Source organism: Helcococcus sp. KG196 (genome assembly GCF_046035495.1).
GTDB lineage: Bacteria > Bacillota > Clostridia > Tissierellales > Peptoniphilaceae > Helcococcus > Helcococcus ovis.
The window spans coordinates 1-46,324 of sequence record NZ_JBFNFI010000016.1; the positions used below are offsets into that span (position 1 = coordinate 1).

General features: G+C 27.2%; 43 protein-coding genes. 4 read left to right on the forward strand and 39 right to left on the reverse strand.

Going from position 1 to position 46,324, the window contains the following annotated elements; translation table 11 throughout:
• Window positions 1–67 precede the first annotated feature (67 nt).
• From ABGF45_RS06785 to ABGF45_RS06825, 9 genes are all read right to left on the reverse strand, one after another.
• Window positions 68–2,149 carry a glycosyl hydrolase family 18 protein gene (locus tag ABGF45_RS06785; protein WP_134744123.1) on the reverse strand — a complete coding sequence of 694 codons (2,082 nt, stop codon included), beginning with the start codon at window positions 2,147–2,149 and terminating at the stop codon, window positions 68–70.
• A 59-nt stretch (window positions 2,150–2,208) separates the two neighbouring features.
• Window positions 2,209–3,285: a hypothetical protein gene (locus tag ABGF45_RS06790; RefSeq protein WP_134744124.1), complete on the reverse strand. Its 1,077-nt coding sequence runs from the start codon at window positions 3,283–3,285 to the stop codon at window positions 2,209–2,211.
• A 312-nt stretch (window positions 3,286–3,597) separates the two neighbouring features.
• Window positions 3,598–4,029, reverse strand: coding sequence for a Fe-S cluster assembly sulfur transfer protein SufU (gene sufU, locus ABGF45_RS06795; protein WP_134744125.1), 432 nt, complete (start codon window positions 4,027–4,029; stop codon window positions 3,598–3,600).
• Window positions 4,019–5,239 (reverse strand): aminotransferase class V-fold PLP-dependent enzyme, encoded by a 1,221-nt coding sequence (locus ABGF45_RS06800; protein ID WP_408112691.1) that lies wholly within the window; start codon window positions 5,237–5,239, stop codon window positions 4,019–4,021. The genes sufU and ABGF45_RS06800 overlap by 11 nt, the downstream gene beginning before the upstream one ends.
• Entirely contained in the window at window positions 5,239–6,276 is a 1,038-nt protein-coding gene (locus ABGF45_RS06805; RefSeq protein ID WP_134710259.1) for a SufD family Fe-S cluster assembly protein, read from the reverse strand. Before ABGF45_RS06805 ends, ABGF45_RS06800 begins: the two co-directional genes overlap by 1 nt.
• 9 nt (window positions 6,277–6,285) lie before the next feature.
• Window positions 6,286–7,689, reverse strand: a complete 1,404-nt coding sequence (sufB, locus tag ABGF45_RS06810; protein WP_408112692.1) for a Fe-S cluster assembly protein SufB — start codon at window positions 7,687–7,689, stop codon at window positions 6,286–6,288.
• A complete protein-coding gene (gene sufC, locus ABGF45_RS06815) occupies window positions 7,682–8,425 on the reverse strand; it encodes a Fe-S cluster assembly ATPase SufC (RefSeq protein WP_134710256.1) in 744 nt (247 codons plus the stop codon). The genes sufB and sufC overlap by 8 nt, the downstream gene beginning before the upstream one ends.
• A 63-nt stretch (window positions 8,426–8,488) precedes the next feature.
• Window positions 8,489–9,220, reverse strand: a complete 732-nt coding sequence (locus tag ABGF45_RS06820) for a hypothetical protein (protein WP_134710255.1) — start codon at window positions 9,218–9,220, stop codon at window positions 8,489–8,491.
• A 51-nt stretch (window positions 9,221–9,271) separates the two neighbouring features.
• A complete protein-coding gene (locus ABGF45_RS06825; RefSeq protein WP_134744127.1) occupies window positions 9,272–11,083 on the reverse strand; it encodes an acyltransferase family protein in 1,812 nt (603 codons plus the stop codon).
• Between the two features lie 113 nt (window positions 11,084–11,196).
• Between ABGF45_RS06825 and ABGF45_RS06830 the strand changes: the two genes are divergently transcribed.
• Window positions 11,197–11,508, forward strand: coding sequence for an Asp23/Gls24 family envelope stress response protein (locus tag ABGF45_RS06830; RefSeq protein WP_134710251.1), 312 nt, complete (start codon window positions 11,197–11,199; stop codon window positions 11,506–11,508).
• Window positions 11,509–11,709: 201 nt separating this feature from the next.
• Here the strand turns inward: ABGF45_RS06830 and ABGF45_RS06835 are convergent, their stop codons facing one another.
• The 27 genes from ABGF45_RS06835 to ABGF45_RS06965 form a co-directional block, all read right to left on the reverse strand.
• Window positions 11,710–11,988, reverse strand: a complete 279-nt coding sequence (locus ABGF45_RS06835; protein WP_134710249.1) for a hypothetical protein — start codon at window positions 11,986–11,988, stop codon at window positions 11,710–11,712.
• Window positions 11,985–12,992: a type 2 isopentenyl-diphosphate Delta-isomerase gene (gene fni / locus ABGF45_RS06840; RefSeq protein WP_134710245.1), complete on the reverse strand. Its 1,008-nt coding sequence runs from the start codon at window positions 12,990–12,992 to the stop codon at window positions 11,985–11,987. The genes ABGF45_RS06835 and fni overlap by 4 nt, the downstream gene beginning before the upstream one ends.
• A 1-nt stretch (window position 12,993) precedes the next feature.
• Complete coding sequence (locus ABGF45_RS06845) at window positions 12,994–13,467, reverse strand: thioredoxin domain-containing protein (protein WP_134710243.1); 474 nt, start codon at window positions 13,465–13,467, stop codon at window positions 12,994–12,996.
• Between the two features lie 13 nt (window positions 13,468–13,480).
• The gene (prfA, locus tag ABGF45_RS06850; RefSeq protein ID WP_134710241.1) at window positions 13,481–14,554 is read right to left on the reverse strand and encodes a peptide chain release factor 1; all 1,074 of its coding nucleotides are present in this window, start codon (window positions 14,552–14,554) and stop codon (window positions 13,481–13,483) included.
• Window positions 14,539–15,348: a peptide chain release factor N(5)-glutamine methyltransferase gene (gene prmC / locus ABGF45_RS06855; RefSeq protein WP_167554093.1), complete on the reverse strand. Its 810-nt coding sequence runs from the start codon at window positions 15,346–15,348 to the stop codon at window positions 14,539–14,541. Before prmC ends, prfA begins: the two co-directional genes overlap by 16 nt.
• Before the next feature lie 585 nt (window positions 15,349–15,933).
• Window positions 15,934–17,232, reverse strand: coding sequence for a coiled-coil domain-containing protein (locus ABGF45_RS06860; protein ID WP_408111938.1), 1,299 nt, complete (start codon window positions 17,230–17,232; stop codon window positions 15,934–15,936).
• A gap of 172 nt (window positions 17,233–17,404) precedes the next feature.
• Complete coding sequence (locus tag ABGF45_RS06865) at window positions 17,405–18,403, reverse strand: SIS domain-containing protein (protein ID WP_408111937.1); 999 nt, start codon at window positions 18,401–18,403, stop codon at window positions 17,405–17,407.
• 18 nt (window positions 18,404–18,421) lie between these two features.
• A complete protein-coding gene (locus ABGF45_RS06870; protein WP_134710233.1) occupies window positions 18,422–19,243 on the reverse strand; it encodes a PTS system mannose/fructose/sorbose family transporter subunit IID in 822 nt (273 codons plus the stop codon).
• Complete coding sequence (locus ABGF45_RS06875) at window positions 19,230–20,030, reverse strand: PTS mannose/fructose/sorbose/N-acetylgalactosamine transporter subunit IIC (protein WP_408111936.1); 801 nt, start codon at window positions 20,028–20,030, stop codon at window positions 19,230–19,232. The genes ABGF45_RS06870 and ABGF45_RS06875 overlap by 14 nt, the downstream gene beginning before the upstream one ends.
• Before the next feature lie 13 nt (window positions 20,031–20,043).
• Window positions 20,044–20,514, reverse strand: coding sequence for a PTS sugar transporter subunit IIB (locus ABGF45_RS06880; protein WP_134710229.1), 471 nt, complete (start codon window positions 20,512–20,514; stop codon window positions 20,044–20,046).
• Window positions 20,515–20,994: 480 nt separating this feature from the next.
• Window positions 20,995–21,708, reverse strand: a complete 714-nt coding sequence (locus ABGF45_RS06885; protein ID WP_408112693.1) for a GntR family transcriptional regulator — start codon at window positions 21,706–21,708, stop codon at window positions 20,995–20,997.
• Window positions 21,689–22,195, reverse strand: a complete 507-nt coding sequence (locus tag ABGF45_RS06890) for a hypothetical protein (RefSeq protein WP_134710224.1) — start codon at window positions 22,193–22,195, stop codon at window positions 21,689–21,691. The genes ABGF45_RS06885 and ABGF45_RS06890 overlap by 20 nt, the downstream gene beginning before the upstream one ends.
• A gap of 94 nt (window positions 22,196–22,289) precedes the next feature.
• A complete protein-coding gene (locus tag ABGF45_RS06895; protein ID WP_134710222.1) occupies window positions 22,290–23,345 on the reverse strand; it encodes an N-acetylmuramoyl-L-alanine amidase family protein in 1,056 nt (351 codons plus the stop codon).
• 181 nt (window positions 23,346–23,526) lie between these two features.
• The gene (locus ABGF45_RS06900; protein ID WP_134710220.1) at window positions 23,527–23,772 is read right to left on the reverse strand and encodes a type B 50S ribosomal protein L31; all 246 of its coding nucleotides are present in this window, start codon (window positions 23,770–23,772) and stop codon (window positions 23,527–23,529) included.
• 81 nt (window positions 23,773–23,853) lie between these two features.
• The gene (locus ABGF45_RS06905) at window positions 23,854–24,861 is read right to left on the reverse strand and encodes a 2-hydroxyacid dehydrogenase (RefSeq protein WP_408111935.1); all 1,008 of its coding nucleotides are present in this window, start codon (window positions 24,859–24,861) and stop codon (window positions 23,854–23,856) included.
• A gap of 43 nt (window positions 24,862–24,904) precedes the next feature.
• A complete protein-coding gene (locus tag ABGF45_RS06910; protein ID WP_134710216.1) occupies window positions 24,905–25,969 on the reverse strand; it encodes an AEC family transporter in 1,065 nt (354 codons plus the stop codon).
• Window positions 25,970–26,097: 128 nt separating this feature from the next.
• Window positions 26,098–26,475, reverse strand: coding sequence for a hypothetical protein (locus tag ABGF45_RS06915; protein WP_408111934.1), 378 nt, complete (start codon window positions 26,473–26,475; stop codon window positions 26,098–26,100).
• Window positions 26,476–26,604: 129 nt separating this feature from the next.
• Complete coding sequence (locus tag ABGF45_RS06920) at window positions 26,605–27,111, reverse strand: hypothetical protein (protein ID WP_408111933.1); 507 nt, start codon at window positions 27,109–27,111, stop codon at window positions 26,605–26,607.
• Between the two features lie 35 nt (window positions 27,112–27,146).
• The gene (locus ABGF45_RS06925; protein WP_408111932.1) at window positions 27,147–28,073 is read right to left on the reverse strand and encodes a DMT family transporter; all 927 of its coding nucleotides are present in this window, start codon (window positions 28,071–28,073) and stop codon (window positions 27,147–27,149) included.
• Complete coding sequence (locus ABGF45_RS06930; protein ID WP_134710209.1) at window positions 28,066–28,947, reverse strand: NTP transferase domain-containing protein; 882 nt, start codon at window positions 28,945–28,947, stop codon at window positions 28,066–28,068. Before ABGF45_RS06930 ends, ABGF45_RS06925 begins: the two co-directional genes overlap by 8 nt.
• A complete protein-coding gene (locus ABGF45_RS06935) occupies window positions 28,947–30,704 on the reverse strand; it encodes an NTP transferase domain-containing protein (RefSeq protein WP_134744137.1) in 1,758 nt (585 codons plus the stop codon). The genes ABGF45_RS06930 and ABGF45_RS06935 overlap by 1 nt, the downstream gene beginning before the upstream one ends.
• 406 nt (window positions 30,705–31,110) lie before the next feature.
• The gene (locus ABGF45_RS06940) at window positions 31,111–32,172 is read right to left on the reverse strand and encodes an AEC family transporter (RefSeq protein WP_134744138.1); all 1,062 of its coding nucleotides are present in this window, start codon (window positions 32,170–32,172) and stop codon (window positions 31,111–31,113) included.
• Window positions 32,173–32,786: 614 nt separating this feature from the next.
• Window positions 32,787–34,139 carry an O-antigen ligase gene (locus ABGF45_RS06945; RefSeq protein WP_134710203.1) on the reverse strand — a complete coding sequence of 451 codons (1,353 nt, stop codon included), beginning with the start codon at window positions 34,137–34,139 and terminating at the stop codon, window positions 32,787–32,789.
• An 81-nt stretch (window positions 34,140–34,220) separates the two neighbouring features.
• Window positions 34,221–34,907 (reverse strand): sugar transferase, encoded by a 687-nt coding sequence (locus ABGF45_RS06950; RefSeq protein WP_134710201.1) that lies wholly within the window; start codon window positions 34,905–34,907, stop codon window positions 34,221–34,223.
• A 12-nt stretch (window positions 34,908–34,919) separates the two neighbouring features.
• A complete protein-coding gene (locus ABGF45_RS06955; protein ID WP_134710199.1) occupies window positions 34,920–36,131 on the reverse strand; it encodes a DegT/DnrJ/EryC1/StrS aminotransferase family protein in 1,212 nt (403 codons plus the stop codon).
• A 17-nt stretch (window positions 36,132–36,148) separates the two neighbouring features.
• The gene (galE, locus tag ABGF45_RS06960) at window positions 36,149–37,168 is read right to left on the reverse strand and encodes a UDP-glucose 4-epimerase GalE (protein ID WP_134710197.1); all 1,020 of its coding nucleotides are present in this window, start codon (window positions 37,166–37,168) and stop codon (window positions 36,149–36,151) included.
• A gap of 17 nt (window positions 37,169–37,185) precedes the next feature.
• Window positions 37,186–39,189: a nucleoside-diphosphate sugar epimerase/dehydratase gene (locus ABGF45_RS06965; protein WP_134710195.1), complete on the reverse strand. Its 2,004-nt coding sequence runs from the start codon at window positions 39,187–39,189 to the stop codon at window positions 37,186–37,188.
• A gap of 171 nt (window positions 39,190–39,360) precedes the next feature.
• On the opposite strand from ABGF45_RS06965, the gene ABGF45_RS06970 reads away from it, so the two are divergent.
• Genes ABGF45_RS06970 through murF form a run of 3 tightly spaced genes read left to right on the forward strand, consistent with a single transcriptional unit; the run spans window position 39,361 to window position 43,066 of the window.
• Window positions 39,361–40,587 (forward strand): aminopeptidase, encoded by a 1,227-nt coding sequence (locus tag ABGF45_RS06970; RefSeq protein ID WP_134710193.1) that lies wholly within the window; start codon window positions 39,361–39,363, stop codon window positions 40,585–40,587.
• A 60-nt stretch (window positions 40,588–40,647) separates the two neighbouring features.
• Window positions 40,648–41,694: a D-alanine--D-alanine ligase family protein gene (locus tag ABGF45_RS06975; RefSeq protein ID WP_134710191.1), complete on the forward strand. Its 1,047-nt coding sequence runs from the start codon at window positions 40,648–40,650 to the stop codon at window positions 41,692–41,694.
• A complete protein-coding gene (murF, locus tag ABGF45_RS06980) occupies window positions 41,687–43,066 on the forward strand; it encodes a UDP-N-acetylmuramoyl-tripeptide--D-alanyl-D-alanine ligase (protein WP_134710189.1) in 1,380 nt (459 codons plus the stop codon). The genes ABGF45_RS06975 and murF overlap by 8 nt, the downstream gene beginning before the upstream one ends.
• 148 nt (window positions 43,067–43,214) lie before the next feature.
• Here the strand turns inward: murF and ABGF45_RS06985 are convergent, their stop codons facing one another.
• From ABGF45_RS06985 to ABGF45_RS06995, 3 genes are all read right to left on the reverse strand, one after another.
• On the reverse strand, window positions 43,215–44,879 hold the full coding sequence (locus tag ABGF45_RS06985; RefSeq protein ID WP_134710187.1) for a GH25 family lysozyme: 1,665 nt from the start codon (window positions 44,877–44,879) through the stop codon (window positions 43,215–43,217).
• A gap of 257 nt (window positions 44,880–45,136) precedes the next feature.
• On the reverse strand, window positions 45,137–45,643 hold the full coding sequence (locus ABGF45_RS06990) for a group II intron maturase-specific domain-containing protein (RefSeq protein WP_369333466.1): 507 nt from the start codon (window positions 45,641–45,643) through the stop codon (window positions 45,137–45,139).
• A 135-nt stretch (window positions 45,644–45,778) separates the two neighbouring features.
• Window positions 45,779–46,324, reverse strand: a 546-nt coding sequence (locus ABGF45_RS06995; RefSeq protein ID WP_408112694.1) for a reverse transcriptase domain-containing protein, incomplete at its 5' end; no start/stop codon positions are given.

Below are 46,324 nucleotides of genomic sequence, written 5' to 3' on the forward strand. Positions count from 1 at the left end.
TCTATTATCTATTTTGTAACATCACATTATAATCTTAAAATAATAAATTTCATCAGAAAATAAACGTCTAATCATTCTTTTTTCTTACAACTGATAATCCAATTATTGAAATTGCTGTCACTGCTACATACAATAAAATACCAGAATCAGATGTTTTTGGATTACCACCATTTTTATTAATGTTGTTTTCTAATTTAATAACCTTTTTATCCAATTTATCATTTTTTTTCTTATTAGAAACTTCAACTTCATATTTAGGATTTATCTTTTTTGTGTTTTTTTCTTTATTTAACGCTGCTTTTTTAGCTAAATTAACTATTTCATATGGTAATAATTTTTCACCATTTTTCAAACCATTATTTAATCTATCAACATACTTATTAATTTCTTCTTTTGACAAATTTTTTAAAGATTGGATTTCTTTTATTTCATCTTCAACATCAGAATATTCCATAACTCTCTTTAGTTGTTTTGATAATTCATATTTTGTTGTATAAATATTATCATCTCTAAATGCAACACCGTCTCTGTCAATAGCATAGCCTATTATACCAGCTTTTTTACCATTTTTACCATTATCTGGTTGCCATTTAGCGTATCTTTCCGCTGCTGAACCTTCTACTCTATCAGAAATATCATTCCAGCCATTTCTATCTCTTTCTTCATAAAATGAGAATCCTAAAATAAACTTTTCAGGCTTAATATACGGCTTGAATCCTTCCCATCTTCTATTCAAACGACTATCAGAATATCTTCCATATGCCTGTAATAGCACATAATCACTAAAATCATAAGTCCCTTTTAAGATTTCTTCTTCACCAGACATATTTGTGTCAATCATAAAGATTTTACCCTGCTCTTTTAGTATCCTTGATATTTCTTTCATGATTTCTATACCCTGATTTTCTTTACCACTATAATATCTACTATCATGGTATTCAATATCAATATCTATACCATCTAATCCATATCTATTAACTATGGTATCTACTATATATTTAGCTTTAGCTTTATTCCCCTCGCTTGTATTTGGGAAAGAATTTCCTTTTTCATCTTTCATATCACTATATATAGTCTTAATACCAATCGTACGGATTACTCTTTGTCCTCTAGCATTCATTTTTGGAACATATTCTAAAGCAAGTTTTTTCCAAAATTCACTATATGGTTTTGTCCAATCATGAAATACAAATGCTAAATCTACTTCTTTTGGAATATCTCCAAAGTAATTTGGTCTATCTTCTAATGGTTCAGAATTTTGATCATGCCATGTTCTAAACCAACCACCATAAATAGGTGCTTTTAATTTTGAAAATACTGGTTTTTTAGGAAGTGGTAAATTTTCTAATTCTTTCATGTATTCATTTGCTTTTTTCGCTGCTTCCAATAAAGAATTATTTGTTTGAGAACCAATTTTATCTGTAAAATCCTTAGCACTATCTCCAAGTTTATCCAGCTTATTAATTTCATCTCTTACTTTTTCATCACTAAATCCATAATCTATATTTTCTTCATTTACCAACTTACCTTCTACCTTTAATTCCGTAAGACCTAAAGACATTGTATTTGCAGTCATAAAAATTCTTATAGCTTTAGTAGTAACTGGTTTAAATTTCACATTTGTTGTCCCCGATTGAACAGGTTCCACATATTTTTCTAAAACTACATCTTCCCAATTATTATCATCATCCAAAATTGTTTTTTCCGCAAATCCATACTTTTCTGGAAGATTATCTTTTGTTAAGTTTCCCTTAAAGTATTGAATTTTATAATTTTTAGGTAAATACACTCCTCCGTCTTTATAGAAGTCAATTTTCACCCCTGAAACTATTGCTTCTCTTACATCAACAGATGTTCCAAATACATATCCTACCCAATTTTCTTTTAGTTTATTATCAGGCTTCCAATCTGTCCATCTATTTGCAGGTTGATTTCTAAATTCTATTATATCATCATTAATTTTATTAATGGGATCCGCTCCACTTGACCATCTTGCAAATGGTATTAAATTTTTTCTATCAATGATATCTTTTTTTACAGATAATGTTTCTCTCCCCTCAGCCCTAACAACATTTTGGATTTGATTAATCCCCAAAGCTAAAATTGTTGCTAGAGACAAGCAAACTAAATTTTTTGTAATTTTTTTCATATTTACCTCCTTAAATATATTTCAAATATAAAATGAATTTTTAATTGTTTATTTCAATTTTACTTATGACTTTGATGTAAGTAACCATCAATTTTCTTTAAAACATCATAATTCGCTAATTTATAGGTATTATCTCCATCTTTAATCCCAGATCTTTCTACAGCGAATGCAAATACTCCGCCTTTCAAACCATCAGCTTTATTTCTAGGTTGCCACATTGCACACTTATATGCGAAAGTTTTTTCTAAAGGAACTTCCGGATATGTTCTTTGATTACGCCAATTTGATTTATCCGTCAAATTTCTCCAATAATTTCCTGTCATATTTGTTCCTTCTTCGTAGAATGAAAATCCTGGAACAAATTTTGAAGCTGGAATTTTTGATTTAAATGTATTAAAAACATCATCTAAATTTTCTTCTCTGTATGATTGATATAATACATAATCATATTTATTTGCTGTATGTTGAAAAATTTCTGTATTACCATATTTATCTGTGTCAAAAATAAATAGTTTGTTATCTTTCTTAAGTAATTTATATAATTCATTAATTACCCCTATAGACATATTCATTTTTTCAGGACTTAAATATGATGATTCCATATCTATATCAAGCCCATCAAGCCCATCTCTTTTAACATACTCATAATAAATTAAATCCGCAAGAGCTTTATGTCCACTAGGATTATTAGGAAAACTTCTAAATTTATTTATTTTTTCATTATAATCATCTCTAGGTATTGAAATTTCATTTGTAACTAATCCAATATCTATAGTTCTCACAATTTTTGTATTTTTTTTATGTAAATCATTTACATAATCTGGCAATTTATTCCAAAATGGATTTTTTCTAAATCCTAGCCCATCATCAATATGTGCTACAAAAAGGAATACTACATCCAATTCCTCAGGTAAATCACTCATTCTTTGGATACCTTTAGGATCTCCATTTTCTGGTCCACGACCTTCTAAAGTCTTACCATTCTTTATATCATGCCATACTCTATAATATCCAAATAGTAACGGCTCACTTTTATTCTCATCTGTTGCTGCTTTAGAAATATTAAAAGGTATAATTCCTAATATAAATGTTAATACTAGCAACAAACTCACTATTCTTCTTGTAAACTTTTTCATTCCTGCCTCCTAATATATTTTTCTTTTTTAGAATAACTTGTTTATTTTAATCTATCAACAAAAACATAATCTTTTTTAATTTTAATAAAATAAAGTATATGAAAATGTTAGCATTTTACACGATTGTATTTTTATAAAAAAAATGGTTGAAAGCGGTTTATTTGTTAAAACTTAAGCAATAAAAAAGCAATTATTAAAATTAATTAATAATCACTTCGTTTTCCAAAAAAGATAAAAATAAAAGTTTGCTAACAACACTGCCCCACGCCCCATGAAATGGAGCTGCGAAGGTAGCGTAGCAAACTTTTATTTTTATTGATTTTCAATTATTTGTTCTAAAGTTCTCCATGCTAAAACAGCACATTTAACTCTTGCCGGCAATTTATTTATTCCTTGTAAAGCTACAGCATCTCCTAATTTTTCAAAATCTGAATCACTTATTTCTACAGAAGATTTTATCATATTTAAAAATGTATTTACAACATCTCTAGCTTCCTCTATAGTTTTACCCTTGATTGCATCAATCATCATAGAAGTAGAAGCCTGAGAAATAGCACAACCTATACCTTCATAAGAAGCATCCTCTATTATTCTATCTTTTATTTTTAAATTTAATGTTATCTCATCACCACAAGATGGATTTACCCCAAGTTTCGAATCCGTTTTATCTTCAAGAGCTTTTTTATGCTCACTCTCAACACTATGTTCTCTTATCAACTCTGTATATATTTGATTAATTTCCATAAAATATTTCCTTAACTCTATATAATCCTTGAATAAATTTATCAATATCCTCAGTACTATTATAACACGCAAAAGATATTCTACAGGATGAATTTATACCTAAATATCTATGAAGTGGTTGTGCACAGTGATGCCCCACCCTTATAGCAATATTATAAAAATCTAAAATTTGAGACACATCATGAGGATGAATATTTTTGACATTAAAGGCTATTAAATTTCCATTTTTAGTTTTTTCAGGTAAATACAACTCAATAAAATCTAATTTTTTAAGCTCTTCAAGTGCATAATTGAAAATTTCATTTTCAATTGCATTTATAGTTTCCATTCCTACTAAATCAATAAAATCAATAGCTTTATTCAATGAATAAATAGCTGCAACATCAAGTGTACCAGCTTCAAATTTAGTCGGTAAATCTGCATATAATACATCTTGTTCATAAACATACTCAATCATATCTCCACCTAATAAAAATGGTTCCATTGATTTTAACAAATCATATTTACCATATACAACTCCAACTCCTTGAGCAGAATACATTTTATGACCTGAAAAAACTAAAAAATCGCAATTTAATGCTTGTACATCAATTTTTGAATGCGAAACTATTTGTGCAGCATCAATCACAACTATTGCACCTTTTTCATGTGCAATGTCAATGATTTCTTTGATTGGAACCTTAAAAGGAATTACATTTGATGCAGCAGTTACTGAAACAATTTTTGTATTTTCATTTATTTTCATTTTAAAATCTTCAATATCAAGTTCATAATTATCTGTTAGATAAAAATAAACTAGCTTTGCACCTGTTTTTTTCGCAACTTTTTGCCATGTTATTAAATTTGCATGATGTTCTGCAATTGAAATTAAGATTTCATCTCCCGGTTTTAAATTATTTAACCCATAAGATTTAGAAATTAGGTTTAATCCTTCTGTAGCACTTTTAGTAAATATTACTTCTTCTGATTTTGAAGCATTGATGTATTTTTGTACTATTTCTCTAGTGTACTCCAAAATTTGAGATGATTTAATGGCAGATTTGTATGCCCCACGATTTGCATTTGCATTATAAATTTCATAATATTCTTTTAATGAATCTATTACAATTTTGGGCTTTTGCGTAGTGGCTGCACTATCTAAATATACAAGCGGTTTGTTATATTCATTTGTAAAAAATGGAAATAAATTTTTTACTTTTGAAGTTTTCATTAGTTTATCCCTTTTCTTAATTCTTCCAATAATTCTTCAGAAATTTTTTCATTGCCAATTAAATCAAAAATAGGTTTCAATTTTGATTCAATTATTATCCTCTTTGCTGCTTCGGAATCAAATCCTCTGGATGTGATATAAAATAACATATCCTTGTCAATTCTTCCTGCTGAAGCAGCATGATTACCTACTATATCATCTTCTCTTGCAAGTAATAATGGTATAGCCCAATTTTTTACTGTTGGATCCAGTAATGTTACAAATTCTTCTTCATTACCTTGTGCTAATGTACAACCTTTTTTGAAATCCAAAGTTCCAGCAAATCTTTTCTTTGCAAAGTCCTTCAATACCCCATTTATAACCATATCCGATGTAGTTTTTCTACCCAAATGTGTAATTTCATAGCCTAAATCCAAATATCTATCTTCATTTACAAAATATGCTGTTTTTATATCAGCATGCGCCTTCTCACTTCCTAATATTGCTCTATAATTTGCATATGATTCTTTTGCCCCTAATTCAATATGAACCAAATGAACATTTGCCCCCTCATCAATATCTGAAACAATTGATAAAAAACTCTTTGAAAAATTTGATAATCTTTGAATTATAACTATCTTTAAGTTTGAATTTTTTTCAGCTTTTATCTTAAATACGGAATTTTTAAATGTTTCGACATCTTCACTCGATTTATAATCAAAAATTAATGTTGAGTCAGTATTTTCTTTAGCAAAAATTCCATGTTGATCAGACAAAAAATTATTATTTTCGTCAAAATAAAAATTTTCTTCTAAACAAGTATTTTCATCTAAAACATAAAATTTTTCATAATTTTTTAACTTTTGATTTAATTCTAAAACTTCTCTTGAAACACCATATTTTTTATTTACAAATATTTTGTTAAATTCATCAGAAATTTTTTCATTTGCAGAATCAGAATATTGTTTATATTCAACTTCATTTAAATCTATAATTCTACTATTTGCTTCTGTAAATCTCCAGGTAATTTCCGGAATTATATTAACTTCTGTTCTCATTAATTCCTCCTAACCTATTGATCCTATTAATTCTAAATTAATTAAATTATTCATTTCTACAGCATATTCCATTGGCAATTCTTTTGCTATAGGCTCAGCAAATCCCCTTACAAGCATTGCTTTTGCATCTTCCTCACTTAAACCCCTACTCATTAAATAAAAAATCTTAGAATCATCTATTCTACCAATTTTTGCTTCATGCCCTAAATCAACATCATCATTTTCAATAATCATTACAGGAATTGTATCTGATACAGATTTATTATCAATCATCAAAGATTCACAATTCACATTGGATTTTGAGCCTTTGGCATTTTCATTAAAATGAACAAGTCCTCTATATATAGCTTGTCCTCCACTTTTTGAAATAGATCTTGAATTAACTGTAGAATATGTATTTGGTGCAGCATGAACTACTTTAGCTCCAGTATCAAGAATTTGACCTGAATTTGCAAATGAAATTCCAGTATAGTCTGATTTTGCATTTTTCCCAATTAAAATTGATGCAGGATAAAGCATTGAAACTCTTGACCCAAAAGATCCTGAAACCCATTCTAAATGAGCATTTTCCCAAACTATTCCTCTTTTAGTATTTAAGTTGTACATATTTCTGGACCAATTTTCTATAGTTGAATATCTTAACTTAGCACCTTCTCTTACAAATAGTTCAACCGCTCCTGCATGTACGTTTATTACATTGTATTTTGGTGCGGAACATCCTTCTATATAATGAACATATGATCCTTCATCCACATAAATAAATGTATGTTCAAATTGTCCTGCTCCGGGAGCATTTAATCTAAAATATGATTGAATAGGGATATCTACATATTGTCCTTTAGGCACATAAACAAATGATCCTCCGGACCACACAGCATAGTGTAGTGCTGCATATTTGTGTAAATCAGGTTCAACTGCCTTCCCAAACCATTTTTTCAAAAGTGGTGCATATTTTTGTACAGCTTCTTCCATATTTATATAAATAACACCCAAATCAGTCAAATAATTTTTAACATTATGATAAACCATTTCCGAATCATATTGTGCGCTTACCCCGGCAAGGGAATTTATCTCAGCTTGGGGTATCCCTAAATCATAAAATGTTTGTTTAATATCATCCGGTAAATTATCCCACACATTTGTTTCACCAGATTTTGGCTTAACATATAATGTTATTTCATTTATATCAACTTCTGATAAATCAGGCCCCCATATAGGATTTTCTTGCTCAAAAAAAAGTCTCATTCCTTCTAACCTTTTTTCAAGCATCCAATCCGGCTCATTTTTTTCAGCTGAAATAAACTTTACAATATCTTCATTCAAACCTTTTTCTGAAATTTTAGAGTATTCAAATTCATTTTTTTTATCAAATTTTCCTCTATCGATATCGTCAATTTTTGATTTTTTAGTCATTATTTACCTCATCTCTAAATTGTTGATATCCATTTAATTCAATTTCATTTATTAATGAAGCATCTCCAGTTTTTACAATTTTACCGTTAATCATTACATGAACTTTATCAGGTTTGATATTTTCCAAAATTGAACTATGATGTGTAATTATAAGTGCAGATTTTTCCTCAGTTAAAAATGAATTTACTTCCTTTGATACTATTTTAGTAGCATCAATATCAAGCCCAGAATCAGTTTCATCAAGCATTATAAACTTAGGTTTTAATATTTTCATTTGTAAAATTTCATTTTTCTTCTTTTCCCCACCGGAAAAACCTACATTTAAATATCTTTCAGCATAACTTTTATCAAACCCCAATTCTTGTAATTGTTTTTTTAGTTCTCTTCTAAACATTAACAGTTTAGATTTTTCTCCTGTTAGATTAATCTGTGCAGTTCTAATAAAATTTTCAACGCTTATACCTTCTACTTCTTCTGGATTTTGAAAGCTTAAAAACATACCTAATTTTGCTCTTTTATCAGTAGATAGATCCGAAATATCTTCTCCACAAAATATTATTTGTCCATCAGTCATTTTATAATCAGGATGATCCATAATCACTTTCGTCAATGTAGACTTCCCGGATCCATTTGGTCCCATGATAACATGTACTTCCCCATCATTGATTTCTAAATTTATACCATTTAATATTTCTTTATCCTTTACTTTAGCATGTAAATTTCTAATCTGTAACATCATTTCTCCCTTCAAATAAATGTATACTATTTTAGTATGATTTAAGATAAAATATATAACAGATTAGTTTTCTAATCCGTTATATTCATTAACATATAAATACATATTTGTAATATTTTTTAATGCTTTATCTGATTTTTTTATTTCAGTTTTTATTTCTTCAATCTTTTTATTAATTTCATTTTTACTTAATATGTTATTTTCAACATTAAATGGAAACATATCATTTAATGCTTCTATTTTTTTATCTATTTCTTCTAATTTTTCATTTAATTTTTCAGAAGTAATTCTTTTTTGTTTTACATTTTCTATTTCACTAAATTTTAGTAAAGAATCAAAAATAACTTCTATCTGTCCAGTATCTAATGAATACATTATTGTATTCCAAACGACTTCAATATTATCACCTTCATTCAAAAAAGGATCAAACTTATCAATTAAAATTTTAGTATTTTCCATAAATTTATCATTCAATATTCTTTCAACATATCTTAAATTTGTTTTATAATTTAAGCTTTTATTTTTCATATTTAAAATTTTATTTTCTAAATTTAGATATTCATTTTTCGCTAAAAATCCCATAAATTTTAAATGATTAAATTCCGAATTAATCCCATAAATAAATTTATTTTCTAACTCCTTATCTAAAATCATCGCTTGATAAATCAATTCCATTTTTTCTATATCATATTTAGAAAAATACTCTATATATTTTTGTTCTAAAAATATTTTATAAATATATTTATAAAATATAAATTTTGAATATGCTTCAATATAAATTTGTCTATTTGACATCTTCTCCTCTTTCAATTTAAACCATATTTTTTTATTATAGCAAGGTATAGTCTAATTTTGTAACTCTTTAATAATTAACTCCACCATTTTATCAACACCATTATACATTAAATGAGTTTGATCTGATGCTAGATAATCCGGATTTTTAGATGCTACAGAATACCAATCTACAAGTTTTATATCCGGATGTTTTTTTACATAATTTGCATATGTTTCATTAACTTGTTTTTCCCAACTATAGGGCATTTTTACATTAATAAATACTTTTCTACTCTTTGGATACAATTTTACTATATTATCTAAATCAGATTCTGAGAAAAAACCATTTGTTCCAAGCATTACAACTAATGCTGTATTTTCTGAATCATATTTTTTATATTGTTCAAAAACCGGTAATGAATTATATAATTGTCTACTAATTTTAGCATCAATTATTGAATTCGGGTATAAATCACTAATTCTTGAACCTACATTTACTCCTAATGAATCTCCTACTAAAACAATTTTATAATTAATTTTTATATTCTTATTATTTTTTTGAATTTCTGATTTTTCCTTTTTATCTATATTTTCTTTATTTTTATTATCTTCCTTATTTTTTGTTCTATTTTTTTCTACGTTATTATTCATCTTAATTTCATCAGCAAGTTTTATATTTTTACTTTCATCAATAAATATCGTAGAAATATATGGAACTGATACTCCCGAAACTCCTATAACAAACATTCCTAAAAAAACATAAAATACTATGCTTTTAGATAACATAATCCATCCCTTTTTTTCAAATGAATTTATAAATCCATATCTTGAAATCGGCTTTTCTATTTTCAAATTAATTACATAAGCGATTAATAACGTAACTATAATCCTAAATGCTGTAAACCAAGGATTTGGATTACCTAATTCATTATGCATTTGAGTCAATATTATGATTGGAAAATGCCATAAATATATACCATATGACATTTTACCTATACCAATAACAGGTGGAATATATGAAAATATTTTACTTATAATATTTGTAATCGAGCCGAATGAAATTACCATTACAAAAGAATTTAATGCAAAAATCAAAAATCCAATTCTATAAACCCATGGATATACTTCTGAAACATTAAAAATTAAATATACATATAAAGCAGTTGAAACTATAGATACTATATTTGAAACTCCAAATCTATTTAAGCCATTTTTAGAATTTAATTTTTCAATAGGATAAAAGAAATATCCAACAACTCCAATTATAATTTCATAAATCCTAGTATCCGTGCCATAATATACTCTACTCATATTATTAAATGTATATAAATAATTTTGTAAAAAATAACTCAAAACCCCTATGACAGAAATTAAAATTATAAATAAATTGATATTTTTTGTAATTCTAAAATTATAAAATCCCTTAAATAAAAATAGGATAAGTAAAAACGATTGAAACATAACTCCTATATACCATAGATGCTTAAATGGATTTGCAACAAAATTATCGAAATATCCTACTTTATTTATAATTAACCACCAATTACTAGTAAAAGTCATGCCGGCTATCGGATCAAAATGAGATACATTTAAAACAGGCTTATTAAATATAGTTATCAAAATGGTAATTATAAATACCATAATAAATAGTCCAGGCCAAAGCTGTCTAACTCTTGAAGCAATAGTTGAGAAAAATGGAACTCCATTTTTTTCTTTATTTTTATTAACTAATGAATTAGCAAGTAAATATCCGGATATAACAAAAAACAGATCAACTCCTATAAATCCACCAGGAAACATTTTACTATTAATATGATACAAAACTACTGATATTATCGCTATAGCTTTTAAGAAATCTATTCCTGAAATATATCTTCTTTTCATCTTTTTAACTCCTACCTATAATAAAAAATTATATCATAAAATAATCAATTAAACATATTTGCATTAATCATTTTTATTATTTATAATATACCTATAGAGAAACGGAGGATAATATGACCGATTTTAAACACGGCTCAGTTAAGATTTCAAATGACATTATTGATCAACTTATTGCAGAAACAGCATTACAGGTTGAAAATGTAGAATATGTAACTGGCTACAAAAACAAAAAGTTAGAAAAAAATAAAAAAGAAGGAATAGTTGCAGTTATAAGTGATAACAACATTGAAATTGCATTAACTATTCATGTAAAAGAAAATAAAAACATATATGAAACATCAGAAAATGTTCAAAAAGCACTAAAAGAACAAATTAACACAATGCTAGGCTTAAATGTCAAAGGTGTTAATGTAATTTGTAAATAACAAACATTAAAAGATTTAACATTTTTATTAAAAATTGTATTTAATAAAAATAGTTAAATCTTTTTTTATTTGGCTATTAATATTTACGGTAATTGCAAAAATTTTTATGTTTTTAAAGATATATTTAATATTTCAACAAAAAAATTTCTAACTTTTCAAGCAAAAAATTATAAAATTTATTATATTCCAAAATTAAAACCACTACATAAAAAGTCTAAATAATATCATAGCTAATCCAATTAATGAATATAATGATGTCAAAATTACATATCTAATTCCACCATTATTTTTATAATAAATGTACTGGTTTACTCCCATCAAAATAAAAACACTTCCCAATAAGAGATATGATGTAAAATGATTTATTTTTTTATATGATTCATAGATAATAACCCCTATAGCTATAAAGATCAATAAATCCGTAAATATTATTAATTTTAATTGTCCTTTAGTAGCAATTTTTTGTTTATATTCTTTCATAATATTTCTCTTAATCTTCCCGTTATCTTATATTCTACATTTTTTAATTCGTTGATGTTTTTGACACCTAAAAGAAACATAACAACTTTTGTCTTGTATATTAAATCTTCTAAATATTTTTTAGCTTGATTATATCCGCCATGAAGTAAATATTTTAATAATTCCCCACTTATTCCAACATAATCAGCACCAATCACCAATGATTTCACTACATCTAATCCTGTTTTTATACCACCACTAGCTATGATTTTTACTGTATCACTTGAACTTCTAGCATTTATAATTGATTTCGCAGTAGGGATACCCCAGTCATACAAATCAGAAAAATCCTCATGATAATTTCTAAGATTTTCCATTTCTATGAAATTAGTACCTCCATAGCCTGATATGTCAATGTATTTAACTCCTGCATCAACTAAACTTTGAACAGTTTGTTTTGACATTCCCAGACACTTTTCTTTAATAATAATTTTTGAAGAATACTCTTTAGTAAGATTTCTAATATTATCTAAAATATTTTTAAAATCCGGTTTACCTTCAGAACTTATTATTTCTTGAGCAGAATTTAAATATAATGATATGCCATCACTATTAATTACTTCCATTGCTTTTTTTACAGTTTCTAAATCAGACTTTACACTTAAATTAGATAAAACAACTCCATGATAACTTTGTCCATGTTCAACTTCATCAATGTATAGCTTTGACTGTTCATTATAAATATTGCCATCTTGTGCACCAACAGAAAATGGTAAATTAAATTCTTTAGCTATTGAAAATAAAGTTTGATTTACATCAAATCCTCTTTCGGATCCACCTACCATAGCATTAATTATTAAAGGAAATGCTATTTTTTTCCCAAATATTTCAGACTCTGTATTAATTTCGTTAAAATCAATTTCCGGTAAAGAATTATGTTCTAAATAAATATCATTAAATAATGGATTACCAACAAATGAACTAATTAACGAATTATCAAGATACAAATCTTTTGAATTATCCATTTTATTTAATCTCCTTCTTAAATTCATCAACCATATTTGAAAGTTTTAATAAATCGAACTCACCTTGAAATTCAGTTACATTTCCACTATTAAAAAATTGAACTGTTGGAATTATACTATCTGAAAATGTACTAGAAACTTTTTTTTGATTATCATACGACATTTCGTCAAATTTCATAAAATATATATGATCTAACTTATGTTCATTCAAAAGCTTAAATAATTCCTGCACAAATTTTTTGCAATATTCACACTTCAAACTAGAATATACAATTACAAATTTATTTGTTTGAGTTTTTAATTTATTAAATGTTTCATAGTTTATAAAGTCAACTTTTACACCATTGATATCTTGAACATAAAACTTCTTAAAATATTCGGCAGCTGACCTATCTCCGTTTTTACTTACAATTGAATTTCTAGAACACCCAAAAAGAACAAAAACTAACAAGCATATAATAAATATTTTTTTCATATCTAATTTTTACCTATTGTTGAGAAAGTGCTAATTTTTTTGTTTGATCCTCTAAAATTAAAGCATCTATCATTTCTTCAATATTCCCATCTAAAAATGCATCAAGTTGATAAATAGTCTTATTTATTCTATGATCTGTTACTCTTCCTTGAGGGAAATTATATGTTCTAATTTTTTCAGATCTATCTCCTGTACCTACTTGAGATTTCCTATCTTCTGAAAGCTCTTTTTGTTGTTCCTCTAATTTGTGTTCGTATAATTTTTGGTAAAGAATCTTCATAGCTTTATCTCTATTTTTATGTTGAGATTTTTCATCTTGCATAGACACTACTATTCCTGAAGGAATGTGAGTTATACGTACTGCAGAGTCAGTTGTATTAACATGTTGTCCGCCTGCACCAGATGATCTAAAGTAATCAATTCTTAATTCTGTAGCTTCGTTGATTTCAACATCGACTTTTTCAGCTTCAGGTAAAACAGCAACTGTCGCAGTTGAAGTATGAATACGTCCTGACGTTTCTGTTTGAGGTACTCTTTGAACTCTATGAACTCCTGATTCATATTTTAATTTAGAATATGCTCCTTCTCCTTTAACCATAAATATAACTTCTTTAATTCCACCAATTCCCTGTTCTGAAAGTGAAACTACTTCAATTTTATATCCTTGTTTATTTGAATACATTTGGTACATTCTATACAATTCACCAGCAAATAATCCAGCCTCATCTCCCCCTGCACCAGATCTTATTTCTACATATACATTTTTATAGTCATTTGGATCTTTTGGAACAAGTAAAAATGTTATTTTTTCTTCTAAATTCACTAAATTTTCTTTAGCTTCAACAATTTCCTCATTTAGTAAATCTTTCATTTCCTGCTCATCAGCCATTTTTAACATTTCCTTATTTTCTTCAATAAGATTTTCATTTTTTCTATATTCTTCATATGCTTCAACTAAAGGCTTGATGTCAACATACTCTCTATTAACTTTCTGCCATACATCCATATTAGCTAATAGCTCCGGAGTAGCCAATTTCTTCTCTAACTGATAATATTTTTCTTTTGTTAATTCTAATTTTTCAAACATAACTCACCTATTACTATCCTATCTAAATTCCCATAATCCTTCTTAATTTTAATATTATTATATCCATGATTCAAAAGCAAATCTCTTACAATTTCAGCCTGCATATATCCAATTTCAAAAAATATTTTACCATTTTCATTCAAATATTTTGAGGCATCCTTTATTATTTTTTCATAAATTTCAAATCCCTTTTCACCGCCCACAAAAGCATTTTTAGGCTCATAGTATATTATTTCATCAACTTTATCATATTCTTCTTCACTCAAATATGGTGGATTTGAAACTATTATATCAAATTTACCATCAATATTTTGAAATAAATCTGATTCTATAAATTTTACATTTGAATTAAACTTAGCCGCATTTTTCTTAGCAACATCCAATGCATCAACTGAAATATCAGATGCATAAACATTACAATTTGATGACTCTAAATCAATTGAAATAGCTATCGCCCCACTACCCGTACCAATATCTAAAATTGATTTTCCTTCTAAATTTTCCTTTAAAACTTCATCAACCAACAATTCTGTCTCCGGTCTAGGAATTAAAACATTTTCATCTACAATAAAATCTCTACTGTAAAAATTCCATTTTCCTATCGCATATTGTAACGGAATTTTATCATTCAATTTTTCCTGTATTTTCATAAATTCCAGATATTTTTCTTCGCTTATAATGTTAAATCTATTTTGAAAAATATCAGCTAATGTATAATCTAAAATATATTGCAAAACCGTTTTTGTAAATCTATAATTTCCATTTAATAAATCATTTATTGTTACATCTTTCATATACACCCCTGATATACATATTCTATGACAATTAATTATATCATAAAACATTCATTTTACATAATCTTGAAGTATAAAAATTTAGTATGAGATATACTCAAAAATTTAATATTATAATAGGTATAATTAGGAAATACCAATTACTATATATCTATTTAATCTTAAAATATTTTACACTAAGTAGTGTTGATGATAAAGTATTTCCCTTACCGCTTATGTTTAAGGTGAGGTGATAACGGAATCAAACCATTTATTTATTTTTCAATTTTTTGGTTCTATTCTACCAAAATACAATGAAAAATATAAAACTATTTTTTATTTTTTCAGTATTTTAGTTTTATTTCTTAGAAAGATATTAAAAATATATGCAATAAGTATTGTTACCAAAAAATTTAAAAGAATAATACACAATAAAAAAGAATTAGAAATTTTAGTCTCTAATTCTCTCATTTTATTACTTTAATTTCCACCAACTCTACTTGTGCCCCTAGGGTACTTAACAAAGAATCTCTATATATTACTTTAATTCTTTACAAGCACTAACTTCGTCTTAAAGGATATTTGAAAATAACTTAGTAATCTAAATTATTTTATATATACATCAAACAAATCTAATGTGCATGATTCACATCTATCATAAACTTTACCTTTAGCTCCAAAAGGCGTATCAATAACTGTACCTATTGCTATACTAGGATTTGATGCTAAAACTATATACCCATCTTTATCAGTTACATATCCCAACTTACTTATATGTCTTCCAGGTATACTTAGTCCATATCCCGGCAAAACACTTTCAGAGTAATAAGTAAACTTATGTCCACCCCAATAAATTACTCCACGCCATTTAAATTCATTTATTGTATATTCCAGTGGAGAACTACTTGTAAAAGATGATTTAACTTCATTCTTTACAACTTTATTGGAGTCTGATTTTGTTTGAATATTTTCTAATTCTTCTTTTTTATCTCTTAATTCAGCAAGTTTTGCAGCTTCTGTTTCTAAAGTAATTTGTTTTTCAATATTTGAAATTTCTAATTCTAATGAAGCTTTTTTATTTTGAAGAGTTTTCTTTTCAGATATCCTTTCGTTTATTTTTGATTCATAATCATTTATAAAATAATCTAATTGACTTATCTTTTCTAAATGCTGCCCTTCTTGTTTCTTGATTTTATCTAATAATTTACCTTTTTCAGTTTTTTGTTTATGTAATTCAGTTTTTTCTTTTTCTAAATTTTTTTTAGTTATCTCTAAAACCTTTTTTTGACCATTTAATTCCGTAGTCAATTTATCCAATTTTAATTTAGCACCTTTTAGCGATTCTATCAATTCCTTATCATTTTTAGTAATAGCAGCCATCATCTTATTTCTTGACAAAAAATCATTAAAATTTTCAGATGAAAGTAAAACTTCAACTTTTTGAGCATCACCCATTTTATACATAATTTCTAATCTCTTTTTTAGTAATTGTGTATTTTTCTCAATTTTAAATCTAACTTTATTTAACTCTTTTTCATTTTCAGCTTTTTGTTGCTTTATTTCCATAAGCTGAATTTCATTTTCGTAAATTTTATTCAATATTTTACGTATATTACTATTTATATTATTAACTTGACTTTCCAAAGATGCTTTTTCAATTTTTAATTTATTTAAATCTTGGTTAATCAAATTTTTTTTATTTTTATTAATGCTTATATCATTTCTATAGATATTTATTTTATCATCTCTACTATTCATATCTGAATCAATACTATTTAATGAACTTTTTGCTCTTTCAAGTTTTTGATTTAATTCAGATGCGTATTTAATAGCTGTATTACCAAATAATAAAATCGCAGATAATACATACGCTGCTAATCTTATATATTTATTTCTACCTGACATAATTTTCTCTCCATAATATACGACTATTTAAAATTAATTATATCACAAAAAGATTACAAAAATTACAAAAAGGTAAAAAAATAAGTTAAATTATTACAAAAAAGTTAATATTATATATTTCATAAAAAATATCTGCCGGAAATAACCCAGAGCAGATATTTTTAATACCCCACTAATAATTTAATTGTCTGTAATACCTTCTAATTTCAGTTGGATGACAGTTAATTTTTTCTATATAGGCATCAATTCTAGAATTTATTACTTTCATTACTAAATGAGAAATTGCCCCTCTATATTTTTCACTTATTCCCGGTAGTGAATAATCTTTAGTATCTATTATAGTATATCTCGAAGTCACTCTAGGTAGGAATTTTGCAACTCTATCACTTAAAGGCCTTTGTGAATCTTCTCCAACATATACTGTAACGTTTGTATCTTTTTCGATAATTTCTAACATTCCATGGAAAAATTCACCACTATGAATAGATTTCGTTCTTAGCCAATGTTGTTCTTCCCAATAACACATAGCATATGAATATGTAGCTCCATACATATTTCCTGCTCCTACAAAATAATGAATTGAATCTTCGTGATGAAGCTCAGCAAAATTTTTACCAAATTCTTCTGCTTCATACGCAGTTTTTACTAAAGCATTTGGTAAATTTACCTCTAGTTCTTTGTAGTATTCTTCATAGTCTTCAAAAACACCTTCTAAATTCATAAATCTATCAGCTACCATAAAAAATTTAAGTTGTTCATTTTCAGGATATGAGATTACATAATCAGCGTATTTTTCCATTGGTGTATTTTCTTTATCAATAAATGCTAATACTGTAGCTTTTGTTTTTTTTCTTAAAATTTCTAAAGCCTTAATCATATCGTCAGTTGTTCCTGAAACTGATGATAAAATAACTAATGTATCATCTACAATTTTTTTATTTCCTGTTACATAATATTCACAAGCATTTTCAACAAAGAAATCTAGGCTTGATTTCTCTCTCATATGAATCTCTACTTGAAGAGATGATGCATATGTGCCACCAACGCCAAGCCAACAAATGTTTTTAAATCCTTTTTTCCAAACTTCATCAACAACTTCATTTATTTTACTTCTTAACTTCAAGGCTCCGACTGTGCTTTCAAATATTTTTTTTTCATCAAATTTTATCATTTTTTAACCCCCATAACTTTATGCAAACACTCCAAAATAAGCTCCTGCAATCCCAACTAAAACTGTCACAATTATCATCAAAATTACACTAACTTTCTTTTTTAACATCCAGTAATACAACCACGTAACTGAAAGTCCGACTATTCCCGGCATAATAGAATTCAATATCTCTTGAAGAGATTTTGCACTTTCCCCTTGTCCTAATTTTATTGCGAATTCAGTATATACCATCCCTGATGACATACCTCCTATTAAAAGCATAGCTAATATACCAGCTGCCATCATTAACTTATCCATCGCTCCAGATTTTTGTAATTCTGTCAAATATGAAAATCCTAAATTATATCCCTTTTGAGCACCCTTTATTCTTAATAAGAATGCAGGAATGTTATATATTAAGAAATATAATATCGGTCCCAAAAGGTTTCCCTGCAACGCAAACGACAATCCAACACTAACAGCAATAATTCTTATTGCTCCAATAAATACTGAATCACCTATTCCCGAAAGCGGACCCATTAAAGATGCTTTTATTGATGAGATTGCTGAAGAATCAACCTCTCCGGCTTTAGCTGCCTCTTCCATTGAAGCAACTACCCCGCCAACAAATGGTGCAAATTGTGGAGTAATATTGAAAAATTCTAAATGTCTTTCTAATGCTTCCTGATACCCTTTAGGATCATCATGATAAATTTTCTTTAATGCCGGTTCCATCATCATACAAAATGCAACATTCATTTGTCTTTCATAATTCCATGAAAATTCCATACCTAAAGAACCCTCATTAACTGACATTTTTATAATATCCTTATTGGTTAAAACTTTATTAGAAATCATCATCCTCTACCTCCTCTAACACTTCATTTGATAATAAATCTGGAGAAGTTGCATGTTTAGTATTGTTTCTTAAAAATCCAAAAGTAACTAAAACATAACACACCCCTAATATTGCAATTCCTAATGTTGACATTTTTAAAAACGCACTAAATACAAATCCTATAAAGAAAAATGGAATTAATTCCTTTTTTATTACCATTTTCATCAACATCGCAAAACCTAATGCCGGAAGTAATCCTGCTGCTGATCCTAAGCCTGTTATTACAAATTGCGGTACAGATTCGAGTACAACTTTCATAGAGTCAACGCCCAGTCTATATGCTAGAAATACTAATATAAATCTTCTAAATATAGTTAAAAATCCTATAAATCTATGTGTCCATTTTATCTTTGAAATATTTGCTTCTTTAGCTCCTTTATCAGCCCATCTTAAAGAAAATATACCTATAATATCAAATAAATTTCCAATAGCTAATGATAACAACGCTATTGGCATTGCTAATGCTAATGCTACTTCAGCTCCTTGCTTTGTAGAAATTGCAAAAGCTGTACCTAATACGCCTCCAACAATTACATCAGGCGGTAAATATCCCCCAATAGAAACTGCACCCATAAAAAACAATTCTAAATTCGCCCCTACTACAAGGCCCGTATGTAAATCATTAAATAATAATCCTACAAGTGGACCCAATGTTATCGGTCTAAATATATACAAAGTTCCCATTTGATAATCAAATGTTCCAAATGCAGCTATTAAACCAAGAATTAAAGCTTGTACTGTTAAACTCATATTTTCCTCCTTTTTATATTAAAGTTTTAACATCTTTTTTGCTTTCATTTGCTACTTGTCTCAATTCAACTTCAATGCCTTTATCAATCAATTCTCTCAACATTTTTTCTTCATCTTCTGTTATATAGAATGATTTTCCTAAAGCCCTTGAATTTTCAGAATGTTTAGATCCCCCTAGGTTTAATGATTTAATTTCTTCTACATTATCAATTAAATTTTTTGCATCTTTTATAGAGCTTACAACTATAAGTAATTTATATTTGTCTGTGACTCCGCTATTTATTGATTTTATAGCTTCTTCTATATTCTTTATAACTAATTTTACACCTACTGGTTTAGCTAATTTTAATGTAGTTTTCCACATTTCATCTTTTACCACATCATCATTTGCAATTAAAATAGCATCAGCTCCTAGTGAATTTGTCCACGAAAATGCTACCTGACCATGTAACAATCTATGATCTACCCTTGTTAAAACTATCATAAAACCCCCCTATATTTTCAAATGATTTTTTATCCGCCATAAATGGACAAGCATAGTATTTATCTGATGCAATTTCTAAAGATAAATAATTTTTATAGCCATAATTCTGTAATTTTTCTAGATCTACTTTATAATTTCTTTCGCCATCTCCTATCGCTAAATGCCCCGTTGGTTTTCCATCTACAAAATGAATATGATATATTTTATCCTTAAATTTTTTAATACATTTATATCATCATTTTGAATATAATCGACAAAAAAATGTTGCGGTGATGTCCAAATTTCAGCATATTTAAATCCAATTTTGCTAATATATTTAAAAAACTTTCAAGAGTAAAATACCTATAATGACAATTCATAGCACTTATTTTCATTTCCATATAACCACCTCTCTTTTAATCAAAGATTAGCACGCATAAAAAAATAAGGCAAATGTATTCATAACATTTGCCTTATTTTATAAACCACTTTATAAACCACTTAAATAGTTCTAATATATTTAAACTCAATATCTTGTAGATTAACATATGAATTTGTGTATTCTACAATGATATTTTCTCTTGTACGACCTATATAAGTAGTTTTAAATATTGGTGTAGATTTTTTTATCTCTAAAATTTTATTTACCTTTTCATCAATTACAACTTCTGTTTGTTTATCAAATTTTATTGGTCTATTACTTTTATGATCCATATATTCATAAAGCGATAACTTAGAAAAATCATATTTTATAGCATCTATAAATCTATAAAAAGGAAAATAAGTATATTCCAAACTTAATGGTTTATCATCAACATATCTTAATCTACATAGTTCATAAAAATCCTTAGTAGCTTCAAATATTTGACTTAAATTTTTATCATCATATAACACTTTAAAAGAAATTACCACACTGTGAGTGTATTTTCCTAAAACAGACATATTCATATTAAATGAATCCGGGGTAAAGCTAGATACAATCATCTTTCCTCTAGAATCTTTAATATTAGCTACATATGTACCGCTCCCCTTAAGCCTATATAGTATTCTATCATCTACAAGTTTAGAAATTGCATTTTTCACAGTCATTCTACTTATATTAAGCTCTTCAGCTATTTTACGCTCAGATGGTATTTTTGAGCCAGGCTTAAATTCTAATGATGAGATTTTATTTATTAAATAGTCCTGTACTTTTTTATATAGAAACTCTTTCATCATACTTATCCTCAAATATAAATGTGTACAAATCCGTAAATTCTTCTTTATACATAACAACATCCGCATTTGATAAATATTTTGTCCTGATTAATAAAATTTTATCACCTAAATTATTATTAAAACTTCCAATTTCACGTTCACTTGTATAAACACTCATAAGTGTTCTTTCAAATAAATTGGAAATTTCTATTTTAGACTTTTCATATTTCAAAATTTTTATTAAGCTCTTAGTATTTGATATCGAACAATCAAAACTCCTTTTTAATATTTTCGTTTCAATATGAGAAATTGTTTTACCATCTCTATCAACAATATCATATCTTAGGCTTATAATATCTTGATTATTTTTTGAATTAAATATACTATCAGTAAACTTACTTCCTTTAATCTCTTCAATTATTAAATTTTTAAATTGTATATTATTATTTTTATAAAATTCAATCCAAAAAAATGAATCATCTATATTTCTTTTATATTTTTTCATATTCTTAACCTAAACATAATATTAAAATACAATTTTTAAATTACAAAAAAGTTAAAATATTATGATTAATATTTCTACATTAAATAGTTCTTTTTTATCTAGTATAAACATCAAACCAATCTAAAGAACATGCTTCACATCTATCATAAACCTTGCCCTGAGCACCAAAAGGAGTATCTATTATTGTTCCTTTTTTTACCAAAATATTTGAGGCCAAAACTATGTACCCGTCTTTATCTGTTACAAATCCATTTCTTGTAATTCTTCCAGGGATATCCAAACCTCCTCCGGGTAATACTCTTTCAGAATAATAAGTAAACTTATTACGATTCCAATATATAACTCCCAACCACTCAAATCTATCAATTTTATATTTTTGAGGAGAAGAACTCTTTATAGCAGGTAAGTCTTCTACACTATTAGTTATTGATAATGTTTTAGCATAAATAGTTTTGGAGTCATTAACCTTAACATCATTTTTTAAAAATGCTCGTCCTAATTTATCTGTAAAATATTGTTTATTATCAATTTCAAAATTTCCATAAACTAAATGTCCATTATTTTTATTTAAAAAATAATAGTTATCATCAATATTAAGCCAGCCAACCCTCATCTGTCCACTTTGTTTATCCAAATAATACCATTTACCATTTATATATTCCCAGCCTGTTTTCATAGCTCCGCTTTTACTTAAATAATACCATTTGCTATTTATATATTCCCAGCCTGTTTTCATAGCTCCACTTTTACTTAAGTAATACCATTTGCTATTTATATATTTCCAACCTGTTCTCATAGCTCCATTTTCTTCATCCAAATAATACCATTTACCGTCTACATATTCCCAACCTGTTCTCATAGCTCCATTTTCTTCATCCAGATAATACCATTTACTATCTACATATTTCCAACCTGTTTTCATAGCTCCATTTTCTTCATCCAGATAATACCATTTACCGTCTATATATTCCCAGCCTGTTTTTATAGATCCACTCATATTATCAATATAATATTTTTTATTATCAATAATCTGCCACTCATAATTTTCACCATCAATACTCTCAGTAGCATAAACCGTATTATTTAAAAGAAATATTACTAACACATATGCTAATAATATAATTTTTTTTATATTTTTAAAATACTTCATTATAACTCCTATTGTTTATATTTAACATTATTTATTTTATCACTAAATTAAAAAAGTTACAAATTAATTACAAAATATTTTATTATATCAAAAAAATATATATAAAAAAGCTGATGAAAAATAACTAAAAAATTACTTCTCATCAGCTAATCTGCTATAATGTATAAAATTTAATTTAAAATTAACCAATATTGTATTTTTTCTTAAATCTTTCTACTCTACCACCACGTTCAACAACTCTTTGTGCTCCAGTATAAAATGGATGTGAATCCGAAGATACTTCAACACGAATAACTTGATATTCATTTCCGTCTTCCCATTTCATCGTTTCATTTGATGTTTTAGTAGATCCGGATAGGAACTTGTATCCTGTAGATGTATCTAAAAATATTACTGGATGGTATTCAGGATGTAAATTCTTTTTCATAATATCACCTCTTTCACTTTTATTTAGTTCTTAACCATGTAATTATAACACAATTAATTACTTAATACAACTACTTATATATTATATAATTCCTACTTCATTTACAGTTTTACCAGTTGTTAATATGTCATTGAAATTATCTAATGTAATTTCAATCATGTTTTTCAATGCTTCATCTGTATTTGAGCCTACATGGGGTGTAACAAGCACTTTTGGATACATATCAACTAATTCTCTAACAACCTTGTCTGATATTTCATCTCCACTATTAAATTTTTTGAAGAAAAATGCAGTTTCATTTGCAAATACATCAGTACCAAATCCATCTAATTTATTTGACTTCAACGCTCTTAAAATCGCCTCATTATCTTGTACTTCTCCACGAGCTGTATTTATAAGTATTGCTCTATCTTTCATTTTTGAAATAAACTCATCATTTATCATCTTGTCATTTTGACCTTTAATATATGGAACATGAATACTTACGATATCTGATTCATTTAATAATTCTTCTAATTCAACAAATTTTAATACCTTTTTAGCATCTTCACTTTGATAAATATCATATCCCAAAATGTCAGCTCCTAGCCCCTTAAATAATTTAGCTTCAGTAAGACCGATTTTACCAGTTCCTATTATACCAACTTTACAATTTCTAATTTCTTTACTAAACATAACAGGATCTACACGAAAATCATAATTGCTTGTTTTATTTACAGTATGTGCTGTATGTCTTAAAAGCATCATTGCCAATGTTACCGACAATTCTGCTACTGAATTTGGTGAATATGCTGGTACTCTAGCTACTCTTTGTCCTAATTCTTTAGTAACATTCAAATCAATATGATTAAATCCTACCGTTCTTGTAAAAACTAAATCTATTCCATATTCTTTTAATTTTTCTAAATTTTGTCTATCTGCAACACAGTTTCCCCTTAACATAACCGCATTACAACCCTTAGCTGTTTCAATATTATCATGTGATAATAACTCTTCTATAAGCACCAAATCATATCCATATTTATTATATTTCTTAAATGATTCCACTTCATTTGGTCTTACTCCATAACATGCAATTTTAAGTGTCATATATTTCCCCTTTTATATTTAAATAACTTTTTAACTAATTATATTAAAATAATCCTGTATGTCCTAAAACTTGAACAACAACTATCCAAATTGGAGCCATTAAAACTGCTCCTAATGTTGCTAATAATGATGCGTTTGAAGCTAATAAGGCATCTTTATCATTACTAATAGCATATGCTACTGCAACTGTTGCTGGTGGTGTAGCCATCATGATTACAACTGTTCCTAATCCAACTAAATCAATTGGGAATCCAACTAATCTTAAACCAATTAAAGCTATTACGTTAATTGCAGGCACAGCTATTAATTTCATAACTGTATAATACCAAGTTTTCTTGTCTGAAATAGCAGTTTTGAAGCTTACTGAACCTAATGTTGAACCAATTGCCAACCATGCTAATGGTGAGGCTAAACTTGCTAAATATGTCAATACTTGGAAAAATTGTGGGAATGTTTTGTCCAATCTTAAGAATGCAAATGATTTTTCTACCATTTTACCTGTTTTATCTGCAAATGTTACATCAACTTGTGGTAAGTAGGCTTGGAATATCCAAATAAATAGTCCTAAAAATGTTGCAATTACGATTGGATTTAAAAACATTTTCTTCAAATTATCAGATGTCATCTTTAAGTTACTCATCTTTATATACGCATATGAGTATAAGAAAATTCTATATCCAATATTAAATATTGATGCATATAACGCACCTTGAGGCCCATAAATAGCTGTAACAATTGGAATACCAAAGAATGTTGTTGAGCCGAAAATAGATAAAATTCTTAAAGTATCATTTTCATCACCCTTATATTGAGCATACATTGGTATTGTTAATATAATAAGTACAATATAAACTGCGATACCCCAAATTAAAATACCCATACCTTTGTTTAATGTTTCCGGGTTAATATCTGCCATAAATGATTTCAATGCCAATGCAGGTAAAGATACTGATAATACTACTTTTGTAAGTATTTTACCTGTATTTTCATTAAAAACTTCTTTTTTTCTTAAATAGTAACCAAATAAAATGATTGCTAAACTTGCAAAAATTGCTGTATTAATTTTTTGTGTTTGAAGTGTCTTCACTAAAACATCTATAAAATTCATAATTTCCTCCTAAATATTATTTTGCTTTTTTAGTTTATCATATGCACGATAATTGTCAATATTTTGAGAAAATTAAATAGTTTCCGACAAATTTTCATTTTTATAATGATTTTTGTGGAAACTATCTTTTATCTTTTTTTATCTTTTTTTATCTTAAATATTGTAAAGAAAATTCCTGAAATTACTATTATTCCTAAAGATGCGTAAATTATTGTATTTATAGATGAACTATTTTTTTCTTTTTTATTATCATTTTTGTAATCAGAATTCTTTTTTGCTACTACTGTATCTATACTTTGTTTTACCTTATTTTTATAAGATTTATCACCATATAAAATTATTTCATTATTTCCTTTATCTACAGGTAGTTCCTTTCTCATATCTTCAACTGTGTAAAATATCTTATTTTCTTCAGTTTCATTAAAATTATTTTCTTCAAATCTTTTTCTTATCTCGTGAAGGTCAACAAACTTAATTTTGTTATCTTTGTCAAAAAAAGCAAACATTAATCTCCTTGTTCCATTTAGACTGGAAAAAACATAAACTTCTTCTGGATTTTTATTATATTTTTTAAAAAATTTATCTATCAATCTATTATTTGACCCAAAATTTCCTCTAATACCATCTGTAAATGATCACAAGTCACGATTATAAACATTTTTCATCCTTGCTTTTTTTACTTCATATCCTTTTGTATAATCTAAAATATTTATTCCATTATCATTCCTATATATTCCATATATCAATGTATTAATATTTGGTACATCAGATAACTCTTTTTCTAACTTGTCTTTTATTTTATTTTTCTTTTCTACACTTATATCATATGCAATATCTAAAAATACTTCAGATTCATCTAAAGCTTTTCTAACTTCTTCCTTATTAATTTTGTCTTTTTGAAGAAAATATGGTTGATAATAAATAAATAATCCATTATCTTCTAAATTTAAATCTTCTATTTTTTCGACATCATCACTTAAACCTATAAAATTAGTTTTAAGTTTATCAAATTTCTTTTTAATTTCCTCTAATTCTTTTTTTTGAAAATCAGATTGATAATATTTTACCTGTGCAAATACATTTGACGGATAAATTATTATAACCATCAAAACAACTAATAATTTAATAATTCTTTTAAGCATTTTTTCTCCTAATATTATGACAGTAAGAAATTTATTCAATTTTTCAATTCTTTCAAATCTACACTGGAAATTATAGAACCTAAAATTATAATTAATCCTAGTATTATGCTGTATAATGTTATACTTTGTTTTAATATTATAAACGAAAAAAATACAGACCATGCAGTATATGTTATATTTAAAGGCATAGCTTTAGATGCTCCTATTTTATTAATTGCTCTATAATACATTAAATAGGACATTGTTCCAAATACGCCCGCTATTAATACATATAATGTTGAACTTGTATATATATTTGAAAATGTGAACTTCCATGCTCCTAAAAATGTTAAAATAACAACTCCATAAAATATGCTTGATGAGATTTGTCTAATGAATAATGCATTTTCATCACTTATTCCTTCATCTTTCATCCCATATCCCACTATTACAGCTTCTGAAGCCCAACCTAAACAGCAAACTATACCCGCTACAAATCCTAAAATTAAATTTCCCCCTGCAAAATCTTTATTAGCTTGATAACTTAAAAATATTACACCTAAAATACTCAATATTAATCCAAATATCTGAATCGGTTTAACTTTTTCTTTTAAAAAAATTATAGAAAATATTACTCCAACCGCCGGATAAATTGAGGATATAATAGATGTCAATCCCGGACCAATATTATTAATGGCTATTACATATCCCGACATTCCTATCGGTCCACCTAATAACGCACCCAAAATTATAAATTTACCACTTTTAGTACTTAAGGCTCTTTTTATCTCATTTGTTTGTTTTTTTACGATAGTGATTATTATCATCCATATAGATGAAAACAAATCATGTAAAAAAGTACTAACAAATGGAGCGAACATTAGAGCTTCCGGTGTAGAAACATAATTTGTACTTGCCAAAACTATACTTAAAATAACTGTGTCTAATGCCCATAATATACCTGATAATAAACCGCTAATCATTGTTTTCTCCTTTTTGCACTAATTTTTTTGTTTCATAATCATAATGGAAAATTTTATTATTAAAATTAAAATCAAATCCATTTGCTTTTATAAAATCTTTTGTAGCCACAAAATTATTAAGTTCAGATTCTAAACAATTTAATTTTAAGGCTATTGATTTTATAATTTTAGATCTGGTATCACCAATATAACTTATATCAAATTCTCTTAATTCATTTAATGAATCGAACTCAAATATAAAATTATCAGGATATTTTCTTATCTTCATTTTCAATGTGTCAAGATGATTTAAATATATGCTTTCCCATAGTAAATCATAAGTATTTTCGTCATCATAAACTAATTCTAAAATTTCCTTAAATCTTTTTGAAAAATTTTCATTCCAAAAGGTATGTCCCAGCATATACCATGAATCCTCCGCTCCTATTTTAACTCCTGTAATATATTCTTCATCATCATACGTTACACACCACTCGTCAATAAATTCTTTGCTGTATAAAACTGAATAATAGCTATCCTCTACATATTTTTCAAATGGATTTTCATTAAAATAGTTATCTACTGAACAAATATATGAATTTTTCAAATAATCCCTAACAACATAAATACTTGAATTATTGTTACGTCTATCATATTGAGTATTTTGAATTATTTTAACTCCAAATTTTTCTGATAAATAATTAAATTTTTCAGATTGATATCCCGTAACAACTATTATTTCATCAATACCTTTCTCTTTTATTTGCTTTATTTGTCTTTCAATTAGTACTTCTCCCCTAACAACAACTAATCCCTTAGGCATTTCATAGGAAAGTGGTGCAAATCTGCTCGATGCTCCTGCCGCTAATATTATTGCATTATCTACTTTGTACATTAGTCTACAATTCCTTTATTTTTTAATATTTTATAGTAATCTTTAGCATATCTATATTGTGCAATTGAGTATTCTCCATATTCAATTCCAAGTTGACTTTTTATTTCACACCAATTACTCCATACTAATCCGGATACAGCAATATATGCATAAATTAAATTTCTATCTTTTTCAACAGTTTCACCTTTAAAATATGTGTCTATAACTTTATCAACATCCTTTTGATTTAGTAAAGAATATATACAAAACATCGCAATATCAAGCAACGGATCTTGCATTGAAGCATATTCCCAATCTATCAATCTTATTTCTTCTTTAGAATCCGAGTTTTTAAAGAACAAATAATTATCAACATTTGCATCTATATGGCATAATATGAATTCATTTTTATTTTCATCAATAAAATTTTTTAATTTATATATCTTTTCTTTTGTTTCTTCATAATCAATATAAATTGACTTATCTACAATCCATAAACTTTGATAATATTCTAATTTTTCATAAAGATTAAACTCATGGTTTACTTTCAATTTTTTATTATGAAATTCTCTTAAAAATTTCATAGCCTTATTTAAATCTTCATTATCTTCATAATTACAAACTCTTGAATTTTCAATATATTTAGTAATTTTATATCCATTATCAGGATTTATATATATAATATCATCGCATAAATTATATTCTTTTATTAAATTATACACCTCTGCTTCTTCATTCCTATTTATAAATTTATCAGTACCTTCACCAGGTATTCTCATAATATACTTCTGATTTTTTACAGTAAATAAGAAAGATCTGTTAGTCATCCCTTTTTTTAGTGTCTTAATATTAACAATGTCATTTTTATCAACATTAAAAACTTCAGATATAACATCAATTTTATCCGATTCTAAATCTTTAGAATTCTCATCAACTTCTCTAAGTTTTTCATAAGTGTTTATCTCTATATATTCATTATATTTTACTTTTTTAGAATAAAACTTAAATCCAGATTTTATCAAAGCATCTTCCCAAAAACAATTATCATATTCAGATTTTTTTGAATATTTATCTAATAATTTTTTTACTTCTGTTGAATCATTTTTAGATATAAAACTTACTCCTACCATTTGATTTGCTGATTTTTTATCTTTAGTTATTACTATTTCTCTTTTTCTATTTTCTTTTATATAACTAGAGCTACTTTTTTCATCAGATATCATATACCAAGAGTATCCTTCATATTTTGAAAATGGATTTTCATAAAAATATACATCAGAAGGAACAATATAAGTATTTGATATTTTATTTTTAACACAATTTAATGAATGCATATTGTTCTTTTCATGATAAGTCATATTTACTTTTAAGCTTATTCCAAATTTATCTATCAAATATTCATATTTTTCTTTTTGAAATCCAACTACAACTGTAATATCCTTTATACCAACTTCTTGAAGTTGCTTAATTATTCTTTCAATTATTTTTTCACCATTAATTTCAATTTGTCCTTTAGGTTGTTCCATATTAATCGGAACCATTCTTATTCCAAATCCAGCCGCTAATATTATCGCATTTTCAGATTTGTTATCCTCTAATAGCATTTCCGCCCTGTGATATAAAATATTATCTTTGTCAATATACCTATCTTGCTTTAATTCTTGTAAATTTTTATTTACTAGTCCTACAGATATTCCAACTTTTTCTGACAATTCTTTTTGATTTAATTTTTCATTTAAGAATAACATTTTCAAAATATCAAACTTTACATTATTCATGAATACTCCTTTTTATTATTTAATGAATATATTGTATAGTATTTTTACAAAAAACGCAAATAAAAAAGGTACTGTTTTAGTTATTTTGCAACAGCCCCGAATGAGTTGATTATATTAATATTATTTATATTTAAATGGACCATTTTTCGATTGACATTTACACATGACTTCCAAAAGCTTTTTACATGTAAATATTCAAAACTCTTAATTTACATGACTTTTAAAAAAGTTTTTTACCTGTAAAAAGACACCATAATAGATATGCCTTTCAGATATAAAGGAAAAGTATATGACTGTGGCACATACAGAAACCATATTGATGTTTATATTTAATAATTCTAAAAAAATATTAAAAAGGGGCTGTTGCAGAATAGATTATTCTGCAACAGCCCCAAAATAGTTTTTATTAAATAAAAATTCCCGTGCTCCATAAAATTTCAACAATTATTATCCAAATCGGCACCATTAATACCGCCCACAGTGTTGATAGTAAAGCAGTATTTGAAGCCAATATCGGATCCTTATCATTACTAATTGCATATGCAACAGTAACCGTCCCCGGGGGAGTAGTCATCATTATTATTATAGTTCCTAATCCAACTAAGTCAATAGGCATACCTATTAATCTCAATAATATTAAACAAATAATATTTGTAAATGGAACAATTATTAACTTAACAAAAGTATAATACCATACTTTTTTATCTGATATTGCCTCCTTAAAATTTACTGAACCTAAGGTAGCACCTATAGCCAACCATGCAATAGGAGAAGCTAAACCTGACAGATATGATAATACTTTATAAAATTGAGGAAAAGTATTATCTACTCTTAATATAGAAAATGATTTAATTACAGATTTTCCCATACTATTAATTGATGAAATATTAACTTGTGGCAAATACTCCTGAAATATCCATAAAAAAAGCCCTAAAAAGGTTGCTATAATTATAGGATTTAAGAGCATTGATTTAAAATTATTTTTCGTCATTTTTACACCACTCATTTTTACATAAGCATAGGAATATAAAAAAATTCTATATCCTATATTAAAAATAGAAGAATACAAAGCTCCTTGTTCGCCATAAATTGCTATTACTATCGGAATACCAAATGTGGTTGTTGCTCCAAAAATAGTTAAAACTCTTAAGGAATCATTGTCATCATATTTTATATAAATAAGTTTAGATAATAAAATTAAAATTACATATACTAAAATACTCCAAATTAAAATACCTATTCCCTTATGTAATATTTCATGATTTATATCCACCATAAAAGACTTAAATGCTAAAGCAGGCAAGGATACAGATAAAATTATATTAGTCAATACTTTAGCTAAGTTATCTCCAAAAATTTTCTTCTTTCTACAATAATATCCAATCATAATAATAAATAAACTGGAAAAAATAACTGTATTTACTTTTTGTGTTTCTATTGTTTTTATAAATATTTCTATAAAATTCATAACTTCCTCTAGGTTTTAGTCATTTATGTTTAATCCTTAATCATTAGCAGATATTTTTTAAAAAATTTATTTTTTGATAATAAATAATAAGATGTCATTAAAGTAATAAAATGATAATAAATAATATCATAATGGTTTTCTTTTTTTGAATAAAATGCTATATAAAAAATTGATATCATAAAAATTAAAATAAAAATTATAACATCCTTATAAGATTTATTTACTTCATAATTTCTTTCAAAAATAAAATAACCAATAATAAAATATGGAATATATATTGAAAATATATTAGTTTCATATATTGAAGTATTAATATCAATATCAACACCGATAATCATAAAAATTTCATTAATATTCGGTATAATAAATCCTACCAGAATTACAATTAAAGTTGGTAAAATAACTACATTTAACGAAAGTTTTTATAGCTACTGAAATTATAGGTAAAATAGTATAAATCGCTAATATTACAGGAATATACCATAAATTTCCAAATGTATTTGAATAATCAATGAATAATAATTTAATAAAAGCGTAAATATTACCTCCCTACCTATTTATGTATACAATTATTAATAAAACATTAAAGAGACTATTTATTATAGTCTCTATACCTAATCATTTTTTATATTTTCTTTATTTATTAAAAACAATCCATATCCTACTACAGTCCAGAAAAATATACTTATAAAATTTATTGAATACAATATTAAACTTTCAAACAATTCTCCAAATATCATTCCGAAGAATAAAATACATAAAAGTTTTATATATTCACTTTTACCACATATTAAATATTTTAAAAATCTATAACTTATATACATGATTAAAATAGTAAAAGATATCAAATTTATAATACCCCCTACTACCAAAACGGTTAAGAAAATATTATGGAAACTTCCTCCTTTTAACGAATTGTAAATAACATTTTCACTAAAATATTTAAAATAGCTATATTTTATATTATTAATTCCATAACCAAAAATCGGTTTCTCTTTCCACATTTCTATAGCTTTTTTCCATATATCTATTCTACCATTTGAAGATGGATCAGTTAATCTAACATCTAAACTGATATTATCATTTTCTTTTTCCAATTCTTTCATTTTTTTATCTATAAAAGGCACAGATTTTTTATTAACATAAACTTTTTTTATAACAGATGAATTTATATATAAACTTGCTAATGAGTTTATTCCAAATACAAAAACTATAAATCCCAAAATAATAAAAATAGATTTAAAAAATTTTTTTAATATTTCTTTTGTTTTCATCAAAAATATACAATAAAGAACTATCATAAAAATAACACTTAAAATAGCCCCTCTGCTTTGTTGCAACGAAAAATGTATAAGCTGAAAAACAATATTAATCTTAAAATATCTATTTACTTTACTATCTTTATATTTTGAAATAAATAATAAAGCTGTTAAAATACTTACGTAACAAAAAATAGCACTTATATTTGGATTTATTGCCCCCCAAATTCTATGATTTATGACCCCATAAAATGATAAGGTTTTACCCATTGAAAACATAAAAGAAGTCTTAAATGTTAATAATATAAAAGTAAAAATCGAAGATAAGAAGGCAATAATTTGTACAACATAAGTTATCAATTTAAATAAATATTCTTGTGTCTTTGGAGAGTATACTCCCATTATAAAACAATATACCGTCATGAAAGATATATGAGTAATATTTTCTATAAAATTGGATGAACTATTAATAATCGTGGTTATTATATTTGTTATTAAAAGAACAGAAACAAGATAAATAAAGTATTTATCCCAATAATTACTTTTTATCTTCACTCCCAAAATTATAATTAAATTTATTATATTAAGAACAGTTAATACTTTATAAAAAACGTCTACTTTTTGGTACAAAAAAGAACTCATACTAAGTATAGATACTATTATAAATAAAATTTTAAGTAATAACTCTCTTGTTACATTTTTATTCATAAATCACCTAATAAAATTAAATTATTTCAACCTAATATATATTATAACATATATATTTTTTTTCAATAATTTTTAAATTTTCTATCTCAACACCTCAATAAACGTCTTAAACATTATCGATATATCATACAAAAAAGATTGCTTTTTTATACTTTCCAAATTATATTTCATCTTTTCAGGTAATATAATTTTTATATAAGTTTCATCAACGTTTTTATTTTTTGTCAATATCTTTTCTTCATCTTTATAGTTAATGCTTGCTTCAGATGTAATTCCTGCCGGCAACAATAATGTAGCAAGCATTTCCGGTGTGTAATTATCAACATATTTTTTAACTTCCGGTCTTGTCCCTACAAAGGTCATATCTCCTAAAAGAACATTTATAAGTTGAGGTATTTCATCTAATCTAACTTTTCTTATAAATTTTCCTACTTTTGTTATTCTCGAATCATTGGATACCGTAACCTGACTTCCTAATTTATTCGCATCTTTTACCATCGTTCTAAATTTAAAAATTCTAAATATTTTACCGTATTGTGTTACTCTTTCCTGTCTAAAAAATATTTCGCCCTTTGAATCTAATTTTATCCATATAGATAAAATTAGTATGACAGGAGATAATAACAACAATAATATCGAAGAAAGGACTATATCAAATATTCTTTTAAATATCAAGCTTAATTTCCTTTTTTTCAATATATCATAATAAAATTTCACTTTATCATTTTTATAAGATTCCGGTAAATCATCCCACTTTTTTAATTTCATGTTTACCTCTAACTATAGATATTCTTTTAGAATTTCTGCATACTTTCGGACTACATACTCTACTTCTTCATCTGTAAGTTTTGTATGAAGAGGTAATGTTATTTCACCAACAAACTGATTATATGCATTAGGATATTTTTTAATGTCAAATCCTAAGTTTTTATATGCTGTTAGAAGTGGAAGAGGTTTATAGTGCACATTACATGAAACTCCTTCTTTAGCCATCTTTATAATTATTTCACTTCTTTGTTCTAGAGAAATATTTGGCACGATTGTTATATACAAATGTCCTGATGATTTTTTTAAATCATCTTTATGATTTAGTACCTTAACACCCAATTTATCACAAACTTCTTTATATTTTGACATGATAAAATGTCTTCTTGAAATCATATCTTCATATCTGTCTAATTGAGCCAAACCAATACCAGCTGCTAAATCTGTAAGATTACATTTATACCATGGTCCCATTACATCATATTCCCATGCACCAAGTTGAGTTTTAGCAAGAGCATCTTTTGATTGCCCATGTAATGAATATAATTGATATTGTTTATATAACAACTCATTATCTAAACCTTTAACATCTTTCCATGTAACTGCTCCACCCTCTGCGGTAGTTAAATTTTTTACTGCATGAAAAGAAAATGTTGTAAAATCAGCAACCGCACCAGATTTTTTACCTTTATATTCTGCTCCAAATCCATGGGCTGAATCCGCTACAACAATAACTCTATCAAATTTTGATTGAATATCATTTGATGGACTATATAAATCTTTCTTACGTTCTAAAACTTCAAAAATCTTATCATAATCACATGGTATTCCTGCTATATCAATTGGTATAACAACTTTAGTTTTTTCTGTAATCGCTTTTTCTAATGCATCATAATCCATTTCTAAAGAGTCTTTTTGTGTATCAATCATAACAATTTTTGCACCAACATGATCAATTACGGAAGCAGTTGCAGTATAAGTATACGCTGATGTAATTACTTCGTCTCCCGGCCCAACTCCTAAAACTCTTAGTGTAAGTTCCGCTGCAGCAGTTTGAGAATTTAATGCAACAGATTTACTTGTACCGCAATATGATGCTATTTTTCTTTCAAATTCTTTTGTCTTTGGACCTGTTGTAATCCATCCTGATTTTAAAGCTTCTACCACTTGTTCTATTTCTTTTTCAGAAATATCCGGCGGCGAAAACTGTACATTTAACTTTTTCATTTTTCCTCTTATCTTAATTAATTTTGATCATATCCATTAGGATTATTTGATTGCCAATTCCAGCCATCTTCTATTGCCTTAGCTAAATCAAACTGTGCTGTCCAACCAAGTTCTTTATTAGCTCTACTTGCATCACAAACTGATGTATCAATATCACCATCTCTTCTAGGTCCAACTTCATAATTTATCTTTACACCTGTAACTTTTTCAAAGGTATTTATAATATCTAAAACAGAATTACCATTCCCAGTACCAAGATTATATATTTTAATACCTTGCTTTTGTTTTAATACATCTAGTCCTAAAACATGACCTTTAGCTAAATCAACAACGTGGATATAATCTCTTACGCCTGTACCATCTTTAGTATTATAATCATCTCCAAAAACCATCAATTTAGGAAGCAATCCTACTGCAACTTTATTTACATATGGAAGTAAATTATTTGGAATGCCTTTAGGATCTTCTCCTATCATTCCAGAGATATGTGCTCCTATTGGATTAAAGTATCTAAATATTACTACATTCCATGAATTATCGCAAGTATATAAATCTTCTAAAATTTGTTCGATAAACCATTTTGACCACCCGTATGGATTTGTAGGTTTTCCCTTTTCATCATCTTCACTAAACGGTTTACCATTATTTGAAGCATATACTGTTGCTGAAGATGAAAATATTATATTTTTAACATCAAATTTTTTCATCACTTCTAAAAGGACTAATGTACCGGAAATATTATTATCATAATATTCTAAAGGTTTTGCTACTGATTCTCCTACAGCTTTCAGACCAGCTAAATGAATAACTGATTCTATTTTTTCTTTTTCAAACACTTCTTCTAAATCTTCTTTAGATCTAATATCCCCTTCATATAATTTTACATCTTTATTTGTGATGTCTTTAATTCTTCCAACAACATTTTTTGATGAATTTGAAAAGTTATCAAAGATAACTACTTCCTCACCTTGTGATAATAACTCTACCACAATATGAGAGCCGATATATCCGGCTCCCCCAGTTAATAATACCGCCATATTTTTTACCTTTCTAATTATTTAGATGTTTTATATAATTCTTCAAATTTATCTTTATTTTTTATTAAATCTGATTCTGATGAATGATATGTTGGCACAATTTTACCTAAATAAATCAAAACTGAATCAACATCATTTTTTTCAGATGGATTTTGCATAGCAGATAAATTATTAAAAAATTCCTCATTGTTAAAATCAATAGGTTGAGCTATATGAATTAATTGATTATCTGTTTTTCTCAATCCTTCTTCTGACATTAATTTTTCTTCATATAATTTTTCTCCCGGACGTAATCCTGTATATTCTATTCTAATATCTTGATCTGGTATATAACCTGAAAGTTTTATTAAGTTTCTTGCTAAAGTATCAATCTTTACAGGTTCACCCATATCTAAAACAAATATTTCTCCTCCAGCAGCATAAAATCCAGCTTCAATAACTAACCCCACTGCTTCAGAAATTGTCATAAAATATCTAATTATATCTTTGTGCGTTACAGTAACAGGTCCACCTTCCGCTATTTGCTTTTTAAATAAAGGTATTACAGAACCATTACTTCCTAAAACATTACCAAATCTTACCGCTACAAAATTTGTCACAAACTTACAATCAAAATTTCTTACATTTCCATGATTAATCACATCAAGCTTTGGAAGTTTTGATAAATCTCTATTTCTAACTACATAGTCCATACTTTGAATTATCATTTCGCATACTCTTTTTGTAGTACCCATTACACTTGTAGGATTTACAGCTTTATCTGTACTTATCAAAATAAATTTCTCTACATTGTATCTTAAAGCCGCAAAAGCAGTATTATATGTCCCATAAATATTATTTTTTATAGCTTCATTTGGACTTACTTCCATCAATGGAACATGTTTATGTGCAGCCGCATGATATACAATATTTGGTCTATATTTATTAAATACATCATCTAATCTTCTTTGTTCTCTAACTGACCCTATAACAGCTACTAAATCTAAATTTTTATACTTTCTTCTTAATTCTTGTTCGATTTCATAAAGATTATTTTCATAAATATCAAATAATATTAATTGTTTAGGATTATTTTTAGCAATTTGTCTTGAAAGTTCACTACCTATAGTTCCACCACCACCGGTTACTAAAACAACCTTACCTGAAATATTTTTCATAGTAGATGCAGTATTAATATTTATAGAATCCCTTTCTAATAAATCCTCTATTTGAACATCTTTAAGTTGTTTCATTGTCACATTATTACTATCTAACAAATCAGGAATAGAGGGTATAATTTTTAGTTTTGCTCCTGTTTCCTTTGCAATATTAATTATATTTTGTCTTCTTTCAACACTAGCTGAAGGGATAGCAATAATAATTGTATCTATTTTATATTTAACTGAATTAGATAAAATTGTATCTCTATTTCCCAAAATTGGAATGCTGGAAATATATCTTCCCCATTTATTTGGATTATCATCAATAAATCCCTTTACAATATACTTTTCTTTCTCATAATTTCTTATATCATGAGCTATCAGTCTACCTGCTTCTCCCGCTCCTACTATTAAAACATTATTTATTAATTTATTTGAGTATGAATCAACTCTATTTGTAATAAATATCAAATATATTTTATAGGCAAATCTTACTCCTGTTACCATTAAAAATTGAACCAATCCACCTACAATAAAATACGATGCCGGCATTTTTATCTTAAAAATCATTGCAATTATATAGTGAATTGCCGTTGTTATAAAAAAGGAATAAATTCCATTAAATAACTCAGGTACACTAGCAAATCTCCATAAACTTTTATACATTTTTAAAAAATAAAAAACTATTATAGTAATCACTGTATAAAAAGGTGTTATTTGCATGTAATTTTTTATATATATGCTTGGTATAGTAGTATAGCTAAAATCAAATCTCAACAATAAGGCAAATAAAAAACCTATTTGAATCGCTGCTATATCAAATAAAAGCAATCCTAAATTGATAAATTGCCAATGTTGAATTTTATTTTTTATTTTATTCATATTATCTCCAATCATTTTTAATCAGCAAACCACATATTTATTAGCTGTAAAAATCTACCTTTTTAGGCATTATTATCTATAATTTTATCACACAGTATTTATATTATCAATATTCGAAAAATGTTTGAAATAGTGATATAATAGGACTAATATTACAAAGTTGGAGGGATTATGACTTTACAAAAAAAAATAGCGAAATTAGCAGAATTATCCATAAAAGTTGGATTAAATGTTTTACCCGGAGATACAGTACAAATTTATGTACCTGTTGATAGAGCAGATCTAGCTAGAGAAGTTGTAAAAGAAGCCTATATGGCAGGTGCTAAAAATGTTATTGTTGAATGGGAAGATGATGCTAAAAAATTAATGGATTATACATACAAAACAACTGAGGATCTACAAGAAGTCGCCGATTATGATTATAAAAAAGCTGAAACTTTATTAAAAAATGGTGTAAAACAATTATTTATTAGTGGAGTAAATCCTGAATTATTAAAAGATATAGATCCTAAAAAAATTCATGCTGTAGCAAATTCATTAAGTAAAAAAATGAGTAATTTAAAAAAATATAGAATGAATGACATCACATCTTGGACTATTATTTCAGCTCCAACAGAAGGATGGGCAAAAAAAGTTTTTCCAAATAGCGAAAACCCGATTGATGATTTATGGGAAGCAATATTTGAAACAACAAGAGTTAATAAAGAAAATCCTGTGCAATCATGGAAAGACAACATTGCTACTTTGACAGAAAAAGCAAATTGGCTAAATGAAATGGATTTTAAATCACTACATTATACATCATCTAATGGAACTAACTTAACAATTGGATTACCAAATGGTCATATTTGGAGAGCTGCCTCAACTCAAAATGCAAAAGGCGAAGCATTTTTACCAAACATGCCAACCGAAGAAGTTTATACTATGCCAATGAGAGATAAAGTTGATGGTAAAATATTTTCATCAAAACCATTAGCAAATAATGGAAATATTATTGATGAATTCTGGGTAGAATTCAAAGATGGTGTAGTTGTTGATTTTGATGCTAAAGTTGGAAAACAAGCTTTAGAAGAATTATTAAACCAAGATGAAGATAGATCTAGAAGATTAGGTGAAGTTGCTTTAGTTCCTTTTGATAGCCCTATCTCAAATTCAAATATATTATTCTTTAATACCTTATTTGACGAAAATGCTTCATGTCACTTAGCCTTAGGTGCTGCATATCCTACAACTATTAAAGGCGGAAATGATATGACTGCTGAAGAATTAGAAAAAAATAGCGTAAACCAATCAATCATTCACGTTGATTTCATGGTAGGAACAAAAGATTTAAATATAATAGGAAAGAAAAAAGACGGTACAGAAGTACAAGTATTTAAAGATGGAAATTGGGCATAGTTGCCTAATTACCTCTTTTATAGTATATTTATATATTATGAAAATTTTTAGGGGGAAAAAGTGGATATTCATATTCTATGCGGTGGCGAAAGTAGCGAACACGACATTTCTCTTAGATCTGCAAGATCTATTATTAACCATCTAGATAAAGAAAAATATAACGTAAGTTATACTTATATTACTAAAGAAGGAAAATTTGTACCTATTGGTGCATATACTGAAGATATTATAGATTCAGAAGATATAAAAACTAATACAACATTAAACAAAAAAGAATCAATTATAGAGTTTTTGAACTTTATAAATAAATTGGATAATCCTATGATTATTCCTTGTATTCACGGCACAACTGGTGAAGACGGTCAAATTCAAGGATTTTTACAAACTTTAGGACTAAATTATGTAGGAAACGGAATTGCATCATCAGCTATTTGTTTCGATAAATCTATTACAAATGATATCTTTGAATTAAATAATATTCCTCAAGCAAAATACTATTTAGTTACAAAAAATAGATATCAAAGAGATGAAGACAAGTCTTCCCTAATATCAAATATTTTTGATACATGTGGAGAAAATGTATATGTAAAACCTGCAAGCAACGGCTCTTCAATTGGGGTTTCAAAAGCAAATAGAGATAACATTATAGAAGCAATAGAAGAAGCATTTAAATATGATAATAAAGTCCTTGTTGAAGAAGAAAAAATAGGTATTGAATTGGAGATTTCTGTAATTGGAAATGATTCACCAAAAGCATCTCTTCCAGGTTCTTATTATACAGAAAGAGCTCTTTTTGATTATACAGCTAAATATTTAGATAAAAATTTAGTTAGAAATGTTCCTCATAAATTACCTAAATCTGATGAGGATAAAGTTAGAGAATTGGCAATTGATGCTTATATTGTTACCGGATGTAAAGGATTTGCCAGAGTAGATATATTTATGGATGAAAATCATAATTTTTACGTCAATGAAATAAATTCATTTCCTGGCATGACACCAACTTCATTATCTGCAGGATTATGGGAAGTTACTAATGGTACAACTTACTCTCAATTTTTAGATGTTCTAATTAATCTTGCTATAGAGGAGTCAAAAAATGCTTAATTTAAAATTAAATGAAATAGCTTCTCTTTGCAACGGAAAATTAAACGACAAAAAATTTAATGATATAAATATTGATTTAATTTCTATAGATACAAGAACAATTGAACAAGATGATATGTATATGCCAATAATCGGGGAAAAATTCGATGGACATGTATTTATTGATGAGGCTTTTAATAAAGGTGCTTCTGCAACTTTTTCAAAATATGGAGAGTATGATAATCCAAATAATAAACCCGTAATTTGGGTCAAAAACACAAATCAAGCATTTATAAATTTAGCAGCAAATTATGTAAAAAAATTAGAAAAATTAAAAATAATTGCTATTACCGGATCAAATGGTAAAACAACTACTAAAGATTTAATAGCGAGTGTACTTGAAAAAGATTTAATAGTAAAAAAAACTATTGGAAACCTAAATAATCACATTGGGGTTCCAAGAACACTATTAAGATTTGATAAGCATACCGATGTTGGGGTTGTAGAGATGGGAACGGACGGTTTTGGACAAATTGAAGTACTTTCAAACATGGCAAAACCAAATATTGCAATCATTACAAATATTGGAGATTCTCATTTAGAACAACTAAAAACAAGAGAAAACATCGCAGATGAAAAACTTCACATAATTGATGGATTAAAAGATGATGGTATTTTCATATACAATAATGATGATGGCATTTTAAGAGAAAAGGTAAAATCTCTTAATATTAAACAAAAAACTATTAGCTTTGGAACTAGAAAAGATTCAGATTTTGTAATTAAAATTATTGAGTCAAATAAAAATGGAAGTGTATTTAGCATAAATGGATATGTATTTAATATTCCACTAATTGGTACACATCAAGTATTGAATTCAACAATTGCAATTATTATAGGAAAACTTTTTAATATAGATAGACAAGTAATCATTGATGCATTAGGAAAAAAAGAAATTACAAAGATGAGATCAGAGCTTATTGCTTGCAATGGTTTTGATATATTAAATGATAGTTACAAATCAAATCCTCAATCACTAAGAAGTGCTTTGGAAACTGCTAATTTACTTACAGGATACTCAAGGAAAATAGCAATCTTAGGTGATATGCTTGAACTTGGAGATAATGAAGTAGAACTTCATAAAGAAATAGGTAGAGAAATATCTCCTGAAAATGTTGACTATTTACTGCTTTATGGAAAGTTAAGTAAAAATATTTACAATGAGGCTATTAAAAACTTTTATGGTAATCGTGTATTTTACTTTGATACAAAAGATAAATTGATTGATAAAGCTAAATTTTTAATAACAAAAAATTCACTTGTTTTAGTAAAGGCCTCAAGATCTATGAGGATGGAAGAAATTATAGAAGTTTTAAGCCATATTAATTTATAAAATAGACTCTAACCCCCATAAAATAAAAATTAAAGCCTTTTTATTTATGATAATTTTATTCACAAAAAAATCCTCCTGATTATTTTTATATTACCCTAATCAGGAGGATTTTCATAAACAAAATTTATTCAGAATCGTTTTTTATTTACTAATATCCTAAAATTTCATTAACTCTCTTTTGAACATCATAATAGTTGTAACCGGCTTCTTCAAGTCTGTTTTTTCTATCATCTCCATATCCCCATTTACCATCCAAAACTTCTCTTGCAATAGTATCTATTGACTTTTTAACAATTTTTCTTTTAACATCATCTATAGGTTTTTCAATTTTTTCAGGTAATTTTGGCAATTTATATGTTGCTATAAATCCATTAAATCCTAAATTTTTAATAATAGATGGGTAGTCATAAAATATATGATTCATATCTGTTGTTTTTGAACCGTTACCAACAGCTTCCCCACTTGAAGAATATTGATGCATTCCTGATTTTTCCAACCACTTTCTAGAGGGTTCTGTTCTCCAGTCTGCTAACCAAATATCATATTTTTCTAATCTTGTATAATCAAAATAATTTTCTGCATAATCAACATTTGTATAGTTTCCAACATACCAACCATAATTTTTTAAAGTTTCCAAAAATTCAACAACAACATCTGTACGTGTTTCTCTAGTAAATGTTACACCTTTTCCATTTGCATAATTATCACTAAAATACTCAAAATCAGCAAATAATGGAAGTTCTATGCGTCCCTTAAATTCTTTCATTAAATTATTAAATGCTTCCGCTTCTTTTCTCGCTTCTTCCTTATTTAAAGGATACATTGCCCAGTATGCTCCAACATTAAATCCCTTTTGCAATGCTTCTCTTATATTTCTTCTTGCATTTCTATCTTCATCTGTGCTATATCCACCTCTTACAATAACAGCTTTTATACCCTTAGATTTTAATTCATCCCAATAAATGGAATCCCCATTCCATTCAGAAATGTCTACAGCTTCTATTTTAGTTTTATTATTTTTGAATATTGCTATCATTTCATTAATAGATAATTTTTGATTTCCAATTTCTTTAATATCCTCAAAAATTATATTTCCATTAGATGTAGTACTATATTTAACACCTTCTACTAAGAAAGTTCCGGATTTCATATCCCCATTTATTGGATCCAAATAATATTGTTTGCTTCCTAAATTAAGCCATCCGGTTTTCATGTCTCCATTTTCTCTGTCTAAAAAGTACCATTTATCATCTATTTCTTTCCAACCGGTCTTCATATCCCCGTCTTTTCTGTCTAAAAAATACCATTTACCATCGACTTTTTCCCAACCGGTCTTCATATCTCCATTTTCTCTATCTAAAAAGTACCATTTATTATTTATTTTTTCCCAACCGGTCTTCATATCTCCATTTTTTCTATCTAAAAAGTACCATTTATTATTTATTTTTTTCCAGCCGGTCTTCATATCTCCATTTTCTCTATCTAAAAAATACCAATCATCATTTATTTTCGACCAAGAAGTATGCATTTGACCACTTTCTTCATCTAAATAATACCATTTATCTGATATTTTTTGCCAACCATATTTCATGTTTCCGGTATCGGAGTCAAAATAATACCAACTTCCATCTATGTATTTCCAATTATACTGAATTTGTCCTTCTAATATATATTTTATATTTCCAGTATCATCCTTAACAAAATTATCAGTTGAAGCACTAACAATATTATCAGTTACTAAAAGCATTAGAGATGAAACAGTAAATATTAATAATAAAAATATAATATTCTTTACCCTATTTATTAAACACATTATATACTCCTATAAACTTTATTCTTAAATATTATACCATTTTTTTGAAAAAGTTACAAATAAATTACATTTTAGTAAAAATAAAAATAAAAAAAGGGGCTGTTGCAAAATAAAAAATAGCCTTTAAATTACAAAAATTTAATAAAAAATCAAGTAGGGACTAACTCGTAGCCCCTCTCACACCACCGTATGTGCCGTTCGGCATACGGCGGTTCAATTCAAATAATAATCCAAGCAACTTAGAAGTCCTCGCTTTACTAGGATTTCTTTGCCATCCACTCTGGTACTCCTAGCTTACGAAGTCCCCAATATCTTTTGGCAGACTTCTTCCATTGTTTCCATATGACTATCCTCATTCGTGTCATTAGGTGTTCATCTATTCTTGTCATGGCTGTTTTCATACTACCTATCCTAAAATAGTTTATCCATCCCCTAGTTACCTGATTAAACTTTTCTATCCTGTAATCCATACTTACTGACCAACTTCTACTTGTAAGTTGTTTAAGCTCCCTTTCAAACCTTCTCACAGAGTCTTGGTGCGGTCTGGCTTTCCAGCCATCTTTACTCTTCCAAAACCAAAACCCAAGATATTTAAGCTTGCTAGGTTTCGTTACTTTTGACTTAGTCATATTCACTTTAAGTCCTAGCTTTTTCTCTATCCATTTCGTCATAATGCTCATTACTCTATTGGCAGCAGCACTGCTTCCTACTGCTATGACACAGTCATCTGCATATCTAACGAAATGAAGTCTCCTTGCTTCAATCTAATTGTCAAGTTCGTTTAGGATAATGTTGCTTAGCAATGGCGATAGGTTTCCGCCCTGTGGCGTTCCCTTGTTAGTATCCTCATATCTTCCCTCAATCATCACTCCTGCATTAAGGTATTTCCTTATGATAGATTATGTATCAGAATCGTTTATGAGCTTGTGAATAAGCGTCATAAGCTTGTCCTGTGGTACATTATCGAAAAACTTCTCTAGGTCAATATCCACAATGTATGTGTATCCGTCATTGAAATATTCAAGCAGTTTTACGATTGCCTGTTGTGCTCTACGATTAGGTCTAAATCCATAGCTATATTCACTGAATTGTGCTTCTGCTATTGGTGTAATTACTTGTGCAATAGCCTGTTCTATGACACGGTCTACCACTGTTGGTATTCCCAAATTTTGCACTCCTCCATCTGGCTTTGGTATTTCTACCCTTTTCACCGGTTTAGGCTTGTACCTTCTTGTTCGGATTTTGTCTAGGATTTTTACCCAGCTTTCTTTTAGGTATAGGTCAATTTCCTCTGTTGAGATTCCATCAATTCCTCCTGCCCCCTTATTTGCTTTAACCTTTACAAGGGCTTTTAGCATATTGTCCCTACTGAGTATTTTATCCATCAATTGCGACATGGATTTTCTCCTTTCTTCGTTATGCTTTCCACTCTCTTTCCCTATCTC

Excerpts from the sequence above, each read along its gene's own strand:
- ABGF45_RS06785 (WP_134744123.1), bottom strand. The coding sequence starts at position 2,149 with ATGAAAAAAATTACAAAAAATTTAGTTTGCTTGTCTCTAGCAACAATT.
- ABGF45_RS06790 (WP_134744124.1), bottom strand. The coding sequence starts at position 3,285 with ATGAAAAAGTTTACAAGAAGAATAGTGAGTTTGTTGCTAGTATTAACA.
- sufU (WP_134744125.1), bottom strand. The coding sequence starts at position 4,029 with ATGGAAATTAATCAAATATATACAGAGTTGATAAGAGAACATAGTGTT.
- ABGF45_RS06800 (WP_408112691.1), bottom strand. The coding sequence starts at position 5,239 with ATGAAAACTTCAAAAGTAAAAAATTTATTTCCATTTTTTACAAATGAA.
- ABGF45_RS06805 (WP_134710259.1), bottom strand. The coding sequence starts at position 6,276 with ATGAGAACAGAAGTTAATATAATTCCGGAAATTACCTGGAGATTTACA.
- sufB (WP_408112692.1), bottom strand. The coding sequence starts at position 7,689 with ATGACTAAAAAATCAAAAATTGACGATATCGATAGAGGAAAATTTGAT.
- sufC (WP_134710256.1), bottom strand. The coding sequence starts at position 8,425 with ATGTTACAGATTAGAAATTTACATGCTAAAGTAAAGGATAAAGAAATA.
- ABGF45_RS06820 (WP_134710255.1), bottom strand. The coding sequence starts at position 9,220 with ATGTCAAATAGACAAATTTATATTGAAGCATATTCAAAATTTATATTT.
- ABGF45_RS06825 (WP_134744127.1), bottom strand. The coding sequence starts at position 11,083 with ATGAAAAGAAGATATATTTCAGGAATAGATTTCTTAAAAGCTATAGCG.
- ABGF45_RS06830 (WP_134710251.1), top strand. The coding sequence starts at position 11,197 with ATGACCGATTTTAAACACGGCTCAGTTAAGATTTCAAATGACATTATT.
- ABGF45_RS06835 (WP_134710249.1), bottom strand. The coding sequence starts at position 11,988 with ATGAAAGAATATAAACAAAAAATTGCTACTAAAGGACAATTAAAATTA.
- fni (WP_134710245.1), bottom strand. The coding sequence starts at position 12,992 with ATGGATAATTCAAAAGATTTGTATCTTGATAATTCGTTAATTAGTTCA.
- ABGF45_RS06845 (WP_134710243.1), bottom strand. The coding sequence starts at position 13,467 with ATGAAAAAAATATTTATTATATGCTTGTTAGTTTTTGTTCTTTTTGGG.
- prfA (WP_134710241.1), bottom strand. The coding sequence starts at position 14,554 with ATGTTTGAAAAATTAGAATTAACAAAAGAAAAATATTATCAGTTAGAG.
- prmC (WP_167554093.1), bottom strand. The coding sequence starts at position 15,348 with ATGAAAGATGTAACAATAAATGATTTATTAAATGGAAATTATAGATTT.
- ABGF45_RS06860 (WP_408111938.1), bottom strand. The coding sequence starts at position 17,232 with ATGTCAGGTAGAAATAAATATATAAGATTAGCAGCGTATGTATTATCT.
- ABGF45_RS06865 (WP_408111937.1), bottom strand. The coding sequence starts at position 18,403 with ATGATAAAATTTGATGAAAAAAAAATATTTGAAAGCACAGTCGGAGCC.
- ABGF45_RS06870 (WP_134710233.1), bottom strand. The coding sequence starts at position 19,243 with ATGATGATTTCTAATAAAGTTTTAACCAATAAGGATATTATAAAAATG.
- ABGF45_RS06875 (WP_408111936.1), bottom strand. The coding sequence starts at position 20,030 with ATGAGTTTAACAGTACAAGCTTTAATTCTTGGTTTAATAGCTGCATTT.
- ABGF45_RS06880 (WP_134710229.1), bottom strand. The coding sequence starts at position 20,514 with ATGATAGTTTTAACAAGGGTAGATCATAGATTGTTACATGGTCAGGTA.
- ABGF45_RS06885 (WP_408112693.1), bottom strand. The coding sequence starts at position 21,708 with ATGAAAGAGTTTCTATATAAAAAAGTACAGGACTATTTAATAAATAAA.
- ABGF45_RS06890 (WP_134710224.1), bottom strand. The coding sequence starts at position 22,195 with ATGAAAAAATATAAAAGAAATATAGATGATTCATTTTTTTGGATTGAA.
- ABGF45_RS06895 (WP_134710222.1), bottom strand. The coding sequence starts at position 23,345 with ATGAAGTATTTTAAAAATATAAAAAAAATTATATTATTAGCATATGTG.
- ABGF45_RS06900 (WP_134710220.1), bottom strand. The coding sequence starts at position 23,772 with ATGAAAAAGAATTTACATCCTGAATACCATCCAGTAATATTTTTAGAT.
- ABGF45_RS06905 (WP_408111935.1), bottom strand. The coding sequence starts at position 24,861 with ATGACACTTAAAATTGCATGTTATGGAGTAAGACCAAATGAAGTGGAA.
- ABGF45_RS06910 (WP_134710216.1), bottom strand. The coding sequence starts at position 25,969 with ATGAATTTTATAGATGTTTTAGTGAAGACACTTCAAACACAAAAAATT.
- ABGF45_RS06915 (WP_408111934.1), bottom strand. The coding sequence starts at position 26,475 with ATGTTTGCTTTTTTTGACAAAGATAACAAAATTAAGTTTGTTGACCTT.
- ABGF45_RS06920 (WP_408111933.1), bottom strand. The coding sequence starts at position 27,111 with ATGCTTAAAAGAATTATTAAATTATTAGTTGTTTTGATGGTTATAATA.
- ABGF45_RS06925 (WP_408111932.1), bottom strand. The coding sequence starts at position 28,073 with ATGATTAGCGGTTTATTATCAGGTATATTATGGGCATTAGACACAGTT.
- ABGF45_RS06930 (WP_134710209.1), bottom strand. The coding sequence starts at position 28,947 with ATGTACAAAGTAGATAATGCAATAATATTAGCGGCAGGAGCATCGAGC.
- ABGF45_RS06935 (WP_134744137.1), bottom strand. The coding sequence starts at position 30,704 with ATGAATAATGTAAAGTTTGATATTTTGAAAATGTTATTCTTAAATGAA.
- ABGF45_RS06940 (WP_134744138.1), bottom strand. The coding sequence starts at position 32,172 with ATGAATTTTATAGAAATATTTATAAAAACAATAGAAACACAAAAAGTA.
- ABGF45_RS06945 (WP_134710203.1), bottom strand. The coding sequence starts at position 34,139 with ATGAATAAAAATGTAACAAGAGAGTTATTACTTAAAATTTTATTTATA.
- ABGF45_RS06950 (WP_134710201.1), bottom strand. The coding sequence starts at position 34,907 with ATGAAATTAAAAAAGTGGGATGATTTACCGGAATCTTATAAAAATGAT.
- ABGF45_RS06955 (WP_134710199.1), bottom strand. The coding sequence starts at position 36,131 with ATGAAAAAGTTAAATGTACAGTTTTCGCCGCCGGATATTTCTGAAAAA.
- galE (WP_134710197.1), bottom strand. The coding sequence starts at position 37,168 with ATGGCGGTATTATTAACTGGGGGAGCCGGATATATCGGCTCTCATATT.
- ABGF45_RS06965 (WP_134710195.1), bottom strand. The coding sequence starts at position 39,189 with ATGAATAAAATAAAAAATAAAATTCAACATTGGCAATTTATCAATTTA.
- ABGF45_RS06970 (WP_134710193.1), top strand. The coding sequence starts at position 39,361 with ATGACTTTACAAAAAAAAATAGCGAAATTAGCAGAATTATCCATAAAA.
- murF (WP_134710189.1), top strand. The coding sequence starts at position 41,687 with ATGCTTAATTTAAAATTAAATGAAATAGCTTCTCTTTGCAACGGAAAA.
- ABGF45_RS06985 (WP_134710187.1), bottom strand. The coding sequence starts at position 44,879 with ATGTGTTTAATAAATAGGGTAAAGAATATTATATTTTTATTATTAATA.